The sequence below is a fragment of the bacterium genome, from assembly GCA_018814885.1.
Taxonomy (GTDB): Bacteria; Krumholzibacteriota; Krumholzibacteriia; order LZORAL124-64-63; family LZORAL124-64-63; genus JAHIYU01.
The window spans coordinates 1-57,671 of sequence record JAHIYU010000026.1; the positions used below are offsets into that span (position 1 = coordinate 1).

General features: G+C 64.3%; 37 protein-coding genes (1 of these 37 running past the window's edge). 3 read left to right on the forward strand and 34 right to left on the reverse strand.

From position 1 onward, the window contains the following. The 26 genes from KJ554_01410 to KJ554_01535 form a co-directional block, all read right to left on the reverse strand. Positions 1–598 (reverse strand): hypothetical protein (locus KJ554_01410; protein MBU0740990.1); only part of this gene is annotated, 598 nt, incomplete at its 3' end. Beyond that, on the reverse strand, positions 595–1,374 hold the full coding sequence (locus KJ554_01415; protein ID MBU0740991.1) for a hypothetical protein: 780 nt from the start codon (positions 1,372–1,374) through the stop codon (positions 595–597). The genes KJ554_01410 and KJ554_01415, both read right to left, overlap by 4 nt. Beyond that, a complete protein-coding gene (locus tag KJ554_01420) occupies positions 1,371–3,083 on the reverse strand; it encodes a lamin tail domain-containing protein (protein MBU0740992.1) in 1,713 nt (570 codons plus the stop codon). The genes KJ554_01415 and KJ554_01420 overlap by 4 nt, the downstream gene beginning before the upstream one ends. A 77-nt stretch (positions 3,084–3,160) precedes the next feature. Then, complete coding sequence (locus KJ554_01425; GenBank protein MBU0740993.1) at positions 3,161–5,398, reverse strand: hypothetical protein; 2,238 nt, start codon at positions 5,396–5,398, stop codon at positions 3,161–3,163. 1 nt (position 5,399) lies between these two features. Next, entirely contained in the window at positions 5,400–8,084 is a 2,685-nt protein-coding gene (ppdK, locus tag KJ554_01430) for a pyruvate, phosphate dikinase (GenBank protein MBU0740994.1), read from the reverse strand. A gap of 162 nt (positions 8,085–8,246) precedes the next feature. Continuing rightward, a complete protein-coding gene (locus tag KJ554_01435; GenBank protein MBU0740995.1) occupies positions 8,247–10,544 on the reverse strand; it encodes a hypothetical protein in 2,298 nt (765 codons plus the stop codon). Positions 10,545–10,634: 90 nt separating this feature from the next. Beyond that, on the reverse strand, positions 10,635–13,172 hold the full coding sequence (locus tag KJ554_01440) for a hypothetical protein (GenBank protein ID MBU0740996.1): 2,538 nt from the start codon (positions 13,170–13,172) through the stop codon (positions 10,635–10,637). Positions 13,173–13,232: 60 nt separating this feature from the next. Next, entirely contained in the window at positions 13,233–15,575 is a 2,343-nt protein-coding gene (locus KJ554_01445) for a hypothetical protein (GenBank protein MBU0740997.1), read from the reverse strand. A 364-nt stretch (positions 15,576–15,939) separates the two neighbouring features. Beyond that, positions 15,940–18,954, reverse strand: a complete 3,015-nt coding sequence (locus KJ554_01450; GenBank protein MBU0740998.1) for a T9SS type A sorting domain-containing protein — start codon at positions 18,952–18,954, stop codon at positions 15,940–15,942. A 510-nt stretch (positions 18,955–19,464) separates the two neighbouring features. Further along, a complete protein-coding gene (gene glyS / locus KJ554_01455; protein MBU0740999.1) occupies positions 19,465–21,645 on the reverse strand; it encodes a glycine--tRNA ligase subunit beta in 2,181 nt (726 codons plus the stop codon). Then, the gene (locus KJ554_01460; protein ID MBU0741000.1) at positions 21,642–22,526 is read right to left on the reverse strand and encodes a glycine--tRNA ligase subunit alpha; all 885 of its coding nucleotides are present in this window, start codon (positions 22,524–22,526) and stop codon (positions 21,642–21,644) included. Before KJ554_01460 ends, glyS begins: the two co-directional genes overlap by 4 nt. Further along, positions 22,526–23,344 (reverse strand): DNA repair protein RecO, encoded by an 819-nt coding sequence (gene recO / locus KJ554_01465; protein MBU0741001.1) that lies wholly within the window; start codon positions 23,342–23,344, stop codon positions 22,526–22,528. The genes KJ554_01460 and recO overlap by 1 nt, the downstream gene beginning before the upstream one ends. A gap of 13 nt (positions 23,345–23,357) precedes the next feature. After that, complete coding sequence (gene mgtE, locus KJ554_01470; GenBank protein ID MBU0741002.1) at positions 23,358–24,770, reverse strand: magnesium transporter; 1,413 nt, start codon at positions 24,768–24,770, stop codon at positions 23,358–23,360. Next, positions 24,763–25,428, reverse strand: a complete 666-nt coding sequence (locus KJ554_01475) for a DUF502 domain-containing protein (protein ID MBU0741003.1) — start codon at positions 25,426–25,428, stop codon at positions 24,763–24,765. Before KJ554_01475 ends, mgtE begins: the two co-directional genes overlap by 8 nt. Next, positions 25,425–26,702 carry a hemolysin family protein gene (locus KJ554_01480; protein ID MBU0741004.1) on the reverse strand — a complete coding sequence of 426 codons (1,278 nt, stop codon included), beginning with the start codon at positions 26,700–26,702 and terminating at the stop codon, positions 25,425–25,427. The genes KJ554_01475 and KJ554_01480 overlap by 4 nt, the downstream gene beginning before the upstream one ends. Positions 26,703–26,933: 231 nt before the next feature. Beyond that, positions 26,934–27,410: an rRNA maturation RNase YbeY gene (gene ybeY, locus KJ554_01485; GenBank protein ID MBU0741005.1), complete on the reverse strand. Its 477-nt coding sequence runs from the start codon at positions 27,408–27,410 to the stop codon at positions 26,934–26,936. Further along, positions 27,407–29,674 (reverse strand): HDIG domain-containing protein, encoded by a 2,268-nt coding sequence (locus tag KJ554_01490; protein ID MBU0741006.1) that lies wholly within the window; start codon positions 29,672–29,674, stop codon positions 27,407–27,409. The genes ybeY and KJ554_01490 overlap by 4 nt, the downstream gene beginning before the upstream one ends. Further along, on the reverse strand, positions 29,671–30,633 hold the full coding sequence (locus KJ554_01495) for a PhoH family protein (protein MBU0741007.1): 963 nt from the start codon (positions 30,631–30,633) through the stop codon (positions 29,671–29,673). The genes KJ554_01490 and KJ554_01495 overlap by 4 nt, the downstream gene beginning before the upstream one ends. A gap of 41 nt (positions 30,634–30,674) precedes the next feature. Then, complete coding sequence (aspS, locus tag KJ554_01500) at positions 30,675–32,453, reverse strand: aspartate--tRNA ligase (GenBank protein ID MBU0741008.1); 1,779 nt, start codon at positions 32,451–32,453, stop codon at positions 30,675–30,677. Continuing rightward, the gene (gene hisS, locus KJ554_01505) at positions 32,450–33,724 is read right to left on the reverse strand and encodes a histidine--tRNA ligase (GenBank protein MBU0741009.1); all 1,275 of its coding nucleotides are present in this window, start codon (positions 33,722–33,724) and stop codon (positions 32,450–32,452) included. Before hisS ends, aspS begins: the two co-directional genes overlap by 4 nt. A 73-nt stretch (positions 33,725–33,797) precedes the next feature. Next, entirely contained in the window at positions 33,798–34,730 is a 933-nt protein-coding gene (locus KJ554_01510; GenBank protein MBU0741010.1) for a hypothetical protein, read from the reverse strand. Positions 34,731–34,782: 52 nt separating this feature from the next. Next, positions 34,783–36,147 carry an N-acetylmuramoyl-L-alanine amidase gene (locus KJ554_01515; GenBank protein ID MBU0741011.1) on the reverse strand — a complete coding sequence of 455 codons (1,365 nt, stop codon included), beginning with the start codon at positions 36,145–36,147 and terminating at the stop codon, positions 34,783–34,785. Positions 36,148–36,231: 84 nt separating this feature from the next. Beyond that, positions 36,232–37,152, reverse strand: coding sequence for a M23 family metallopeptidase (locus KJ554_01520; GenBank protein ID MBU0741012.1), 921 nt, complete (start codon positions 37,150–37,152; stop codon positions 36,232–36,234). Positions 37,153–37,264: 112 nt separating this feature from the next. Continuing rightward, positions 37,265–38,113 (reverse strand): RNA polymerase sigma factor RpoD/SigA, encoded by an 849-nt coding sequence (locus KJ554_01525; protein ID MBU0741013.1) that lies wholly within the window; start codon positions 38,111–38,113, stop codon positions 37,265–37,267. A gap of 63 nt (positions 38,114–38,176) precedes the next feature. Beyond that, positions 38,177–39,619 (reverse strand): trypsin-like peptidase domain-containing protein, encoded by a 1,443-nt coding sequence (locus tag KJ554_01530; protein MBU0741014.1) that lies wholly within the window; start codon positions 39,617–39,619, stop codon positions 38,177–38,179. Between the two features lie 212 nt (positions 39,620–39,831). Further along, positions 39,832–40,278 (reverse strand): hypothetical protein, encoded by a 447-nt coding sequence (locus tag KJ554_01535; GenBank protein ID MBU0741015.1) that lies wholly within the window; start codon positions 40,276–40,278, stop codon positions 39,832–39,834. An 81-nt stretch (positions 40,279–40,359) separates the two neighbouring features. Between KJ554_01535 and KJ554_01540 the strand changes: the two genes are divergently transcribed. Continuing rightward, a complete protein-coding gene (locus KJ554_01540; GenBank protein MBU0741016.1) occupies positions 40,360–41,109 on the forward strand; it encodes a UDP-2,3-diacylglucosamine diphosphatase in 750 nt (249 codons plus the stop codon). Between the two features lie 29 nt (positions 41,110–41,138). Here KJ554_01540 and KJ554_01545 read toward each other — a convergent pair whose 3' ends face one another. The 7 genes from KJ554_01545 to KJ554_01575 form a co-directional block, all read right to left on the reverse strand. Then, positions 41,139–42,089: a PorV/PorQ family protein gene (locus KJ554_01545; GenBank protein MBU0741017.1), complete on the reverse strand. Its 951-nt coding sequence runs from the start codon at positions 42,087–42,089 to the stop codon at positions 41,139–41,141. An 83-nt stretch (positions 42,090–42,172) separates the two neighbouring features. After that, positions 42,173–45,148 (reverse strand): hypothetical protein, encoded by a 2,976-nt coding sequence (locus KJ554_01550; GenBank protein ID MBU0741018.1) that lies wholly within the window; start codon positions 45,146–45,148, stop codon positions 42,173–42,175. A 747-nt stretch (positions 45,149–45,895) separates the two neighbouring features. Beyond that, positions 45,896–47,680 carry a DUF4384 domain-containing protein gene (locus KJ554_01555; protein MBU0741019.1) on the reverse strand — a complete coding sequence of 595 codons (1,785 nt, stop codon included), beginning with the start codon at positions 47,678–47,680 and terminating at the stop codon, positions 45,896–45,898. A 36-nt stretch (positions 47,681–47,716) separates the two neighbouring features. Then, on the reverse strand, positions 47,717–48,634 hold the full coding sequence (locus KJ554_01560) for a hypothetical protein (protein ID MBU0741020.1): 918 nt from the start codon (positions 48,632–48,634) through the stop codon (positions 47,717–47,719). A gap of 899 nt (positions 48,635–49,533) precedes the next feature. Beyond that, positions 49,534–52,629, reverse strand: coding sequence for a sigma 54-interacting transcriptional regulator (locus KJ554_01565; GenBank protein MBU0741021.1), 3,096 nt, complete (start codon positions 52,627–52,629; stop codon positions 49,534–49,536). 89 nt (positions 52,630–52,718) lie between these two features. Then, complete coding sequence (locus KJ554_01570) at positions 52,719–53,048, reverse strand: hypothetical protein (protein ID MBU0741022.1); 330 nt, start codon at positions 53,046–53,048, stop codon at positions 52,719–52,721. Between the two features lie 151 nt (positions 53,049–53,199). Continuing rightward, positions 53,200–54,561, reverse strand: a complete 1,362-nt coding sequence (locus KJ554_01575) for a sigma-54 dependent transcriptional regulator (protein MBU0741023.1) — start codon at positions 54,559–54,561, stop codon at positions 53,200–53,202. A 200-nt stretch (positions 54,562–54,761) separates the two neighbouring features. On the opposite strand from KJ554_01575, the gene rlmN reads away from it, so the two are divergent. Beyond that, positions 54,762–55,808 (forward strand): 23S rRNA (adenine(2503)-C(2))-methyltransferase RlmN, encoded by a 1,047-nt coding sequence (rlmN, locus tag KJ554_01580; GenBank protein MBU0741024.1) that lies wholly within the window; start codon positions 54,762–54,764, stop codon positions 55,806–55,808. A gap of 34 nt (positions 55,809–55,842) precedes the next feature. Here rlmN and KJ554_01585 read toward each other — a convergent pair whose 3' ends face one another. Next, the gene (locus KJ554_01585) at positions 55,843–56,241 is read right to left on the reverse strand and encodes an Rrf2 family transcriptional regulator (protein ID MBU0741025.1); all 399 of its coding nucleotides are present in this window, start codon (positions 56,239–56,241) and stop codon (positions 55,843–55,845) included. Positions 56,242–56,525: 284 nt separating this feature from the next. Here KJ554_01585 and KJ554_01590 point away from each other — a divergent pair, with 284 nt between their 5' ends. Continuing rightward, a protein-coding gene (locus KJ554_01590; protein MBU0741026.1) for a long-chain fatty acid--CoA ligase crosses the window boundary here: on the forward strand, positions 56,526–57,671 show its 5' portion. The gene runs 651 nt beyond the window's last position; 1,146 of the gene's 1,797 nt are visible here — the first part of the coding sequence; it begins with the start codon at positions 56,526–56,528; the stop codon falls past the right edge of the window.

Consider the following 57,671-nt stretch of genomic DNA (forward strand, 5'->3'; position numbering starts at 1 on the left):
CGCCGCCGCCGCCCCGCGTACCGGCGCGGTCTCGACCGCCGGCGGCCAGCAGCAGTCCCCACCCACCGGCGCGCAGGTTGCCGGCCGCACCCGTGAACGACCTGCTCTCCGGCCGTCCGGCGTACATGCGCCAGCCCTCCCGTCCAGCTGCCAGCGATCCGGACGCCGACGGCGGGCCCGTGCGGCCGGCCGCGCCGATCAGCAGACCGCAGGCCGCTTGCACGGACAGGCTCCCCGCACCCGCATCGCCGGGTTTCCCCGAGACCGACGCGTACCAGGCCTCCCTGTTCCCGTCTGCCGCGTACCGCCGCACCGCGCGCAGGCGCCAGAAGGACTCCTCGGCGCCGACGCTGAGCCACCGCGTGGACGGGGTCGTTCCGGCATCCAGGCGCCAGGTGTCGGGAACCCACGAACCGGTGGCGAAGTCCGTCTCGAGTATCGGGACATCCTGCTGCGACGACCAGGCCAGTTCCTCCATCACCGCGGCCAAGCTGTCGACGACGGCTTCCTGCCGGGATGTCCGTGCGTCGGCGACCGTTCCCAGCAGCAGCACGGCCGCCCCGGCCGCCAGGAGTGGACCGCACGCGTGCTCCCTCAACCGGATGTCCTTCTCAGCACCAGCATCCAGCGGTGCGTGATGCCCAGGGCTGGATGGGCCAGATGCGAGGTCCGCAGCACGAGACCGCCGCGCACCCAGGCCGTGGTCATCCCCAGCGTTCCGGTGTCAGGCTCTGCGAGGAATCCCAGGGCCAGCCCCGGGACGCATCTGGCCAGCATTGCGACGCGCAGCGTGGGAGCGTCGTCGCGACGCCTGTCCACCGCCACTGCCCAGGCAACCGCCCCCGCCCGGCCGCGCAGGTTCAACCAACGCGACTGTCGGCTCGCCGCGGCGTCCCGGGTCAAGGAGATGGGAGCGGAGCGGATCGTGAGGTGGAAATCGTCGCCGAGCGACGCCCTCAACGCGGATGCCAGTTCCTGGCGCGATGTCGACGCCCCGCCCCATCCATCCGTCCCGCGGAGGGTCCAGGCCAGGCTGGCGCCGAGGCTGCGGCCCCAACCCGCCTCCAGACGCACGAGTCGCTCGCGCCACATATCCGCGCCGAGGATCTGCCATCCCGCCACGACGAAACCGTCGTCCCGGGTCGCCTTCAAGCCCAGGTAGTGCTGCGTGAGCTCCGGCATCTCGAAGAGACGCCCCGTTCCGCAGGCCGCCCAGGAACCATCCACCCGCGGGGCCGCGCCTTCCGTGCTGGAGATCGTCCACTCCACCGGGAAGAGCCAGCCGTCCTCCATCTCGTGGCCCCCGGCCGCCGCGGCGGCACACAGGCAAGCGGGGATCGCCAGTAGGGCGGCGGCGCGCACCGATGAGTTCATGGCCCGTACCCGACCCCGGCGAAAACCAACGCCTTGTGGCGACGGAGCCGCGCCCCGTCGCCGCCGGTGATCGTGAGCAGGGCGATGTTGGCTTCGGGCGACAGCCCCCGTCCCTGTTCATCGAGCCCGTCCCAGGTGACCCGTCGCGGTCCCGCCCCGAGGGCATCCCCGCCCAGATCACGAATACGATGTCCTGTAAGATCATATATTTCAAGGCGCCAGGCGCTTTCCCTGGCGTACAGCTGGAAGATGAACAGGATACTGTCATCCCCTGCATTGCCCGCCACGATGAGCGGTTGGTCGATGGGTACGGACGCTTCCAGGGCATTCTTGCAGCCGGGGGTAGCACCCACCGTCGCAGTGCACACACGCCACAGCGTCAGATCGTGTCCTGCTGGCACCAGACCGCTTCTCTCGAGGCTGCGGCCCGCTGGTACCTCCGCGCCGGCCCAACCGAAGGTCACATGATCGAGGACCGTCCCCTCGGCGTCCATCAGGTGAACCCGATCGGCGTAATCGCGATCCGCGGGCGGCGTGTTGTTCAGGGTGGGCCAGGCGCCGGGGAGTTCCAGCGCGAAGTGCTGGGGAGAGACCGGAGGGCACGGCCAGTCGACACCGTTGCCCTGGGAATTCTCCCACCAGGCTGCGAAGGCATCCGACGACTGCACGAGCACGACCCGCTCGCCGGGCGTCAACAGACGCGGCGGCAGGGAGCGAGGCTCGCCGTCGGTGTCGCGCAAAAAGAAGTTCCCGAGCTCGACAGGTGCGACACCGGCGGCCAGGACCTCGATCCACTCGCAGCCATCGCTCGGCGGCGCCGCCATCACCTCCGTCAGCACCAGCGGCGGCAAGCCGGACATGTAGCGGCCTGCCGCCACCACCAGGCGGCCCCCGTCGGGTTCTGCAAGGGGCCAGTCCAGGAAGAGCTCGGTCTTCCCCTCGAGCGTGGGACGCCAGACGAAAAACACCCTCCCCGCGGCTTCGGGCGGCAGGCGTTCGCACCGGGCCGAGGCCAGCTCGGCGCCGGCGCCATCGACCAGGAACACCTCGCCGGCCGGCAGGGCGGAGAGTCCGCTGGCCACGAAGTCGAGGGCGAGGTCGACCACGCCGCCCGGCCCGGTCATGCTCGCCGGTTCGGCACAGAAGGTGGTGATCTCGAGCCCGAAGGCCGGATAGTTCGGCGCCCCGGGCGTGGGCTCCGCCAGGACGCTCCAGTCGAGGTCGTTGCGGTCGGTGTCGTGACCGTCCGGCCGTCTGGCCAGGGACCCGCCGCCGGCCGCGCCGGGATGCGGCAAGCCCTCGTAGAGCGCAGCCGAAGCGAGCGCCCCGTAGCCCAGCAGGTCGAGCACGGTACCGTCCAGGCTGAGACGGACCGCATCGGGACCGTTCTGCAGCCCCAGCGAGGCCACGGTGTCCGGGGCCGCACCTTCCCAGCCCTGATCGACCACCAGGAAAAAGCCTCCGGGCGCCAGGGTGTCCCCCGGGCTGCCCGTCCAGCGCCCCTGCCAGACGTCGCCCACGGCGCCGTTGGCGAACTGCAGCCGCAGGTCGTCCAGACAGACCGGTTCCGCACCGCCGTTGTGCAGCTCCACGAACTCCCGGCCGCCGTCTGCTCCGGCCGGATCGTACATAACTTCGTTGAGCCGGACCGTGGACAGCGCGACTGCCGGCAGCGCGATCAGGACTGCCGCCGCGACCGACCGTCGCAACGCGCCTCGTCGGCGTCGAATCGAAGACACGCGAGAATTCCGATCCGGGAGGTTGCGCGCGAATCATCTGGAACCGGTCAGAGCATGCCCTCGGCGCGGCGGATGACCCATTCCAGTCCCAACAGGAGAACGACCAGCAGCAGGAGTGGCCAACCGGCCCAGAGGCTCAGTTCCTCGTTGCGTTCGATGCGCACCGGGGACCAGTCGATCCCGGCCAGGGCCGCCGCCAGCCCCGCGGTCACGCCATCGCCGTCGTCGGCGGAGACCACGAAGCCGCCCCAGCTCCGGGCCAGGGTGCGCAGGTGCCGCTGATCCTGCCAGGTCTGCATCTCCTCGAGCGAGGAAGGCACCACCAGAAAAGGTTGCGCCGGGCCGGCGGCCGAGTCCGTACCGGCATGCACGGGTCGCACCTCGTAGCGGGCGGGGGGCAAGGGAGGCAGCGTGATGCGAGAACGCCCCGGCCGTCCCGGTACGTCATCCATACGGAAGGTCCTGACGTCTCCGCCTGGAGCTCCATCCAGACGGGACAGCTTCAGCGAGACCGCCTGGCCGCTGCCCTCCCCCCGCATGTCCCGACCCTGCGTTTCCAGCGTGATCGCCTCTCCCTCGCGGTACAGGTTGCGGTGGCCGGCGATGGTGACACCGGACAGGCTGCGGCCCATTGCCGTCCAGACGAGCAGGTTTCGCGCCAGCCGCGCGGCAGGGTGCTCGCGCGCCTCGTCCTGGTTCGGGGACGGTTGCCAGAAGTACAGCGACCACAGGTCGGGCGACGAGAACCAGGTGACCGTGCCCACGGTGGCGTCGGAGGTCAGCAGCAGGGGCAAGGTCGTCGATCCGCCGCGCACCGGCCGCGCCGACAGCAGCTCGACGGCCTCCGGGGCAGCCTGCGCGCGCACCAGAACGCTCAACGGCGGCAAGGCGGCGAAGGGGCTCTCCCCGCGCGGCGACTCCAGATACGAGAGCAGGGGATGATTGCCGACCCCCGCGGCGACGACCGGCAGCCACTGGCCTGTGACCTCCAGCGCAACGCCCGTCACCGGCAAGATCCCGGACAGATCCCGGGGCGGGCCATTCGCGCCGTGCGGCGGCAAGACGAGAAGACCGAGCCCCCCGCGCACCGCCTCGGCGAGGGAGCGCCAGACCACCCTCTCTTCCAGTCCCGCCGTACCGACCAGGACGACACCGTCCCAGACGCGCCAACCCGCCGCGGATTCGGGCGGGCGCCAGCCTGCGGTGCTGTCGGCGAGCATGAAGCCGTCGGGTCCCGGGTAGGCCACATCCAGGGTCAGACGCTGCTCGGAGATGGCGGCGTTCGCGAGCGCGCGGGCGTTCCAGCCGGGCTGTCCGGTGAGCAGCAGCAGCCGCGATCGCTCCTGCCGCACGGCAATGGCCAGCGACGACCGGTTGTTGGCCAGGTAACGCTCGTTGTCGTCCGGAGCCACGATCAGGTCGTAGAGGTTGAGACCGCGGTCCCGGGCTTCGAACGACAACTCCAGGTGCACGCTCTCGTCGCCGGGCGCGGGAGCCGCCGTCGCCGACGCCAGGGTGTCCCCGTCCTGGACGAGGCAGACGGAGATCGTCCGTGCGCCGGCGTCGGGCATCATGCGCAGGCCCACCGTGGCTTCGACGATGATCTCGTCTCCCTGGAACGCGGTATCCGGGTAGCGCAGGTCCCGCAGACGGAGATCGGGCGGTCCCGCGGTGTCCCCCATCCCGACGAGGACGGCTGCGACGCCTCCGGCCGGCGCCAGTCCGCCGCGGTCCGGAGCCGCGGCGGTCTCGTGTCCGTCCGTCAGGACGATGACGGCCCGCAGCGAGCGGTCCGCCCATTCCTTCGCCAATCCGTTGACGAGCCCGCCCAGGTCGGTGCCGCGCCCGATCGGTTCCATGCCGTCTTCGCCGCGTCGCCAGGGGACCGCCCGGGTCAGTCCGTTGCCGCGCAGATGGATGACGTCGGCGTCGGGGGCCAGAGCGGCGAGCAGCGAATCCAGGATCCCCGCGGCGTACGCCGCCCATTCCCAGCGACTCGCTCCGCCCGGAGCGTCCCGCAGGGCCATGCTGGCCGAGTCCTCGACGACCACGACGGCGGACGGGGCCATGTCCTGCCGTCCCATCTTCAGGATGGAGGGGCCGGCCAGGGACCAGATCAGGAGCGTCACCGCGGCGAGACGCAGACCCGTCAGGATATGCCGGCGGGAGACCGACGCGCGCGGGACGGTCAGAAGATAGTGGCGGCGGATCCAGAGACCCGCCGCCACGGCAAGGACGACCAGCACCGGCCCCAGGTAGAGGGGGATGGTCCAGGCCAGTTCCACGCTACTCGTTCCTGATGGCCGCGTGGGCCGCCGCCAGGCGCGCGATGGGTACGCGGAACGGCGAACAGCTCACGTAGTCCAGACCCACCCGGTGGCAGAAGTCGACCGAACTCGGGTCGCCGCCGTGCTCGCCGCAGATGCCCAGGTGGAGATGGCTGTTGGCCTTGCGTCCCTTCTCGACCGCCATGGCCACGAGCTGGCCCACGCCCTCCTGGTCGAGCTGCTGGAAGGGGTCGGACGGCAGAATGCCCTTGCTCACGTACTCCGGCAGGAAGACGCCCGCGTCGTCGCGGCTGTAGCCGAACGTCATCTGCGTGAGATCGTTCGTGCCGAAGCTGAAGAAATCGGCGACTTCGGCGATCTTGTCCGCGAGCAGGGCGGCGCGCGGGATCTCGATCATGGTGCCGACCAGGTAGTCGACTTCCGCGCCCACTTCCTCCATCACACGCTTGGCGACGGCGATCGACAGCTCGCGCAGGACGGCCAGCTCGGGCACGGTGCCGATCAGGGGAATCATGATCTCGGGTTGGACGTCAACGCCCCGCGACTTGACCGCGAGCGCAGCGCGGATGATGGCCTCGACCTGCGTCTCGTAGACCTCGGGATAGGTCAGGCCGAGACGGCAGCCGCGGTGCCCGAGCATGGGGTTCATCTCGTGCAGGGACTCGATGCGCTCCTTGAGGACCTGGACCGAGACGCCCAGTTCATCGGCGAGCTCCTTGATCTCGGCCGCCTGCTCGGCCGACGGCAGGAACTCGTGCAGCGGCGGGTCGAGAAGCCGCACGGTCACGGGAAAACCGTCCATGGCGGTGAAGATGCCCTCGAAGTCGGCCTGCTGCAGGGGCAGTATCTTGGTGAGAGCCTTGCGGCGGCCCGCCTCGTCATCGGCCAGGATCATCTCGCGCATCTTCTTGATGCGGTCCTCGCCGAAGAACATGTGCTCGGTGCGGCAGAGGCCGATGCCGGCGGCGCCGAAGGTACGGGCCTGTTCCGAATCGTGGGGCGTATCGGCGTTGGTGCGTACGCCCAGCCGGCGCCGGGCGTCCGCCCATTCCATGACCTTCTTCAGGTGGGGATCCTCGAGGCTGGGCGCCACCAGGGGAACCTTGCCGTCGATGACGATGCCCTGGGTACCGTCGATGGTGATCAGATCGCCGGCCTTGAAGGTCTTGCCGCCGATCTGCATGGTGCCTTCCTGGTAGCTCACCTTCAGCTCGCCGCAGCCCGCCACGCAGGGCTTGCCCATGCCGCGGGCCACCACGGCCGCGTGGCTGGTCATGCCGCCGCGCGCGGTGAGGATGCCCTCGGCGCTGTGCATGCCCTCGATGTCCTCGGGGCTGGTCTCGCGACGTACCAGCACCACCTTGCGCCCCGCAGCGACGGCGGCGACGGCGGCGACGGCCGAGAAGACGATCTCGCCCTGCGCGGCACCTGGCGAGGCGGGCAGGCCCTTGCCCAGTTCCTTGATCTCGGCCTTGGGATCGATCTGGTCGTGGAGCAGCTGGTCGAGATGCTCGGGCCCGACGGCCAGCAGGGCCTCGTCCACGCTCATCAGGCCCTCGCTCTCCATCTCGGCGGCGATGCGCACGGCGGCGCTGCCCGTGCGCTTGCCGTGGCGGGTCTGCAGCATCCACAGGCGGCCGTCCTGGATGGTGAACTCGATGTCTTCCATGTCGTGGTAGTGCTTCTCCAGCTTATCGCGGATTCCGCACAGGGTGGCGTAGGCCTCGGGCATGACCCCCTCCAGGGTGGGCAGTTCGCGGATGGGGTTGCCCGCGGGAAGCTTGTCGCGCCCCTCGTTGTTCAGGGCCTGGGGCGTGCGCGTACCGGCCACCACGTCCTCGCCCTGGGCGTTGACCAGGAATTCGCCGTAGAAGAAGTTCTCCCCGCTCGACGGGTTGCGCGTGAAAGCCACGCCCGTGGCCGAGTTATCGCCCATGTTGCCGAAGACCATGGTCTGCACGTTGACGGCGGTGCCCATGTCGTGCGGCAGACGGTTGAGATTGCGGTAGCTGATCGCGCGCGGGACGTTCCAGCTGCGGAAGACGGCTTCGATGCTGCCCCAGAGCTGCTCCATGGGATCGGTGGGGAACTCGCGGCCGGTGTCTTCCTTGACGATCTTCTTGAATGTCGCGATGAGACCCCGCAGGTCGGCGACCGTCAGCTCGGTATCGAGCGCGACGCCCCGCTTCTCCTTCAGCGTGTCGAGCGCATCTTCGAACTTCTCGCCCTCGACGCCCATGACGACGTCGCCGTACATCTGGACCAGGCGCCGATAGCTGTCGTAGCCGAAGCGTTCGTTGCCGGACTTGGCGATCAGGCCCTTCACGGTCTGGTCGTTGAGTCCGATGTTCAACACGGTATCCATCATGCCGGGCATGGAGATCTTGGCGCCAGAGCGGCACGAGAACAGCAAGGGATCGGCGGGATCGGCGAAGCGCCGGTGCATGACCTTCTCCACCTTAGCGATGTTCTTTTCGACCTCCGCACGGAGTTTATCCAAGATGGTGGGGGTGCGCAGGTAGGCGATGCAGCACTCGGTCGTGATCGTGAAACCGGGCGGCACGGGGATCCCGATCCTGTCCATCTCCGCCAGATTCGCGCCCTTGCCGCCAAGCAGGGCTTTCTGATCACCGCCGCCTTCGGCCTCGTTGTTGCCGAAAAAGAACACTTGCTGTTCGGCCATCACTTTTTTCCTCCAGTTTCAGGCCAAGTCGTTCCGATATTTCAGATTCCTGCCATGACCATTGAATTGGCCCGGTGAGTGCACCGGGCCAAATATGGTCGATCCCCGCGTCGAATGCAATAGCACCGGCATCCGGCCCGGAGCGCTCGAGAACGGTCCGGGCTACCGGATGATCACGACCTTCCCGTAGAAGTCCTCCCGCTCGAGCATCACGACCTTGTAGATGTAGACGCCGGAGGCCAGGAGTTCGCTGCCGTTACGGGTGGTCCAGACGATGATGTCGCCCTCCTGCTTGTCGGACCCCAGGTCGGCCACCAGATCTCCGTCCAGGGTGAAGACCTGTACCCGGCTGTCCGGGGGCAGGTTCTTGAATCTCACGTCCTCGCCCTCCGCACCGGTGAAACCGCTGCCCAGACGCAGGGGATTCGGGTAGGCGTAGATCTCCGGTCCCGCCTGGGGATCGACGGCATCCTGGTGGACGTACAGCACGACCCTGTTGCCGTCTCCCCCGAAAATGGTGAGATCGTCGCGGGAGAACCGCGCCGAGAAAAGCTGCTCGGCCGTCAGGGAATTGGGCGAGGCGGACGCGATGTTGCCGTAATCGAAGGTCGTGACGGCATAGTAGTAGGTAAAACCCTCATACACGTCGCCGTCGAAGAAGGACACGACGCCCGGGTTGCCGAAGTCGAAGCAGGCGGCCCGCTTGTCAGCGTAGCAATTGGGGATCACGTTGTAGCTCTCGTCACCGCAATGACCCTGGATGCAGGTTTCGGGGTTGCTCTTGTCGTAGAGACCAATCAACTGCATGACGTCCGGCTCGGTCACATCGCCGCGCCAGACCGCGTAGCCCTGGAAGTCCTGGAGCACCAGGGTGAATGTTGTCGCTGCCGCGAAGGTCCCGGCGCCGAAGGAGATGTACACGCCCAGATCGAGGTTTTGGTACTGCGCTTCCGTTTGCGACCCGTTGATGGTATTGCTCATCCTGATCTGGGTGCCGGGCGTGTAGATGCCGCCGCCGTAGGTGCCCAGCAGGTAGTCCACGCCCGCGAGGTTCGAGACCAGGATATTGCTGTAACTCAGGATCCCCGTATCGGAAATGCCGGAGATGCTCCATGCCGTGTCACCGACGGCGCAGGACAGGATGCCGAGGCCGTCCACGGTTGCCAGGTATCGGCCCGCGTCCTCGTCGACGACGAGGCTGCTGATTAGAGGGTAGCCCTCCTGTTCAGGCCAGGCGAAGTCACCGGCGAGCCGTATCCAGGCGTCCCCCCGGTTGGGGGTCCACCACAGGCCGGAGGTCCTGGTGCCGACCGTGATGTCGTCGCTGTCGTCGGGCGACGTCAGGATCGAGACCACGTCCTTGGGCTGGGAATTGGGGTTGAGCAGCGAGTTCCAGATCCACTGCCACGATGAGCCGGCGTCCATTGATTCGTAGAGGCCGAACCTGTTGACGCACACCAGCAGTCCGTCCTCGCCGCGGTCCAGGATGGCGTTGACGCGGGGGGGCACGTTGTCGCCGCCCGTCGGGAAGTTCGCCGAGACCAGGAAGGTGGCGATGAAATCGAAGGTCGTACCTCCGTCCGTGGACCGGTAGAGGCCGAGATTGTTGATGGCCACGAGCAGCCGGTCCGGGGCTTTCCAGGACAGGGCCGACACGCGGCGCAACGCCCATGAGCCCGTGGCCGAGAACTCGGATTGATACCGGGTGAAGGTGAGACCGCCGTCGCGCGTGATGTAGAGCCCGCCCTTCATGGTGCCCACGGCGAACACGTCGGCGTTGTCGGGCGAAAAGGCGATGGCCGTGATCCCGACCTGGTCGATCGCGCCGTCGGCGAAGACGGCGGGGGCCAGCCGTGTCCACTCGCCGCCGGTGCCGGAGAGGAACCACAGCCCCCTGGACAACCTGCCGCGCAGATGGGCGAGGATACCGCCTCCCGCGACCGGGGATTCCGTCAGGTACATGATGTCGGTCCTGGGCAGGTAGGGCAACAGCCCGTTGTTGTACTTGTCCCACGCGGTACCGTCATGACCGAGCACGCCACCGTTGTTGCTGATGTTGAGTTTGCCGATTATGCGACCCGTCTGGGCCTGATTCCTGTTTGACCAGTCGATGATGACGTTGCTGACGCCGGAGGTGCCCACCTCGCCGCCGAAGAGACACAGCATGTTCAGTTCCCGGTCGACATTGTCAGCGTAGATGCCGTCGAGCGTGATGGGGACAGCGATGCCTCCGGTGTCGGCGACGGCGATGCACGTGGACACCATGTCTTCGACCTCGGGCCAGCTGACGATGACGCCCCTGCGACCCGTGGATACGTACTCGACGCCTATCGAAGCGGGAGACATGAGGCGCAGGGAGTCCAGGGCGCATATGGCCGACGGAGTCTGAGCCCAGCAGTCCGAGGCCAGCGAACACATCCCGGCCAGGAGCAACATGACCGTGACAGCGGGTCTCTTCATTTGCATATCCCTCTCTTGGCTGTTGCGGACATTCGAGCGATGTCCGTCCCCTGTGCCTACGGGCTCCTGTCGCGGGTGTTCAGGGAGCGCTTACGGCGTCACCGTCAGGCCGAAGTGTTCGCCCAGAACCCATAGCACGGCCTCTTTCATCTTCTCATGGTCGAACATCGACGGGTCGAAGCCCCAGAGAACGTCGGGGAGGCCGCTGGGCTTGGTCTGCGTGGCCATGTAGGAGAACACGCCGATGGGCATGCCGTCGTTGTTCGTCCGTCCCGTAGCCTCCGAAACGGAGAGACCGCCGCAGGCGACTGCCGCGTCGAAATCGGGATAGTCGTCGTCGCCATGGAGCAGATGCTGGTCCAGGATGTAGTCGTAACGGGTGTAGACGTGCCACATGGGCTCGATCACGCGTGTCCCGTCGTCCAACACCTGGGGATACCAGCTTGTCGGCCTGGCGGTGATGTTCACGTCGTAGTATTCGTCGTACTGGCCGAACTCGTAGGGAACGGTGATATCGGGTATGACGCCCTGGTGATCGACGTGGTCGATGACGTCCCAGACGTAGATCGTGTCGTCGAAGGCGTTGCCGCCGATATGCAGGCTCTTGAAGTCCGGATCGAGGATGATGCCCTTCGTACCGATGCAGCGCAGCTTCAGATCGCGCGTACCCGACCCGCATCGTGACGGCGTGTCGTAGAACGAGGCGGGCTGCATCAACGAACTCACGGACAGGCCCATGCCGCGGTAGGGATATTGCAGCAAGCCCAGTACGGTCAAGCTGCCGTCCTCTTCCTCCCGGGTCCCGAAACTCCTGGCCCTGACGCCGTCGGCGCAGTTGATGTAGGATTCGTCGGAGGTGTAGATGATCGGCGCGAGCCACAGCACCAGCTGATAATCCGTGATGTGGAAGTTGCGGATGACGCCCGTGCCGTTGAGGAAGATGTTGCCGACGTAGGCCTGGTAGGTGTCTAGCCAGACATAGGCTTCGACCGGGATGGGGTCTTCACCCTCACCCTGCTCGACGTAGCGGCCCTGGAAGTTCTGGGCGATGTAGGACAGGCGGTTGAAACGCGATGTCCAGATTATGTTCTTGTACGGTACGACGTCCCGGTAGCCCCAGGCGCCCAGCTCGATCTGGTTGTCGAGTACGTCGCGCGACGCGTTGAAGCCCGAGACGCTGCTGCCGACCGTGAGGACTTCCTCCCAGAAGCCATCCCGGTAGATATCGTTGTCGTAGGGTATGCCGTTCGGGTCGGGCCAGGCCTGGCTCACGATGTCCTGGACGTCGTCGATCAGCAGCAAGGGCAACTGGTCCGCGGCGTCGGGTACGGGCACCACGTTCAGCACGAAGGTATACCTGGTCATCAGGCCGGCGTTGTCCTTGCACTCGATGGTCAGGACGTGGGAACCGGAATCGAAGACCTTCAGATCGGACCGGGTGTGGGAATCGGTCATGCCGAACTGCGTCACCCAGCCGTCATCTTCGTCGTCGGTCAGGTCCTCGACATCCCAACCGTGACGAAAACCGTCTACGATGCCGCCGTAACTCTCGGCCGAACCGGTCCATACGAAGAGCAAGGGCTGGTTCTGGGCGATGTCCACCACGGTGCGTCCGTACAGACCCGTGCCCCTCGCGGACCCCAGATATCTTTCGCGAACGGAGATGATCGGCGAGGCTACGTCGTTCACGTAGAAGTTCTTCACCCCGTTGCCGTAGCTGCGATCCAGCGAGACGGCTCCAGCTGTATCCTGGGCCTGGATCGCGAAGAAGTAATGCTTCAGCCTGCCCTGGGCGTCCAACTTGTCCGCGCTGAAGCTCTGGGCCCGCGCGTCCGGATCCGTCAAGTAGGGTATCCAGTCGCTCCAGCCCGGATCTGAGAATGTGATGATGGTGTCGCCGACGGCTTGATACTCGTTCCTCGTCGACAGGTACACCTCACTACCGAAGGTGTTGATGTAGAGGGCGCTCTTGACCATGTAGCGGATCTTCGTCGGCGTGCCGAGCTCGAAATCGGGATCGGAGCCCGTCCATTTGACCAGGAATGTCGGCGGCACGGGCTGGGATTCCGGGTAGACGCCGCGCAGCGACGGTGGCGCCGTCAGGTAGACCGTCGGTGCGAACGTCGTGGCGGTGAAGGTGACCATGGCGGGCGAGGGATCCACGGCGCCCTTGTCGTCCACCGCGCGCACGAAGATCGTATGCGGCTGGTAGAATCTCCGCAGGTGCTCCGGCAGCTCGTAGTCGTCGATGAAACTGGCGGAGTCCGCGCTGACGAAGAAGACGGTGTCTGTCGCGGTGGTGAAATGCCACGGATGAAGGGTGTCGCCCGTGGCCGGGTCGACCGTCAGGGTATCGCTCACGCTGATGCCGTCGGCGCCGTTCGTCGTGATCTTCCACTGATAACCGTTTATGCGCCCGTCGGGGTCGTTCCCGGACCAGAAGAATTCCACGAAGAAGTCCGTCTCGCGGAGGTACGGCGGCGTACCGGAGATGTAGGTATCGGGCACGGCGTTGATGAGCTCGATGCCGCCGAGTTCGTTGGATGGGGAACAGCCCGCCATCTGGAAGGCGGCATAAGCCACGCCGAGCGACAGAGCCGCCACGACTATTCTCAATACGCGTGCCAAGTCCTACCTCCCGCCAAACTGATTGACCGGCCGTGCCGAGCGAGCTGTGCGCGGGGCTCGTCACTCCAGTGCAGGGAACACCTCTCCGGAGGATGCGACCATCACGATCACGTACCGTTTCACGAACGGTTCGCTCTGCGTGCAGTAGTTGTCGAACTTCGGCCTACCGGCGACGCCTTCGTAGGATATGGTGCAACTCTCGCCGTGGATTACGGGAACCCGCAACAGGGTGTAGTAGACGTAGGCGCAACGGTCCGGCCGGTAATCGCCGTCGGTGCCGTCCCGGTTGTAAATGGTGGCCCTGTTGGGTCCCAGTTGCAAGGTCGTCAGATCGAAAGCGTCCTGGATCGTCGCCTCGTCCCATTGCGGGTGCAGCGAGCGCAGGTAGGATTTGTAGACTCCCGTGCCGAATTGCAGCCCCCACGCGGGCACGAAGACCTCTATCCGGAGACGCCATACGCCGTTGCCGTCGTAGTTCGACGAGTAGGTGTCGTTGAACGTGTATGTGATCTGAGTGAGGTCGTCGAAGCCGCCCCCCTCGCGCAACGCGTTGCTGAGCGAGTCGCGGGCCGAGACGATTTCGTATCGCCACGAGAAGGCCCGGTCCGCCGGATTCCCGTACGTGGGCTCCAGGGGTGCGGTCCGGGGCAGGAACAGGCGTTCCTCCTCCACGTCCTCGGCGTAGAGGAGCAGGTCGTACTCGAAGAAGAAGCCTTCGATGGAATCCAGGTCGGTGGTGTTGATCGGCCTCTCGTGCCAGATGCCCGTGGAGAAGGGGCTGTACCAGATTTTCCTGGCTGTGAAGTTGACTTGTCGCAGATTCGTCCAGTCCGGGTGGCCGGGCACCGCGGCGCCGCTCAGGGAGCAATAGAAGGTGTCGATCTCCGCGTCGCACGGCTCGGTGTAGTAGCCGCTGGTCTCGCCGTCGGTGACCACGTCCACGCAGTTCACGGTCGGTGCATGGTTGGCGAAGAAGCCGAAGGTGTCCGGCGTGCCATCGCGCCGGCCGTGCTCGTCCACCGTACGCATGCTCACCACGTAATCGAAGGGACCGACGATGAAGCTGACCGTGTCGCTGCTGCCGATGGCGAGGTTCGTGTAATCGTCCCAGACGCTCTCGACGGCCTCCGTGTACTGTGTCGCGAAGCGGAGGATGGTGTTCTCCCCGCCCCTGTACTTGCCCTCGGCGTTGAACTTGCCCTGGAACATGACCCCGAAATCGGCCGCCTCCTCGCCGGGGAGATCCACTTTCTTGATGTCCCGGTGGTCGTCCCAGCCGATGGCCTTGAACACCGCGATTGATCTCTGGGGCAACCGCTCGTCCTCGTGGAATACGGTCGTCGAGATCTCTCCCGTGGGAGCGTGCAGGATGTAATAGGGGTAAACCCGCGGCGAGCCCGGGTTGAAGACGTCGTCCTCGTCGTAGAACTGATCGGCCTGGTCGCGCAGGATCTGGGTCTGCGGGTCGTAGTTGATCACGAAGTTCAAGGGCTGCAGATCCGACGGGATCTCCACACCGGCCACATCGATCGTGTTCACCAGGAGTATGTGCACGCCCTGCGTCATCCTCTTGTGGAACACGTCGTTGCCAGAGTTGTCCGAGGCGAATTCCAGGAAGTTCACATCGCTGAAGTACGATACCTGTCGATTGGTGGTTTCGTCCAGGCGGCTTGGTTTCCAGCAATCGCGCGATACGGCGTCACAATCGACGTCGAGGGGCAACCTGTACTTGAATCCGTAGAGGCCGTCTATGGCTCCCACGGTGTCGGTGTTGGCCAGCATCGCCTCGGTGAAGTAGTTGTCATTGGGGGTCCCCCCCGACCAGCTGAACTCGAAGGGATGGCCGTAGCCGATGGTGTCGAAATCGGCGAACCTCGTCTGGTCCGTCTGCTCGAACGAACTGTAGAACGCGATGTTGGGGGTTCCCAGCGCATTGCTGAGGAAATACAGGCGGGCGGGCGAGCGATCGAAATCGCCACGGTCGTCCACGGCGACGATGTGGAAGGTCTTGTCCGCCGTCGTGATCGAACCCTGCTGGATCTGGAAATCGAAGATGGAGTCCGTGCGGGTCGTCCAGTGCCCGATATTGAGCGTCTCCCGGAATTCCGCGGGATTGAAGCGCGTATCCTCCTCGTCCTCGTCCGTCGTCGGATCCTGGATGGAACCGGCGGTCACGGCCCAGACGTAACGCTCGACGTGTCCGTCACGATCGGTGCCGGTCCAGAACATGTGGTAATGGAACTGCCCTCCCTGACCTTCCTGCGGCGCGCCGATGATGTAGGTCTCGGGGGGGTGGTTGACGATCACCGTTTCGGGTTGGAAAGCCCGGCAACCGAAAAGAGCAACCGTCGCGAGGACCGCGATCACGATAAGCCAGCTGGCGATGCGTCGACGTGAAAGCATGCTTTGCTCGCCTTTCAAGCAAACAGCCTTAAGCCCCAAGACGATACCGGGCGGGAACGGGGCCCGATATGGTCTCCTGGACATTAATATCACCGATATCTCGGCCGTGGGGGTAACGCCAAGACTGCTTGTCAAATATAGGGATAAGCTCTCGACGGTGTCAACTTCTTCTTTGGTCCGGCCCACCGGCGCCGCGCCCCGCTGCCTCGGCTTCGGATGGCCGCAGATCCTTCGCCGCGGCAGGCCCTCGGACCGCCGGTGAATACGCCCGCCGGACGTCGCCACGGACCGGCCAGCCGGGGGCGGGCGCAAGAAAAAGGGAGCGACCCCCAGGGGTCGCTCCCAGTCAATGACCCGCGATGAACTACTTCACCAGAGCCATCTTGTTGACGGTGGACTTGCCGGCGGTACGGGTCTCGTAGAAGTAGACACCCGAAGCGACGGACTGTCCGCGATCGTCGCTGCCGTCCCACTCGATGACGTTGACACCGGCGGTCCGGTTCTCGTCGACGAGGGTGCGAACCAGCTCACCACGAACGTTGTAGACCTTCAGCGACACGTGACCGTCACGCGGCAGACTGAATTCGATCTTCGTGATCGGGTTGAACGGGTTCGGCCAGTTCTTGGCGTAGAACGGCTGCTGGACAGGGACTCCCGTACCGGAACCTAGGTGAGTATCGCAGTAGGCGGGATCACCGTAGAAGTACGAGAGAATGTCACACAGCAGTTGCACACGCGCCTGGGGCGGAGCAGGAACCTTGGCGCCGCCGCCGTAAGGCGTGTACCACGAATTGAAGTCGACCGGGCAAACGACAACCTTTGCGCCGGTCATCAGTTCGTTCACGACCATCGCAGCGTAGCCGGGATAGGCGCCTGGATCACCATTCTTATCCAGGAACTCGGCGACCCTTTGGGAGGTCGGGTCGGTATTCTCGGTGATACCGTCGAACTGCTTGAAGTTCGGGCAGGACCCGTAAGCCACGAAGTCGGTGCTGAGAGTCAGAGCGGTGGTGTTGGCTACGAAGCTCACCGTCGGCGCGGACTGGCCGTCGATGGACGTTCGGACATCGTCGGTTTGGAAGTTGACTCCGAAAAAGAAGTTCAACATATTAATGCCGCTACCGTCGGGCTCTGCGTAGATGGCACCCAAGAAGCCATCGCCGGTGGCCAGCAGGTTGCGGCCAGCGGGGTTGAGCAGGAATGACTTCACGAGCAGGATGTCGTTCGAGCCGTCACCATCGAACGGATCCTCTGCACCGGGCACCTTGGCTCCGGTCATGGTGACGCCGCTCAGATCTCCCGCCGTGTAGAGCAGGTGATGATAGAGGGCCAGATTCCCCGAGGTACAGGTCGATCCGAGACCGTTGCCGGTACCCGAGGAAGGACCGTTGGTGTAGTAGAGGTCGTAGTCGGTGCCACGCTCGAGGCCCAGGGCCTTGAGCGAGCCTTCCCACTCGTTCTCCCCACCGCGGTCGCCGAAGTCGTTCCACAGCAGGATCTCCGGCACGTCGCCGACGGTCGTGGACAACACCGTGGGCAGGGCGTGGACCGTGAAGTCGCTGGGCCACTGCCAGGGAACGAAGCCCGTGTCGCCCTCGAAGAGATCGAAGCCGGCGAGGTCGCCCGGCAGGGTTGCGAACACGGGAGCCTCGATACCGACGGTGTCGGAAGCCTGGAAGTAGTAGTGCATCACGTCGCCCGGATACAGGAAGTCGTAATCCGGGAGATTGAAGGACCAGCGTCCGCCGACGTACTGGGTCTCGCTCACCCAGATCGTGTCACCCAGCACCGAGCCGGAGTACGGCACGCCGCTGGAACGCCAGGCGGGATCTGTGTCGAAGACCGGGTTGGTCCTGACTTCGTAGAACATTTCCGGACGCGCGTCCAGACCGGAGCCAACACGGACGGCATCGATGTTCACGACGATCGAGTCGCCGTGCAGGATGCCGGCACCATCTGAGCCGATGATGTCCTGACCCATGTTGAACGGCACGTCCATATCGCCGAGCGCGCCCCAGTTCATTGTCCTGCGCACGCGCGCCGCGTCGTGAGGGAAGTTGTCCTGGGCCAGTTCGAACTCGCGGTACGCGAAGGCCGGACCCGAGTAGCCGTAGGAGTGCCAGGACACGTCGTCGTAGTAAGGCGCCGGTGTCGAGCCGCCAAAGATGTAGGCCGTCCAGGGCGTCGTGACCTCCAGCGACATCTGCGCTTTTATGGCACCGGGTGTCACCAGATCCGTGACGTCCTGGTGGTTGCGGATGTAGTCCGGACCGCCGTAGTACACGAACTGACGGTTGCGCCACGGGGTCCAGATGAACCCGTCGGTGCTCGAGCGGATGTTCCAGGTGTAGAACTGGCCGGCCATCGAGGTGAGATCGAAGTGGCGGTAGACGCCAAAGCGGATCTCGTGGCCCGCCGTGTCGGGATCGATATCGAGGACAGGCGACCAGATCGCGTTGTCGAGACGATAGTCGATCACACCCGCAACACCATAGGTGTAGTTGGTGACGTGGCCTTCGGGGCCGTAGGGCCACTCGAGGTTGCTCGAGGGGCCGACGCCCGGAATCTGGCCGTAATCGATGAACGCCATCTGCGGCGTCACGTTGTCGACGCAGGGGTCCACGTCGTTGAGGATGTCCCAGACTTCGGCGAAGTCGCCGACGAAGGGCACCTGGATGACGTTCCAGTCGATCTGGGAACCGTCCTCGAAGGTGTTGGTCAGACCCTGCGGCACGTCTCCGCCGCACTGATCGAAGTAGACGTTGACGTCGTCGAGCTGTGTGTGGCCGTTGCCGTGGTAGCCGTAGAGCAGACAGTCCTTGTCGGAGACGTAGGTGTCCGAGAAGGCCAGCCACCGCAGGTGCACTTCATCGACATTGACGTAGTCGCCGCTGGCGATGCTGATCGAAACGCTCTTGAAGACGTTCGAATGCAGGCCGGTCATTCCCTGGCGGGTCGTAGCGTCGAGAGGGAACTTCTCCATCGAGCCAGCCGCGTCTTCGTACTGGAGATAGAGATAGTCCCAGTTTTCCTCGGTGTCGTGGTTGATGTAGGCATCAACCGTGATCAGGGTCCCCGCCTCGGGATCGAGAACGGTGCCCCACCAGTCGAGGAATTCGTTGTACTTGTTGGCGTAGCCCTCGAAGGTGCCGCCACAGTCGTAGGCGAACACCTCACCGGCGTACATGGCCTTGTTGCCAACGCCGTGGCCGTTGAGGTTCTCGGCGTTGAAGGTGTCGATGTGCCACTTGGGCTCCAGGTAGGTCAGGTCAGCGGAGGTCCAGCCGTTCCAGGCGGGATCTCCCTGAGTCGGTGTACCGGGAGTAGAAAAGTCGTAGTAGGCGATGACCGTGGTGTCGGCCTTGGTGGCCGACGTCACGGACGTCTGGTTGATTGATTTGTGGACTCTGAGGCCCTCATCGTATTCGACCGGGCCGGCAAAGGCGAAACCGGCACAAAGGGCGAGAGTCATTAGAACGAGAGTGAGTTTCCTCATACTTTCCCCCCATCGCTGAGCAAGTCAACAAATGGTGCAGGTGAAAACTCTGTCTTGGTTGTTCTGAATCGAACGGCCAAGACACGAACAGAGCAGGCAAAAGCAATCCCAGTCACTGGCACAGAGCCGTACTTCAAAGGTCGGGTTGCCATTCCGCTGTGACTGTGACGAGATGACTCGCGATCCAAGCAAGAGTGTCAAGTTAATTAGGGACTTACTTCGAGTGGAGTCAGGCTCAACGTCACATCGGAAAGCACTTTTGCCCTTGAGTCGCACAGGTGACAATACCCAACCCCGGCAGCCAAGTCAATAGGATACATAAAAAAAATATGGGCCCCAGAAGGGGCCCGACGCTGAGTGTATTTTCCCGCGGGAGTTGGAGTTACATCACCATCAGGAACCGGCTTCAAGCGGAGCCACCGCATCAAAATCAGCGTATTGTGCAAACAGACCATAGATTTCCCTCAAAAAATCGTGTCTCAGCATTCTCAGCTCCGGATCTTCAACATTCACACGCACTAAATCGAAGAAACGACCGATGTCCGGTCCCAGCGCGGACAGCGAGCGGAAGATGGCTGCGTAATCGCCTGTCGCACGGCACGCCAGGAGCTCCGGCACGACCGCCACCACCCGGTCCCTCAGCCGTTGCTCGGCGGATTCGGGCAGATCCGAAAAATCCCGGCCGGCCGGCGACCTGCCGCCAGCGAGCCAGCGCGCGACGCAACCGGTGGCGGCGTCGGCGGCGAGCAAGCCGCCTTCCAGGATGTTGCGGCAGCGCTTGAAGCCCGTGGCGAGCATCTGGAAGTCGGGCTGCTCGCGGAAGGAATCGAGGGCGCGCGCCCAGGCCACGGCGTCGGTTGGATCGGCTCCGTGGGCGGGCAGTATCGCGCGCACCGCCTCGGGCGTGAGGTCGAGATCGGTCAGGAGCCTCTCCAGGCGCGTCGAGGCGAAAACCGACAACGCGGCGGCGGCCCCGGCCAGGTCCCGTCCCCCGGACGGCTGTGCAAAGCCGTCCAGGGCCGCCTCCAGGGCCCGCCCGAGATCGAGTCGCAGGCCGCGCTGGATCAGCGTCCGCTGTATCGCCAGCGTGTGCCGGCGCAGGGCATAGGGATCCTTCGCACCGGTGGGTACGAAACCGGCGAGCCAGCAGCCGGCGATGGTGTCGAGTCGGTCGGCGATCGAGAGGGTCGCGCCGAGGCGATCGTCGGGCACGGCGTCGCTCGCGTCGCGAGGCCGGTGGTATTGTTCCAGGATGCCGCAGACCACCTCGCTCTCGCCCGCCGCGGCGGCGTACCTGGCGCCGATGGTCCCTTCGAGCTTCGTGAACTCCTTGCCGTCGCGGATCATCTCGGTGACCAGGTCGAACTTGCAGATCGCGGCCGCCCGGGCCAGCGCCTCGGGCACCGGCCCGCCATCGCCGAGGCCGGTGCCCCAGAGCGTCCCGACCAATCCGCAGACGCGGTCGGTCTTATCCCTGAGGGAGCCGAAGCCCTCGAGCCAGGTGACGTCGGCGAGGCGCTCCACGTGACGGTCGGGCGTCAGCTTGCGATCGCAATCCCAGTAGAAGAGGGCGTCGCTGAGCCGCGCCACCAGGACGCGCTGGTTGCCGCGGACCACGTTGTCCAGGGCCGCATCGTCGCCGTCGCGCACGGCCAGGAACAGGGGCAGCAATCCGTCGTCCTGTGCCCGCCGGACCGCGAAATAGCGCTGATGGGATTTCAGGGCCGTGACGATGACCTCCGCGGGGAGGGCGAAGAATTCCTCGGCGTAACGACCCACGAAGGGCGTCGGGTACTCGCAGAGGTCGACGACCTCCTGCAGCAGTTCCTCATCCTCTATCGGCCTGCCCCCCGAGCCCTCGAGGGCCCTGGTGCCGCCGGCGAGTATCATCTCACGCCGCCTCCGTTCGTCGACGACCACCCCGCTCTCACTCATGCGGGCCAGGTACGCTTCGGGCGTCGCGATCTCCACCTCGCGGTTGTCGGCCAGGGTGCGATGCCCCCGCGAAGTCCTCCCCGCGCTCAGACCGGCGAGCGACAGGGGCACGATCGCGTCGCCGAGCAGCGCCACCAGCCACTGGATGGGCCTGGCGTATTCCAGATCGGCGTTCCCCCAGCGCATCACCTTCGGGAAGGGTATGCCCAGGACGATCTCCGGCACGACCTCGCCCAGGACCGCGGCCGCATCGCGCCCCGGCACAAGCTTCCGGACGCCCAGGAACCGGCCGCCCTTCTCGTCCGCCAACTCGTGGCAAGCGGCGATCTCCGCACCGTTCTTGCGGGCGAACCCGAGAGCCGCCTTGGTCGGCCGACCGTCCTGGTCGTAGGCCACGGACAGCGGAGGACCCTTCACCTCGATCTCCCGGTCCAGTTGGCTCGTCTGCAGGGAGTCGATGAGGACCGCCATCCGCCGGGGGGTGGCCATCACGTGCAGTCCCGAATACGCCAGGGCGTTCTCGGCGAGCTTGTCCGCCAGGGTTCGCGCCACGTGTCGGCGTTCGATGGGCAGGAATCGCGCCGGGAGTTCTTCGGTGCCGATCTCGAAAAGGAAGGGCAGGCGCCCGGTGTCGCTCATCGTGCGTCCTCCCCGCGGCGGAGCAAGGGATATCCCATCTCTTCGCGCTTGGCCAGGTAGGCGCCGGCCACGCGCCGGGCGAGGTTGCGGACGCGTGTGATGTATCCGGTCCTCTGCGTGACGGAGATCGCTCCCCGCGCCTCCAGCAGATTGAAGATGTGGCTGCACTTGATCACCGCGTCGTACCCGGGATGCACCACCCCGGCTTCGATCAAGGCGAGGGCTTCCGCTTCGCGTTCGTCGAAGTGACGGCGATACATCTCCACGTCCGCCAGTTCGAAGTTGAAGAGGGAGAACTCGCGTTCGAACTGGCCCTGCACGTCGCCCCAGGTCAGGCCGCCACCCCAGGAGAGATCGTTCACGTGCTCGACGCCCTGTATGTACATGGCCAGCCTCAGCAGACCGTAAGTCAACTCCACAGACACGGGCTTCAGCCTGAAGCCGCCCACCTGCTGAAAATAGGTGAACTGGGAGATCTCCATGCCGTCGATCCACACTTCCCAGCCCAGACCCGCCGCACCGAGGGTGGGCGACTCCCAATCGTCCTCGACGAAACGGATGTCGTGCTCGCGGGGCTCGACACCGATGGCGCGCAAGGATTCCAGATACAGGCCCTGGGAGTCCGGCGGGTTGGGTTTGAGCAGCACCTGATACTGCAGGAACTGCTGGACACGGTTGGGATTCTGGCCGTAGCGGCCGTCCTTCGGCCGGCGGCTCGGCTCCACGTAGGCGACACGCCAGGGTTCGGGCCCGAGACAACGCAGGAAGGTAGCTGGATTGAAGGTGCCCGCGCCCACTTCCGAGTTGTACGGCTGCACGACGACGCAGCCCTGGTCGCTCCAGAACTGCTGTAGCCTGGCGATCATGCTCTGATAGTCCATCATGGGGCGAAACCCTCCAGTGGCGCGCCGCCGTCCGCCGCGCGCCCCGCGCGCAACAGGTCCAGGCTCGCCGGCAAACGGTACCCGGGGAGGTGGTACGACAGGAAACCGTGCAGCAGGATCCCGATCTCCCGGGACGAACGACGGTTCAGTGCAGCCACCGGACCGTCGGCGCCCGTCAGTTTCCGCATGACCGCGAGAACCCCCGCGCCCAGCGGCCGGCCCCCGCCTTCCGGGTCCGTGGCGACGCACGCCCCGCAGATCGCGCCGCCGCCGGCCGGGCTGAACCGCATGCCGGTCCTGACCTCGGACAGGTCCTGGTCGCAGGCCACGCAGCGGCTCAGGACCGGCGCCGTGCCCTGCAGCCGCAGCAGGGCCAGTTCGAACGCATAAAAAAGCGGGGCTTCCCCGCCCGCAACCTGAGATGATAGCACCTCGAGGAAGCGCCGACAAAGGTCGAAGAGACGCGTTTCGGTCACGCCGCTGGGCCGGCAGCGCTCGACGATCTCCAGTGCGGAGAGCAGATAGGCGGTGCGCTCGAGGCTGTTGACCGCGAGCAGGGGATCGAGCAGCAGCTGCCCCCCCTTGAGATACTGCAGATCCCGCCCGGGCTGCAGGCCGAACTCGGCCTCGACGAGGCGGCCCGGCTGTACCAGCGGCCTCAGCGCGGAGCGGGGACCGCGCGAGCCCTTGGCGATCACTCTGACGTAGCCGTGTTCCTCGCTGAGCAGGGCCGCGACGGTGCTCGTCTCCCCGGTCGGCCACACCCGCAGGACGATCACCCTGCTGGACACGACCGGTTTGGCGATGACCGACAATGCGCCCCCTCCCTCAGTGGATGAGCAACGAGGCCATGCTCAGGTAGACAAGGATGGCGAGTATGTCGTTCGACGTCGTGATGAACGGTCCCGTCGCGATGGCCGGATCGATCCCGAACCGATGCAGCAGCAGCGGCACTGCCGTGCCGACCATAGCCGCGAAGACGATCACCGACAGCATGGAGATGGTCAGCACCAGGGCCAGGTCCCTGTCCCCCACCAGCAGGTCCGCCACGACATACAGGGCAGCCGCCACCAGGCCGCCGGTCAGGAGCGCGGTGGCCAGTTCCCTGAGCAGGTAGCGGCCGATGTGGTAGACGTTGACCTCGCCGGTGGCGAGGCCTCGCACCACCACCGAAGAGGTCTGGATGCCTGTGTTGCCGCCCATGGCCATGATGGCGGGGATGAAGAAGGTGAGGGAGACCGTAGCCACGAGGTTGGCCTCGAAATGCTTCATCATCAGCACGCAGCCGATCTGCCCCAGCAGGGCGCCCAGCAGCCAGGGCAAGCGAGCGCGGGCCACTTTCATGGGCGAGGTCTCGCCCAGCTCCTCGCTGGTGCCGGCCAGCAGGGAGATATCCTCGGTGGCCTCGTCCTCGAGAACGTCCAGGATGTCGTCCGATGAGATGACTCCCACCAGCCGCCCGCCATCATCCACGACGGGCAGAGTCACCAGATCGTGTGTCCGCACGTACTGGGCCACCTGCTCCTGGTCCAGGTTCACGTCCACGCGCATGGGGTCGCGTTCCATGACGTCGATGACAGGCGTGGACCAGGGCTGCAGCAGCATCTCGACCAGCGGTATCCGTCCGCAGAGCACACCCAACCCATCGACCACGTACAGGAAATGCAGGCCCTCCCGGTCGTTCTCGTCCATGGCTCTCACGGTCTGTACCGCCTGCAGACAGGTCGACGATTCGGCCACGTCTATGAATTCCTTGGCCATGAGCCCGCCGGCGGTGTCGGGCGAATACTGGAGCAGCTCGCGGACCTCGTCGCGCTCCTCCTTCTCCATGGCCGCCAGGACTTCTCGGGCCTGCTCGCGGTCCAGATCGCCCACGAGGTCCGCGGCCTCGTCCGAGGGCATCTCCTCGATGAGGTCGGCGATGGCCTCGATGGTGAGCAGCTCCATCAGGGCCGTTACGCTGCGCTTGTCGATCTCCGCCAGCACGTCCGACGCCAGGTCGGTCGGAAGCAGCTGGATGACGCGTGCCGTGTCGTCCACGCTCAGCGGACGCACCACCTCCGAGAGGTCTCCGGGCGAGAGTTCGGCCGCCACGGCGGCCAGCGCGGCGTTGTCGTTGTCCCTCAGCAGCCCCGCGAAGAGTTCGGAATACTCGTGCCACTGCTCTTCCAGGTTGGAAGGGTCGAGATAGCGGTCGTCCTGAGACTCTTCGGGGCCCGCGGGCCGATCATCCTCATGCATCCGATTCACCTCCCGTCTCGTCTATCCCGGTCCTGCGTCTCCGCGTCAACAGGGGTGCCAGGCTCCCCCCCCCCGCCCTCTCGACGACCGCGCCGCCGGAGATGACGAGCCGGATGCCCTCCTCCACCGTCATCGGCAGGATGAGCGCCTCCGCCCGCGGCACCAGCAGCAAGAAGCCGGAAGTGGGATTCGGTGCCGTGGGCAGGAAGATGTGCAGGTTGTCCCGCTGCGGATCGTCGTGCGTGATGAATCCCAGCGACCAGATCCCCCGTCGCGGATACTCGAACATGACCACGTGCTGGAAGGCCTGGCGGTTGTCCGCCAGCAGGACCCCGGATATCTGCTTGGTCACCGAGAAGATGCTCTTGATGATCGGGATACGGTTGATTATGCGCTCGAACAGGCCGAAGAAGGCGACGCCGATGAGCGTTCGCGTGACCAGACCGATCAGTACCAGCAGCAGCAGGCTGACCAGTACGCCGAGCAGGGTCACCAGGAACGGTGGCACGTATTCGCGCAGGAAGACGATCCGTTCCAGCAACGGGCGCAGGGCGTCGTCCACGACCCGGTAGAACCGCCACAGGATCCAGCCGGTGATCGCCAGCGGGGTGACGGTCAGCAACCCCGTGATGAAGTATTGCCGCAGACGCGAGTTCAAGGGGACACGTCCTTTCGCGGCCCGTAGCCGGGGAAGGGCGAGCCGGCGATCACCCTCGCCCGCAGGATGCGCTGGTCCTCCACCTTCTCCACCTCGATGTCGAGTCCGGCCACCGCGGTGCGATCACCGGCGGCGGGCACCTTGCCGGCCGCCTCGTAGATCAGGCCTGCCAGCGTCTCGCTGCCTTCGTCAAGCGGCAGATCTACCCCGAGCAGATCCCGCAGATCCTCCAGGTCGATCTTGGGATCCACCAGGAGGGTGCATTCGTCAACCCACTGGTAGAGCTGTTCGGTCACGTCGAATTCGCCCTCGATCTCGCCGACGATCACCTCGAGCACGTCTTCCAGCGTGACGACTCCCGCGGTGCCTCCGTACTCGTCGATGACCACGGCGAGATGGATGCGCTTGGCGCGGAACTCGGCCAGCACCTCGTCCAGCTTCTTGCTCTCCGGCACGAAGTAGGCCGGGCGCGCCAGATCGCCGAGCGCCTTGCCGCCGTTGCCCAGGCGGTCTCTGTCCACCAGCGCCAGCAGATCCTTGGTGTAGAGCAGCCCGGTGATCTTGTCCACGTTGCCCTCGTGCAGGGGAATCCGCGAATGCCGGCAAGCGGCCACCACACCCAGGGCTTCGAAGACGGGCGTCGAGGCGTCGAGGGCCACCATGTCGATGCGCGGCACCATGATCTCCTTGACGGTCGTTTCGTGGAAACCGAAGATGCTCTGGATCATCTCCCGCTCGTCCTCTTCCAGGTTGACGCCGTCCTCCTCCTCCTTGATCAGGCTCCTGATCTCTCCGGTCGAAAGATGCGGCATCGCCTCGACACCCCACATGGTGTCGTCCAGCCGGCCTGCCGCGCCGGTCAACAAGGCCGTCCAGGGACGCAGCAGCCAGGTCACGGGAACGAGCACGTGCCCGAAGAACCGGGTATACCCGAGCGCGGCGCCGCTGGCGGACAGCTTGATCAACGTGCCGCCCAGCGACCACGCGAGCACCACCAGCAGGGCGATGACCAGATAGAACTTCGTGTCCGACAGGTCGGGCCACACTGCCGAGAGCACGGCGGCCGTCGCCACGCAACCGATGCCCGTCGCGGCCAGATAGATGGTGCCCACGGTCAGGATGAAGTGGCGTGGCTCGTCGAGCAGTCTCTTCGCCACGCCTCTCACGGCTTCGGGTTCCAGCAAACCGTGTCGCGCGAGCCCGCTCACGCGGAAGAAGGCCGCCAGGAGCCCGATCATCATCATGGCCACCACGTAGGCCAGGACCGCCGTCAAGACAGGCCCGACACCCGATACACCACTACTCCCCGCCTCCATCTTCTTCCTTTCCTCTCCGCTTCGCTCGGATAGTGCATCTGCGCGGCGATTCGCGATGACTCGATGCGGCACCTGCGAAGGGGCGACTGCCGGCAGCGGCCACGTTCCCGCACCGCGCCTTCATGGAATATCCGGGCCGGCGGAGTCCAGTATGGGATGTCCGCGGCCGTCCCGGGCCAGGATCTCGCGCTACAGCTCTCGCATGGCCTCCGTGCGCCCGGGGGAGTCGTGCTCCCAGCCCAGCACATGCAGGACGCCATGCGTGACGAGCAGCGCGAGTTCGTCGTCGAAATCCCAGCCCTCGTCTGCACAGCGGCGCTGGACGAAACGCGGTGCGATCACGATCTCGCCGGCGAGCAGTCCGGGCGGCGCCGGGCCGTCTTCCCACCACAGGTCCGTCGCCGCGCCGCAGGCGCCGGCCGGCAGTGCAGGGTCGCCTTCGCCCCGGGTGCCCAGGTTCGAGAAGGAGAGCACGTCCGTCACGCCCTCGCGCCCGCGCCAGCGGACGTTGAGCGCCGTCATCTCCTCGTCCGCGGCCCAGACCAGTTCGACCTGCCAGTCCGGTCGTCCCAGCTGGGCGATCATGGCCTCCAGTTCCGCCAGCCTGCGTACGGCGGGGCGCCATCCCGGCCCTGCGGCCAGGCGATCGACGGAGATCAACCTCATGCCCGCTCCCTGACGATCGCATCAGGCGCCCGGCCCCGCTCTCGCTGTCCCGGATAGGCGATGCGGACGTGGTGGATTCCCACGAGCAGGGGCACGAACGAGTCGCGAATGGTCGCCAGATCCTTCAGCGTCAAGCCGCATTCGTCAAGTTCGCCGTTGAACATGCGTTCGTCGATGATCTGCTTGACGATCTCGCGGATCCGCCCGGGCGTGGGTTTCGACAGCGAACGGGTGGCCGCTTCGACGGCATCGGCCAGCATCAGGATCGCCGTTTCACGGCTGCGCGGCTTGGGGCCCGGATAGCGGAAGTCGTCCACTTTCACGGTCTCGTTCCCGGCGCTTTCCAGCGCCTTGTGGTAGAAGAACTTCATCACGTGCGTGCCGTGGTGTTCGGGGATGAAGTCGATCACTCTCTCCGGGAGACGCCATTTCCGCGCCAGCTCCATGCCCTCCTTCACATGGGACGCCACGACCAGCGCGCTCATGCTGGGGCTGAGGTCGTCGTGTTTGTTGGGACCGCCGCCCTGGTTCTCCACGTAGTATTCCGGCTTGTTCATCTTGCCGATGTCGTGGAAGAGCGCGCCGACTCGGGTGAGCAGGGAATTGGCGCCGATGCCCTGGGCCGCGTGTTCGGCGAGCTGTCCCACCACCTGGCTGTGATGGAAGGTGCCCTGCGACTCCAGGGCCATCTTCTTAAGCAGGGGATGATTCAGGTCCGACAGTTCCAGCAGGGTGAGATCGCTGCACGCTCCGACCAGGGGCTCGACGATGGGCAGGAGGAACAGGGCCAGGGCCACCGAGGCGACGGGCGTGATGATACCCACCAGATACTCCTGTAGAAGTCCGGACGCACCCGTGCCGTCGGCCAGCCTCGACAGGGAGATCATGGCGATCTGGATGCCGGCGAGGATGGCGATCGCGCGGTAGAACTGGTCTCGCTGCCGGATGCGGCGCATCAGGGCCACCGAGACGAGACCGCTCACCAGCCAGACCAGCAGCCAGAACGGAGCGACCCCCATGTGGAAGGCCAGCCAGGAGATGGCCAGGATCGTCAGCGGAAAGCCGACCCGATCCCGGTACAGCACAGTCACCAGCACCGACAGCAGCGGAACGGGGACGGCGAAGGGCCCCAGGGACGGGTGGTGCAGACAGAAAGCCGCGGCCACGAGGAACAGGGCGAAAGCCGCGGCGGCGGACAGGAGATTCCTGTTCTCGCGCAGCAAGTCCACGAAGTACAGGATCGCCACCCAGCCGAACAGGCCTAGCAGGCAAGCTGCGAACAGCAGCCTCGCCTGTTGGCGCCAGAACATCCCTTCGCCTTCGCCGACATCGCCCAGGGCGACGAGCCGTTCGAGCAGGGATTCCAGGTAGAGGGCGTCCTGCTCGGTGACGCGGACGCCCCGCTCGACGACCCTCTCGCCCTGCAGGAATTCGCGCAACGTGGGGACTTCCTGCCTGGCCGAGACGCGACGGGCCCGTGTCTCCTCGTCCTGGTAGACCAGGTTCGGAGACACGAGAGGCCTGACCAGCTGCGCCCCCCATTCCGCGTCGGACGCTGCGAGACCTTGGGCCAACAGGAGGTCCCGCAACCGCTCGCCGAGATCGCCCTGGAGCGTCAACGCGGAAGTGTCCACCTCCGCCTCCGCGTCCCCGGTCACGATGCTCACATCGCGATAATTGCCCGGGGGCAGGAAGTCGACGACACCGGCGCCGAAGACGACGTCTAGGGCGGCGACCGCGACCGCGAAGAAGGAGTCCGGCCGCACGGTCGTCAAGGCGCGGATGATGTCCTCGCTGCCCAGCTCCGGGAACCGCAGGGCGAGCAGTCCCACCCGTTCCTCGAGCGAGACGCCGGTCATGGCCGCGTGACTCCGGAAGGCTGCCCGCCAGGCCTCGACGCGACGCAGAGCGTTCTCGCGGGGAGCGGCCAGGCGCCTGACGACGGGCGGCACGACGAGCACTCGCTGCAGCTGCAGCATCTCCACGTCCTGCTCCAGATAGGGAGCGCTGAAGGCTATGGGAGCATGGATGTCCCGCTCGGCGATTTCGCCCGTCACGGGGAAGTCGATGTCGATGCGCTGCGTCACCGGGAAGAGGGCGGTGTGCAGGCACAGCAGGGCCGCGCCGGTCCCCAGGAGCCAGGGCCAACGCCGGCCCAGCGGAGTTCTGCGAACCGCCTGCCGCGCGGCCGACCGGGTAGTGGGTCGCTCACCGGTCTTGAGACCGGGGATGGGGACTCGAGACCAGCGCAGATTCCACTTCATGGCGAATTCGCTCCGTTCTCCCGTTCCTCGGCCGTGCGGAACGCATCGACGATCCTCCTGACCAGCGGATGCCGCACCACGTCGTTGCGTGTCAACTCCACGAAGGCGATGCCCTCCGTTCCGCCCAGTATGCTGCGGACGCAGACCAGCCCCGAGCGCTTGCCCCCGTCCAGGTCGATCTGGGTGATGTCGCCGGTGATGACCGACTTGGAATGATGACCAAGCCGCGTCAGGAACATCTTCATCTGCACGAGGGTGGTGTTCTGGGCCTCGTCCAGGATCACGAATGCGTCGTTCAGCGTGCGGCCGCGCATGTACGCCAGTGGGGCGGCCTCGATGATTCCGCCGGTCATGTAACGCTGGATCCGGCTGGGACCGATGGTGTCGGACAGGGCGTCGTAGAGGGGACGCAGGTAGGGATCGATCTTCTCCTGCATGTCGCCCGGCAGAAAGCCTAGTTGCTCGCCCGCCTCTACGGCAGGGCGCACTAGGACGACCCGTTCGACGAGCCCCCGCTTCAGGTAATCCATGGCCAGCACGACCGCCAGGTAGGTCTTGCCCGTGCCGGCCGGCCCGATGGCGAACACCACGTCGTGATCGCGGATGGCTTCCACGTAGGCCTGCTGCCCGACGGTCTTGGCGCGGATGGCGCGCCGGGTCCCGGTGGCGTAGAAGAGCGTTTCGCCCCCAGCGGGCTCCTCCCCGGGCTCGCCCGCGAGATGTCGCTCGATGACATAGTTGACCGAGACGGGGTCCAGCTCGTGTTGCCGCATCAAAAGATCGATCAGTTTGAGCACCACGCCGCTCAGGGTCTCGATCTCGTCCTGTGGTCCCTTGAGGACCATGCTCTCGCCCCGCACGGTTATGGAACCGTTCAGGCGGGCCTCCAGCAGGCGCAGATTCCGGTCTTCAGCACCGAGCAGCGCGAACTGATCCACGCCCGCGAGGGAGATATGCATTTCGTCGGGACCCAGCGAGCTTATCCTCTTCTTGTGAGCGGTCATGGCTCCTCGTCTCCGGCCACGATTTCCAGTCCGAGTTCGGAGAGCTGCTGATCGCTGATCGGTCCCGGCGAATTGTCCAGCGGCGAAGCGGCAAGGTGCGTCTTGGGAAAGGCGATCACGTCTCGCAACGAGCTGCTGCCGGTCATGAGCATCACGATGCGGTCCAGACCGAGTGCGATGCCTCCGTGGGGCGGGGCACCGTATTCCAGGGCGTCGAGGAAGAAGCCGAACTTGCCCTCGTATTCCTCTCTCGTCATGCCGACGGTCCTGAAGATGGCTTCTTGGATTTCCCGCCGGTGCACGCGGATACTGCCCGAGCCGAGTTCCACGCCGTTGCAGACCAGGTCGTAGAGCTGACCGCGGCAGGCTCCCGGGTCGGTTGCCAGCGAAGCCAGGCTGTCGTCGTCCGGCATGGTGAACATGTGGTGACAGGCCGTCCAGCCGCCGGTCACCCCGTTTCGCTCGAAGAGCGGGAAATTGCGTACCCAGGCGAAAGACCAGGCACCGTCGGGGATCCAACCCTCGCGCTCCGCCAGGGCCAGACGCACTGCACCGAGGGGTGCCAGAACGCAGGCGTCTTCACCGGCCCCGAAGAGCAGCAGATCGCCGGCCCGGGCTCCTGCACGTGCGCAGAGCGCGGTGGCGAACTCGGCGTCCAGGAACTTGCTGATGCCCGCTTCCAGTCCGTCGGCGCCCACCTTGGCGAAGGCCAGCCCCTTGGCTCCATGCTTCTTGGCCAGTTCCTCCAGTTCGCCTATCTGCTTGCGGCTGTATGCCGAACAGCCCGCGGCCACCAGGCACCTTATACCGCCCCCGTCCGAGATCGCCCCGGTGAAGACTCCGAAACCACAATCGCCGGCGAGGTCGGTCACATCGTGAATGGGGCATCCGAAACGGAGGTCGGGCTTGTCCGAGCCGTACGAGCCCATCGCCGCGTCGTAGTCCAGCCGCGGGAAGGGCGTCGAGATCCCGATACCCGCCGCGTCGGCGAACATCGTCGACACCATGCCCTCGACCAGTTCGAAGATCTCGTCTTCGCGCACGAAGCTCATTTCCAGGTCGATCTGGGTGTGTTCAGGTTGACGGTCCTTGCGCAGGTCCTCGTCGCGCAGGCACCGCGGCAGCTGGAAGTACCGGTCCACGCCTGCGACCATCAGGATCTGCTTGTAGAGCTGGGGGGATTGCGGCAACGCGTAGAAACTGCCGGGTTGAATCCGGCTGGGCACGACATAGTCACGCGCCCCCTCGGGCGTGGTCTTGATCAGCAGAGGGGTCTCGACTTCAAGGAAATCGCGATCGGACAGGTAACGCCGCACCGACTGGGCTGCCCGATGGCGGATTCTCAGGTTCTCCGCCATGCGCGGTTGGCGCAGATCGACGTAGCGGTATTTCAGACGCAATTCATCGGAGGCCTGCGCCGCCTGGTCGAGTTGGAAGGGCAGCGGCTTGCTGGGGTTGAGGATCTCGAGCGCCGATACGGCGACCTCGACGGCGCCGGTGGCCATGTTCTCGTTGACCATCCCTTCGGGACGGGGCCGCACCCGACCGGCGACGGCGATCACCGATTCGAGTTTCACGCTGCCGCCCGCGGCGGGCAGATCGCCGTCCTCGAACACGGCCTGCACGGTGCCATAGCGATCGCGCAGGTCGATGAAGGTGACGCCCCCCATGTCCCTGATCTTGGCGGCCCAGCCGGCCAGGCGCACTTCCTCGCCGATCAGGCGCGAGTCGATTCCGCCACAACGATGGGTGCGGATGCGTTTGTTGTCGTTCACGAGCCGAGCACCTCCCGCACCGTCTCCAGGAGCCTGACGTTGGCCACCTCCTGTTGGTGCCCGGTGTCGAGGTCCTTGAGTTGGAAACAATCCCCGGCAATCTCCTCGTCGCCGGCGATGACCACGAGTTTCGCCGTGCGCGAGTCGGCGCTCTTCATCTGAGCCTTGACGCCCCGGCCCGAGGTGTCGACCTCCACCCGGCAGACGCCGCGAAGACGATCGGCGTGGGTGAGGGAGTATCCCTGGGCCGCATCCCCCAGACAGACCATGTATACATCTACCGGCGCCTGCCGGCTCCGTTGCAGGTCCACGGCATCGGTGTAGAGATGCTTGACTACCCTGTCGATACCCAGGGAAAAGCCCACCGCAGGCGTGGCAGGGCCCCCGCACTGCTCCACCAGGTCGTCGTAGCGACCACCGCCGCACAACGCACTCTGCTGCTTGTCCTGGTATGTGGAGATCTCGAATGTCGTGCGCGTGTAGTAGTCGAGCCCACGGACCAGCGCAGGATCCCGGCGATAGCTCACGGACATGTCGTCGAGCGTGCTGCACAGCTTTTCGTGGTGAGCGGCGCAGTCGGCACAGACCGCCTCGTTGATGGGCGGGTACTGTTCGAGCAGTCTCCGGCAATCCACGACCTTGCAATCGAACAGTCTCAAGGGGTTCTTCTCCATGCGGACCCGGCAGGTCTCGCAGAACCCGTCGGCCCGCTCGCATACCCAGTCGCGCAGCCCCGCCACATACGCAGGGCGGCAGGCCGCACAACCGATGGTGTTGATCTGGAGATCGATCTCATCGGCGTCCACCGCCTCGAACAGGGCCATGGCGGTGCGGATGACCTCCGCATCGAGGACGGGTGACGGTGAACCGATCGCCTCCACACCGACTTGATGGAATTGCCTGTAACGTCCCGCCTGGGGGCGATCGTACCTGAACATGGGGCCCAGGTAGTAGAACTTGAGAGTGCCCGGTTGCCGGGTCAGCCCGTTCTCGAGATAGGCGCGCACCACGGACGCCGTCGCCTCCGGGCGGAGCGTGACGCTTTCCCGACCCTTGGTCTCGAAGGTGAACATCTCCTTGTCCACGATGTCGGTGCCCGAGCCGACCGACCTCACGAACAGGTCCGTCGACTCGATGATGGGCGTCCTGATCTCACCATAGCCGTATCTCTCGAGCACTTCGCGCCAGCGGTCCTCGCACCAGCGCCAACGCACCATCTCCTCGAGCATGATGTCCCGCGTCCCCTTGGGGCGGCGGTATCTCTTGTCCATCCTCATCTCCCGTCCGGATTCTTCAGGAAACAACGCGCGGATTCCGTTGTGCAAGGCGGTGCCGTCCTGCCAGTCATGGGGCTCCGTCGCGGTGCGGGGCTCCGCCCACGACGAGCATGAACTCCTCCGGATCCAGGGTGATCAACCGGCAATGTTCCGGAAGCATCACCTCGGGCCTCACCGTATGCGCCCCGGAATCCAGACCCGACGACGACACGGTCAAGGAGATCGACGAGGCGGTGAGGACCGCGAGCGACTCCACCGGACCACTGATCTCCACGCTCGCCACGGGCGGGAAAACCTCGACATGAGGCTGCCCGGTGTCAAGCAGCGGCACCAACGGCACGTGTTCGAACACACGTCGCCCGACCGCCGCGGCCTCCACGAACACCTGCACGGATTCCTGTAGGGGATCGAGATGAGGATGGGGCGAGACGAGTCCGCGCTTGATCGTTCCCGAGCCATGAATCCGCGAGAGGTCCACGGCCACGGTCCTGAGCAGCAGGTCCCGGGACAGGAAACGGGACGGGCCTGCCAGGGGCACGGAATCCGGCACTGCCCTGAGTGGAGACAGCAGCATCCATTCGGCGGACAGCTCCCCCTTGGTCGCGACCGCCACGGCGACCGGCAGCGAATCGAGGCGATCGACGTCGAGCTCCAACCTGTCCGGATCGAGGACCACGACTTCGGTCAGAGACGTTCTCACGTCGCCGGCCGTGAGATCCTTGACGTAGCGTATGCCGGGATCGACGCCAGAGAGGTCCACCACGACTTCGCCGGGCCGATTGCCGAAATACCGCGACAGGAAGAAACGCCACTTGCTGCCCCGCGCGCGCAACCGCACCGTCTCGGGCCATTCGTTGCCCGCGAGGGTCAGGTTCCCGGGCAGGCCATCGAAGCGCAGGGGGAGATCGACCTCTCGTACGCGCATGACGCCAGACGCCACCTGGATCCAGATCAGGACCGAGGCGAAGAGGCAAAAGAGCTTCAGTACATGTTTGTTCATGCCACCTCTTGTCTTCCCTGCCGCCGAAGCCGGGATTGCCTTCTAGGCGGCGTCACGGCAACAACAAGGACTGGCCGACCGACAGGTTATCCGAATCCAGCCCGTTGCGATCGCGTATCTCCCGCACGGACGTGGCGTGGCGCAGGGCCAGCCTCCACAACGTGTCGCCGCTTCTCACCCTGTATGGCGTCACCCATCGTCGCGGCTCGCCGCCGAGATCGGGACGTTCGTCTCCCCGATGGTTCACCACGCCTTCGCACAGCAACCCCGCCAATTCTCTCTGCCCCGCACGGCTGCGCAGGAGCTCCCGGTCCGACCCGTTGGACAGGTAGGCGGCCTCGACCAGGACTGACGGCATGGCCAGGCTGCGCAGGACCATGAAACCAGCCTGCTTGACCTTGCGGCCCTCGACGGAGCCCGACCTGCGGGCCGAGCCGATCAGATGCTCGGCCAGGCGATTCGACTGCGTGAGGATCCGGCTCATGCGTAGATCCATCAGTATCGAGATCACATCGTCCTGACGCTCCGCCGGTGAAAGTCCCACGCGGTCGGCGGCGTTCTCCTGATCCGCCAGAGCTTGGGCCTCGCTGTCGGTCGCCCGCTCCAGGCTGAGGAAATAGGTCTCCAAGCCCGACGTTGCGGAGTTCGCGTGGGTGTTGGCGTGGATCGAGAGGAACAGGTCGCCCCGTGCCTTCTCCGCGATTTGCACCCGTTCGGCCAGACTGACGAAATAATCACCGGTACGTGTCAGCACGGCCCGGTAACCTTCGCGCGCATCCAGCAATTCCGCCAGTTCGCGGGCGATCGCCAGGACTACATCCTTCTCCCGCACACCCTTGCGGATGGCTCCCGGGTCCATGCCGCCGTGGCCCGGATCTATGACCACCGTGTACCGGGGTGACGCAGGCGCCACGATCGCCCCTGCGGCCGCCGGGTCGGTGCCGACGAGAGGGGCCCGGTCCGCTGCCGGCCCATCGCGGCTCTCCGGCCTGAAGATATCCACCACGATCCGGTCGGGCCTGCCCCCTTCCGCCAGCAGCGCGAAATGCCTGAACACCGGATCCCCGTCCAGATCCAGCACGACCTGAGCCTTGTCGCTCAGGACGTTGCGGCGGATTCTGAGCACCATGCCGTCGCCGACGACAATGGTTCCATGTTCGCGGAAGATCGCCCCGGGTATATTGAGGGCGATCCGATCGGGATGCCCCACCCGCCGCAAGTCGTAGGCTACTCCCCCCGAGAGATCGAGCACGACGCGCGTGCTCCCGGGCGATGTCCAGTAACGGATCTTGGTGATCTCGACCCCGGCGCGCACGCTGGACGCGGCGCAGCAACAGGAGACGATCGCAACCGAAAGCAACGGCAGCCACGTACAAACACGCCTGCTGCCACGGATCAGGTCATTCCGGGGCCTCATGCCGAGTCAACGCTCCTCTTCCCGGACCGGCACGGCCCAGGCGCCTGGAAAATACCACAGCCGTACGGCCATGCAAACAGGAGATCAGCGGGTGGCGTAGTTGTCGAGGACGTAGGGCAGGGGATTGACATGTCGGCCACCGACGGCGACCTCGTAGTGCAGATGCGGCGCGGTCGACCGTCCCGTGTTGCCGGAGCGCCCGATCACCTCGCCACGCGCTACGCGCTGGCCGATTCGGATGGACCAGTCCGACAGGTGCGCGTAGGTCGTGGTGATGCGATTGCCGTGATCGATCCGGATCATCTTGCCGAGCCCGCGATCGTGCTTCAAGGAAAGGATGATCCCGCCGGCGACGGCGCGCACCGGCGTGCCCGAGGGGACCGAATAGTCCAGGCCGCGGTGGAAACGCGATTTCCCGGTGAAGGGGTCCTTGCGATAACCGTAGGTGGAACTGAGCCAACCGGTATCCACGGGGCGGATCGAGGGTAGATGGTCGATCGTCGTCTGTCTCGAGGTCAGCGTATCGAGCAGGGTCTGGTACCCCTTGTGCTGTATCCGCGCCTGCCTCAGCAGCTTGTTGAGATCGTGCTCGAGAGTGACGGCGGGCCTCACCCCGGCCGCAACGTCCGCGACGAAGACGTGCGCCAGCGAGCGACCGCCGACACCGGCTTCCCTCACGTCGGGATCCACCGGGTCCAGGCCGATCGCCGCCGACACCATCTCCTGGAAGCGGTACGAGCGGTTGAGGTGATCCCGGAGCGTCTCGACCTTGTCGCCCAACTGGACCAGCTCATCGCTGAGACGCGCGTTCTCCCTCTGCAGCTCCGAGCCGCCGGGCAACCAGCTGGATCCGTGGAACAGGCCGAATACGTAGAAGGCCGCCAAGGTGAGCAGGGCGAGGGTTGCGGCACCCCCCGACACGGCCACCAACCGCGGCACATTCAACTCGCGCGTCGCGGCGTGGTCCTCTGGCACGTACAGGAATGTGTATTTCTTGCGTAGCATGTCGGAACGGAACCAGCCTGGTAATAACACCCGGAAACATCCACCGAGCCAAGATACCTGTATCATACCGGATGTCAACCCCGGCCGCACCGCCGCTGCGGCCGGGGCTTCGCTACAGGTAATCGCGCAACAACGACCGTCCGGCCGTCTGACGCATCTTGCGCAGCGCCTTTTCCTTGATCTGTCGGATGCGCTCGCGGGTCAGCCCCAGGCGCTTGCCGATGGCCTCCAGGGTCAGGGCCTCCTCCTCGCCCAGCCCATAATAGAGACTGATGATCATGGCTTCGCGTGCGGAGAGCGATCGCAGGCTTCGGCGTACGTCCTCGCGCATGACACGATCGTAGAGCCTGTCGTCCGAGCCCGGCTGCGAGTCCGCGGCCAGGGTCTCGATCAGGGGGCGGTCGTCCGTGCCCTGATCGTCCAACCCCACTTCCCCACCGTTGAGCTCCAGGGAACGTCTCACGTCCTGCGGCGACAGGTTCAGCTCGTTGGCGATCATATGATCGGTCGGGTTCTCGTTGCCCTCGCTCTGCAGCTTGGTGCGGGCCCGATTGATCTTGAGCAGCTGGGCGGTCTGGTTCTGCGGCAGCCGCACCAGCCTGGAATGATCCAGCAGGGACTGCAAGATCGACTGCCTGATCCACCATACGGCATAACTGATGAACTTGAAGCCACGCGTCTCGTCGAAACGGTCGGCGGCCTTCAGCAGACCGATGTTGCCCTCGTTGATGAGGTCCGCCAGCGTCAACCCCTGATGGACGTAACGCTTGGCCACCGTGACCACGAAGCGCAGGTTAGCGTTGACCAGGCACTTGAGGGCTTCCTGATCCCCTTGGTGTATGCGAGAAGCCAACTCTGTCTCATCTTCGCGGGACAGCAACTTGTACCTGTTGATCTCCTTGAAGTAGATCTCCAGGCTCTTCTCATGAGTGGGAGGCAGGATGGACGTTCTGGTAGCCATGATGTCCTCCTCTCGTGGGGTGCGCATCCGGCTGGAGTCCGGGGGCGGGGCCGGGATGAAGCCCTAGCCCTCTCTCGCTCCAGGATCGGGTTCGAGCAGGCGGTATCCATCCATGCCGCCGGACTCTATCAGCAGGGATAAGGTCTCGCTGCTGCCCGCCAGTTCCTCCCGGAGTCGCTGAAAATCCTCGGCGCCGGCAACCGACCGGCCGTTGATCTCCAGGATTACGTCCCCGGGCTGCAGACCCGCGTCGGCCGCCGGTCCGTCCGGCGCCACTGCGATGACCATCATTCCCCGTTCTCCTTCGACGCCGAGGGCGTCCTTCAAACGCCGCACGCGGGGATCGCCGCCGCCCAGGGGGGCTACGGACATCCCGTGCCACGTATCTTCCCGGGCCGTATTTTCGCTTCCGGCCTCCGGCTCCTCCGCCGGCACGACCTCGAGCTCGATCCGTCGCCCGTCACGCAGGACCAGGCAGGAGGTGGCCTGTCCGATCTCCGCATCGCTGACGAGGAACTGCAGATCGTGGTCGTCCGCCACGTCCTCCCCGGCGAAACCTATGATCACGTCGTTCGCGAGCAGCCCGGCGGTCTGCGCAGGCGAACCAGGCAGCACCGCCTCTACCAGCGCGCCCTGTCGTTTTCCGTCCTGCAGGTGGTCGCTGGTGCGCGCCCCCAGGTAGCCGCGAATCATGCGGCCATGAGCCACGATCTGTTCCAGGACACGGCGAGCGTAATTGCTCGGTATGGCGAATCCGATGCCCTGGGCGGATTTGTTGATCGCCGTGTTGACGCCGATCACCCGACCGCCCAGATCGAGCAGGGGGCCGCCGCTGTTGCCGAAGTTGATCGCGGCATCCGTCTGCAGGAAGTCCTGATACCTGGGTGCTCCACCGTGAATGACGAGGTCGCTGCGTCCCTTCGCGCTGACGACGCCCACAGTGACGCTGCCTTCCAGATTGCCGAAGGGGTTGCCCACGGCTATGGCCCAGTCGCCTACCCGCACGATGTCCGAGTCGCCGAAAGAAAGAGGTGTCAGGGGAGCGCTTCTCTCGATCTTGAGCACGGCCAGATCGCTGCCGGGATCGCTGCCGACGACCACCGCTTCGTAGGTGTGGCTCTCCCCCCTGAAGCGGACGCTCACCGCGTCGGCCCTGTCGATCACGTGGAGGTTGGTGAGGATGTGTCCGTCCCGGCTGACCACGAAGCCCGTGCCGCTGCCCGTGGGATTGAAAGGCGCGCCCTCTCCCCTGTCGTCGGGGAAGTAGCGCCTGTACAGTTCGTCCATCGGGTCGAGATCCAGGCCGCCGCCGGTAACGGAGCGTTCGGCGCGGATGCTGACCACGAGATCGCGTGCGCTGGAAACCACGGCGGTGAACGGAGAAGCCGGTGCCGGGGTATCATCCACCCGTGCCAACCCCTGGGCGCAGGCGCCTGACGTCGAGAGCGCGCCCAGCATCGCGCTCGACAACGCGATGCACGCCATGAAGGTAAATGATGAACGCACGGACATCTCAGCTTGCTCCCTGCTCCAATGCACCGACACCATCGTCGGCAACACACGGAGCCGCTGGAAAGCGGCTCAAGCCGGACGCTTCGTGGGAAAAGCGACAGGGTGGGATGAATCACGTTTCGCCGGAGCCGTTGCGCCGGCCAGTTGCAGGGATGGAACGATCCTACCAGACATTCATAATCTCGGTCAAGTGGATTCGCAACTGCTCAGTCCGTTTTGTTTTTCTCGCCGGCAATGGGATCACCTTCGCCTGCGACAGGCATTCCCGCCGCCGAGGCCCCGCTGTAGTCGCCAGGTTCGTCCGCTTCACCGGATGTTCCCGGAGTTGCGCCTGCGGCTGCCGCTCGGCTCGCATGGCGCTGGCCCGCAGCCGTCTTGATCTCCGAGATCTCCTTCTCCTTCGACTGCAACTCCCCCTCCAGGTCGCGGACCTTTCCCACCAGGGAGAGCAGCATGGGGTCATCGAGCACGCCAGGGCGCTCCTCGTTGAGCGCGTTGTAGACCAGGCTGCCGATCTCGCTGAAATGCCGCTCGATATCGCGGCTCAGCCCGAAGATGTCGTAACGTCGGAGACCGACCTTGGCCAGTTCCCCCGTCTTGTCCGCAGCCACGCTGTACCATTCGGTCAGGTTCACCTTCACGTCGTCCCACAACGTCATAACGACTCCCCTCCGTTCGTTGTGCGCGGAAAATATCTTGCCGTCCCAGGACTATTCATATACTAATCACTTCCCATGGGCAAGGCCGACCAGCACACTATCCTCTTCGTTTCCGACACGCACTTCCATCTCGAGCCCGAGCCGGACGAGAGGGAACGGGTCGCATTGTTCCTGGAATTCCTGAAAATGGCAGGACGTGCGGACGAGCTCGTTCTGCTCGGCGACATCTTCGACTTCTGGTTCGATTACCCGCACTTCCGACTCAAGGGTTACGAGGAGCTGCTGGCCGGGCTCGACGAGGTGCATGCCTGTGGAACCCGGATGCACTTCATCGGCGGCAACCACGACATATGGGCCGCCGACTACATGCATCGCCGCTACGGCTGCCGCCCCGGCGGAAAGGCCATTACTTTGCAGGCCCAAGGCCTGCGCTTGAACCTCGTGCACGGGGACGGTCTGCTGATCAGGGATCGGCTCTACAGCACATTCCGCTGGCTGGTCAGGCAGAGGATCGGCATAGCCTTCGCCAAGTCCCTCCACCCAGAGTTGCTCTACGCTTTTTCGCGCTGGCTCAGCCACACCAGCCGCCAGGTTTCCCGAGATGAGGCGGCGATAATCGAGAAACGAGCGGCGGCCTACCTGGATCACGATAGCGACGACTGGGATCTGCTGCTGATCGGGCACCTGCATCACCCATTCCGGTTGACTGAAGGCAGGCGTACCCTCGCCGTCCTGGGCAGCTGGTTCGATGGAGCCAGTTACGGGATCATGCGTGAGGGCAGGTTCGAACTCCTGGATTTCGCATCGGATCCCCATCCCCTCTGAGACGGTCGACGGTGACCTTCGCTGGTGGGTCAGAAGTCACCGGAGCCGAAGCCCATCTCCAGGGCGAAGCGATGGCCGTCCCCCAGGTCGTTCAAGGCGTCCTGGTAGGCATAGCTGACTGTGATGTCGCCGCGCGTGAAGCCGGCACCCGCAGTCAGGCCCTGGGACGTGTAGTTGATCTTGGTGCCGAAACGCAGGGCGAGGGCAGGCACCATCCTGTACTCCACGCCCACATGGGCCTTGGAATTCCCGTCGTTGGGAAAGACGATGTCTCCGGCCAGGGTCACCTTGTCCGCGAAGATGTCATGTGCAGGATCGAAAGCCATGCCGACCCGCAGGATGGTTGGCAAGGGGTAGGACTCGCTGTTCAAGGTCAGGCCCTGACCGAAATGATTGAGAGAGGCGCCGAACCACAGACCTTCGATAATGGCCTTGTGAGCGATCGACAGGTCGTACGCCAGCCCCGTATCGCCGTACATGTCGATCTCTTCGTGCAGCAACTTGATCATGGCGCCTGCGGCGAAGGTCTCTGAGATCTTGCGGGCATAGGAGAAGCCGAGAGCGACCTGGTAAGGCCGGAATGTCCCCAGCGGGACGCCCACGTTGACCTCTTCGTATCGCTCCATCTCCTCGGCGTAGAAGCCCGAGAACATGAAACCCAGGGCCCCGAGATCGGTGCGGTGGGCGATGCTCGCGGTCTCCTTGTCGAAGAGGCCCCACATGCGCTGGTGTTGCAACAGCAGGTCCGTGCCGTTCTCCTCGAAGACGAGCAGGGCCGGATTCCAGTATACCGCGGCTGCGCCCCTGGAAAGGGCCACGCCTGCTCCGCCCATGGCCGCCTCGCGCGCACCGACGGCGGTGCGCAGCGAGAGAAATCCGGACTCTCCCGGCGTGCCGGCCGACGCCAGGGTGCAAAAAGACAGCACGAGGATGCCCAAGGCGGGGGCGGTGAGACGGTGCATCAGGCTGGTTCTGCTCATTCCCGATCCTTTCCACCGCGCAGCGGGCGCGGGTGCTTGTCCGGGTCGGACTTCATCCTCATCCAGTCGCTTGCCGACCGGCATCAACGGGCGATCACCACGGGGCGCACACTCACCTCTCGGGAGCCGCCATCGTCGGCGATCAGACGGCAGATGTACACGCCCGACACGACGGACTCTACGTCCAACAGGATCTCGACGGGGCCGCCGCGCGCCTGCACGACTGCCGAAGTCCGCACTTCCTCTCCCTCGAGATTGTACAAGTATGCCCGCACCTGGCAATCACGATTCGCCAGCGCGCGCACGTGCAGTTCCTCGCCGGTCAGGGGTGTAGGGTAGCAGATATGGCTGCTGGATGTGAGCAGGGCTGCCCCTACCGGCGGCGCCGTCACGGCCCCAGCCGTTTCCGCACGTCGATCGGAGCCGCCCCACATGGGCCAGATCTCCACGGCGTCCGCGGTTCCCGGCAGACTCCACGCGGAGAGCCTGGAGACCGGATCCCCCGTGGGATCGCCAGAATCGTCATATCCACTGATACGCAGAATCGAGCCCACCGCCACCAATTCCAGCCCGGGCATCCCATCCAGATCCATCAACAGCGGCGTGCCGGCGGTCTCTCCGGGACCCGCCAGCGGCCACCCGGACGCGAGCCGCCCGTCCCGATCGTACAGAAAGAGACGGCCGTCTCGCGATGCGAAGAGTGTATAGGCTCTTCCGCCGATCTGGGCCACGAGGGGCGATGGAGCACCGGCACCCCCGGTCGCCGTCACGGAGATCCGGGGCGCCACAGGCCATCCGGTGAGCGGGAAGCCACCCACGCCCGCCAAGACGAATCCAGCCTCGGCCACATAGCCGAGGCCCGGAGCCAGCGGCGAGGTCACGCCGGCCCATTCCGGCCAGGCCTCGACCCCGGCAGCTTGGGGGCCATCCCAGATCATGGCGCCGCCAGTGATGGCAGGGATGATCAGAACGTCTTGTCCCGCAAACATCAATACGCCGGAAGGTTGTCCGGGAAGCTCTACGAAACTGTCATTTTCACAATCTGCCAGGCGCCAGACGGCATCCACATCATCATACACGGGCAGCAATGTGAGTCCACGCCAGCGGGTGGGAGGTGAGACCGCCTCGAGACCGGTGTCCGTCAGGATGTGGATCTCTTCTTCTGCCAGGTTCCAGTAGTGCAGACGCAGCCGCCCGTCCACATCCCGGCGTTCGACGATGATGGCCACATCCCTCTCCGCAGCCGAGAGCGCCATCGGGACCACGACGGTCGGTTGGCTGCAATGCTCCAGGGGCAGCACCAGCCCGTAGCTGGCGCCGTCCGCGTCGCCGTCGATCATTTCGCTGCCGTCCTCGCCGTTGAACGCGTACAACCCGGAATCCGCCGTCAACAATATTTCCGGCAGGCCGTCGAGATCGAGATCGCCCACGGCCGCCGGACCGTTCCAGCTCACGGGCTCCCCGCCCGGCCCCTTGCCCACGGCGAACAGGCCGGTCAGGGGTGAGCCTTCGCGGAAGCTCTCGAGATCATGATCGAACGCGAAGACGCGTCCCCTATCTCCCGTGGCCACGATCTCCAGCACGCCGTCCCCGGAACAGTCAAGGTCGACGGCCAGCAGGTGCGAACCGCGCAGGTCGACGTCATTCAACTGGAGAGTGGCCACGGGTTCGGGCGCGCCGCTGGCGGTCACGTCCGTCCGACGGCACCGGAAGGTCATGGAGCCCGCGTACCGGATCACGGTATCCCCTGAGAATGGAACCACATATGCCGAATCGGCCACCACGTTGCTGATCATGTCGATGAGGATGCCGGTGGGGACGCCGCCCGACGTATCGGTCGAGGGAGAGGTCTCGGGGCCGAAGACACTGGAGTCCTCCCCCCGGAAACTGTCGTAGTCGGCACCGAGCACCCACGCCGAGGGGATCCGGCGGTCGAGATCCTGGATGCCATCGGCTTCCTCCAGATCCACCGACTTGCGAGCCGGGTCGGCGTTGAAGATGTTCTGTTCAGAGAGGAAAGCGGCCTGGATCACACCCTCGTCGATGTGCCAGATGTACAGACCGCTGCCGGCCCCCTTTGCGCCGTCCATGCGAGCGTCGTTTTCGCTCATGAAGAAATCGAATTCCGCCCCGAAGAGCCATTCGCGTTCGTCGTGCTCCGGGTCGTACCAGCTCGTGGGAGTTCCGTCGCGGTAAATCGAGTCAGCGTCGTAGAAGTCGGGTATGTTGTTGCCGTTCAGGTCGCCCGGGAATGAGAAGATTCCGTTGCCGTCCGGATCCTGCTTGCGGTATTCTAGCAGCCAGTATTCGCTCGGTCCGATCTCGACGCGCGCCAGCGCCGAATCCGCGGCAGCGTGTTCTGCGGGATACAGCCGGAAGAAGCCGTCGGCGTCCGGATCGATTGTGTAGGGGTCCAGCCAGCCCATGAGCATCTTGTTGAAGGCGCAGGGATGGGCCGGGATGAAGCCGGCCCCGACGAACAGACCATACCCCATCAGGCCGAACTCCCCGATGCCCTGGCTGTCGGGATGGCCGGACGGCGTGAAATCGCTCAGCGACAGCATACCCAGGCGCAGTCCCACCTCGAAGCAATAGACGCCGAGGGAGCCGAAATAGCCGCCGACACTGGCCACCGAGTCCTGGAACTCGTTTTCCGGCAGGACCAGCACCTGGTCTATGGTCACGGGCTCCCCGCCGGCGTACGCGTCGCCCGTGGGCAGCCACGGGTCGGGTATGATGTCCTCGTCCCTTGCCTCCGCGAATGCCTCCAGTCCCAGGTAGCTGCTGTAGATCTGCTCGGGCGAGTCACCGAGAATGTCGGTTTCCTCGCCGGCTCCGGCGTGAATCAGGACCACCGTGTCGAAGCGCGAGAAATCGACCTCACCGTCCAGCAAGGTGACAGCGTCCAAGGCCATTAGCACCTTCTGCTCCCCTAGTTCGGGATGATTCCCGTACCAGTTCATCGGATGAGGCAGGTTCGCCACGTTACCGGCAACTTCGAAGGCGAAGGTGAAATGTCCCCCGCTGACGACATCGAAATAGGCCTGCACGTCGGTCATCTGGTGTTGATAGTAAGTCGAGTCGTGGGCCAGATAATAGAAATCGCTCTGGGCGGGGGGGGGAAATCTCCGGAGACCTGTCCATACCTGCCATAGAACAAACTGTCGGCGAAATCGCACATCAACACGACTGCGAACAGGCTGTCGGGCGCTGCGTGGCCAGCCATACGGGCGGCCTGCAAGGACCGCGATCCTTCCTCCATCAGACGTCGCGCGCTCGCGCTCAGAGCCGGCTGGGCGTGCACGGACCAGGTTTGCCCAGGTCCGAGAGCGGCTGCTCGCGAACCGTCGGGTCTCGACGGGGGCCCGGCCGCGGCATGGACCGCGCATATGGCCAGCGACAGCCCCCACAACGCAACGGCGAACGCCGCCCGTCGGCATGCCGACGGGATGGCACCTCGGGCCTCGTCCCGGGTCAGCATGGACTCTCCACCTTTCAAGATCGGGGAGCGAAAACCGGATCAGCGCCGCTGGATACGTGCATAATAGGCTCCCGCTCCGGGAGCGTCAATCGACGCCTAGGCACCGCCACTCACGAATCGCCGGGGAAACGATGGCAGTGGAGCTGGAGATCTAACGCCGCCACCCCTGATTGGCATTGTCTTCACTCCCGCTCCACTGCATCTCGTCGGTGATCGGCCGCTGACCGGATCGGCTGCCCGTTCCCGCTCGGTGCCAACCTCTTCAAGGATCAGGTCCTTTCCGGCCAGCCAGCGATGGGGGGATTGATCACTCGACTCCCTGCCGCTAGCGCTTTGCGCCGCGGTTTGAACTTGACCTGCCGCCACCCTTGCCGCGCGGCGACGATGAGGAGCCGGAGCCTTGGCTGCGTGTCGAGCCGTCACTCTTGCTCCCGCTGTTGGACTTGGGCTTCACCGATGAGGGTGAGCGTTCGTTCGGCGTATTGCCGCCCTCCGGCTTTGCCGTCTGAGGCTTGCGCGTCGGGGTCTTATCGCCATCGGATCGTGGTTTGGCCTCCGGTGCCTTGCGTGTCGGTTCGTCATTTCCTGGGCGAGGCTTGACGGTACGCGCAGGCTTCTGGTCGCGGCTGCCACCTTGCCAGATCCGCGAACCCTGAGTGTGGGGCTTGACAGGGCGCACGGCGCGGACGTCGTTCACCTGGGGTGCGGTCCGGGTGCCGGGCGACACGCGAATGGGCTGCTGGCCTTCGGAGGCATCGGGTCGCACGGGACGGGCATCCTCCCGGCCGTCGCGGCCTGTGGCGGGGTTGGGCCTCACTGCGGGCCCGTCGGTGCTGTTGCGACCGACGCCGCTCGGCATCCTGATACCCGGCGCCCGCTCGTCGCGGGGCTGCTTAGTGAAACCGGCGACCGGCTTCACGGCTCGGCCGGTGTCCTTGAACTCGCGGCGTGCGTCCACTCTCTGGTCGGACCTGCCGAGTTCCTGCTTGCGGATCGCCTCCTTGCGGTTCATGGACGCCACCATGTCCTTGGTGGGACGCGGCGTCTTCACGATCGCACCAGGATGTTCGTAGTCTCGTTCACCTTGGTTGTCTGCGTACCGGTGGTTCTTGACGATCGGCCGGTAACGCTGGCGGCCTTCCTTGTATCTGACCCAGACATCCCCGCGCCAGTACGGCGAGTAGTTCCAGACGTAGCAGTCGAAATCCCAGACGGAATACCCCCACGTAGGCCAGGCGTACCAGGGCCGGTACCAGTAGTTGATCCACGGGCGCCAGGTCCAGGGATCCACGTAGTAGTAGACGGGGTAGTAGTAGGCGGGGTAATACTGGTAGCGGCCGTACCAGTCGTTATCCCAGCTGTAATCGTGATGGATCTCGATCAAGCAAGTATCGCTGTAGGGCTGGTAACTGCTGTCGTCGTGGCACTGCGTGCACATGTAACGGGGGTAATCGACCTTGCGGTGCACATAGTAGCTCAGATAGTTGGTCACCACGTAGTCGGAAGGATCCTCGAGCCCGGTCACGGCGTAGTTGACGTCGTTCATGGCCAGGAATGGATCGCCAGCCACGTAATAACCTTGCTCCTCTTGCCCGCTTTCGTGGTGGAAATCCACCTCCAGGTTACGCAGGTCGAAGGGGTAGGCGGAAACGAGAACCTGCACATATTCTACACCTTCCGTGCCGGCGGTCCTGATGCGTTCGGCGCCCGGTGTTGGCAGGTTGTATGTGTGATTGCCGAAGACGAAACCGTCGTCGTAGCGGCTTCGCGGCCAGAGTATGGACACCAAGCCTTCGGCATCGATACGATACACCACGGCATAGGCGTCGCTGTTGGCCTCGAAATGGATGCGAACGGCCTCCCCGCGCTGGTAAATCTCGTCGTCCCCGCGATCGTGCCAGATGTTCACACGGTAGGGCTGGTTCTCGAACCCGTTCCAGCCGTCCGACATGGCGGGTGTCCCTTCGGCAGGCTGGGCCCTGGCCGTAGCGAAGCCCACCGCGAGAGCCAGTGCGATCAACACTGACATCGCCACGCGCAGCCCCGGACTGGGCTGGGACGATGTTGCTCCGCAGGCCGGCTTGAAGTTCATCACTCGTTTCGTCTTCATGGCCGTACCTCCTGGTCCGGACCTTGGAATCGCCCCTTAGAAGCGAACGATCTCGTCTTTTCTGGCGCCACCGGATTCCCTATCGGCTCGCACCTTCAGTTCCCTGTTGAAATTGTCGATCTGGTAGGCCCAGTCCACGTCTACGTAGTTTTCTTCCTCGGCGTACACATAGAACTTGGCGTAATGCACGTTCGTATCAGGATCTTCCGTGATCTTGACGATGTAGGAATGCCCCTCGATCAATTCGGCCCGACCCGCGTTGGAATATCCCGAATCGGGAGCGTAATCGACATAGTCCAGGGGTATCGTACCGTAATCCTGGAGATGCACGATGTCCGGTCGCGCGGCGATCACGAAGGGGACGCCCTCCGCGAAGGCGACATAGATGTCTGCAGTGGGCGCGTCCCAGGCCATGCGACCGTCAGCCAGCCGGCTGAAGTCGAAACCGCTGCGATCGGGATGAGCGCCGTACCTGTCATATAGCAGAAGTTCGTACCCGGCCGGACGGGGCGTATCCACGACCGTTTCGAAGCTCAGCGTGCTCTCGTTGCCACTTTCGTCGAAAGCCAGCACGGCATAGTAATAGGTCTCGCCGTTCACGACATCCTCATCGTCAAACCAGTGCAGAAGCGTCTGCTCGTCGAAATTCTCGTCCCAGGCCACATCGCCCAGCCAGTAGTAGGCACCGTAGACGGGATTGTTTCCGTCATGGCGGTAGACGGCATAGCCGATCAGGTCGAGCTCGTATATGTCGTTCCAGTACACCGAGACAACTTCGTCGCCGGTCACAGTGAATACCCCGGTCGGCACCGCTGGCGGATCATCGTCGATGTACGTCACATCCTCGTCGCAACCCAGCATGGCCACCGAGAAGATCAGGACTGTCATGAGCCCCATGAATCTGCCCAGACCGGCACCAAGATGCCTGGTGTGTACTGGATGATTGGTTCCCATGATTCACCTCCCGTCTGGTTCAGCAGTCAGGTATTCCTGATTCCCTATTACGCACGGGACGTGCCAACAGGCAGACCGAGCCTCTCGCAGACGTCGAACAGCCGTCCGGTATGTACGTTCCTGGCCGTATCTCCTTTATTTACCGGGGAATTCAGGGGGTATACCACGTGCCACGATTGGCAATTGGCAAGGGAACTCCAGAATCGCTTACGGGAGCGGAGAGATCATATGTCTCTCCTGATGATCAACCGATCCCCGAATGAGGACGGTGCGGCACGAGGCACGGGTCCCCTAGTCGATTCCCGCATATCGGCTCCGTTGCGTCCATCGGCGGTCGATAAGAGAAAGAAAGAGCCTCCAGCCCGCCATCGGGCTGCCCGGTCCTGAGTCTCGCCACATCAGGATCGGGGTGGCTCTTTCTTCTCAATCATGATCTTGTAGAACGGATATTCGGAAGGGAAAGGATTCACAGCTTTCTCCACTCGGTGTGCGGATCGGCCTGGACCCCACATCCAGATCAACTCGACACGAGTCTCATCGTTGAAAACTCCCCTCATACAGCCGGTTGTTGATGAGGGCGTGAATCCGTTCCCCTTTCCGGGTTCCTTGATGAATCAATGGGTCGGTGCAAGTCCATCCCTGCAACTGCTCCCACCCTCTTTCGAGAGCAATCATTGCAGGCCGCATGCCAACGTCCTACTTGGCAGTAACTTTGTAACTGACTTTCTCCATTGAGATTACAGACGCAATCCCGCCAGCTCGTATGACAAGGCCATGACCATGGGCAATAGAGTTCGCATCTGTACCATCGATATCATAACTTCCTTCAAATCAACATGTTGTGATATAAATATATTTTACACCCACTCAGGGTAAGATAACAGGAATTGCCATATGGGTCAGGAGTTGTCGAGGCCGTAGACACGGACCTTCTTTAGCAGATTCGGGTAGCTGATCCCCAGCAGACGAGATGCTTCAGCCTTGTTTCCGCCCGTGTGTTCGAGGGTCCGCATGATCTCTCGGGCCTCGACCGCGCCGATGGTTTCGCGCAAGGGGGAAATCGCGCGCGCGCCATCGCCGTCGGGAAGAGATCTTGTGACCTCGGGAGGCAGATGTGATATGCGCAACATGGGCTCGCCATGGGCGAGCACGATGGCTCGGTTGATCGATTTGACCAGTTCGCGGACGTTGCCAGGCCAGTCATGCTGCGCCAGGGCCTCCATGAAGGAGGAGGTGCAGCCGGGAGTCTCGATCCTCGTTAGCGCGACATAGCGGGCTATGAAGTGCGTGGCCAGCAAAGGAATGTCATCCTGGCGGTCGCGCAGGGGGGGGACAACAACCGGGAAATCGAGCAATCTGTAGTACAGATCCTCTAGATAAGTGCCACATCCGACTTTCTCCTTCAGATCGCTCTTCGTGGCGCAGACGATCCGCACATCCACAACGCGGCTACGATTGGACCCCACCGGCCTCACCGTATGCGTATCGATGAAGTGAAGGAGCTTGCCCTGCATGCCCAGCGGCAGTTTCCCGATTTCGTCCAGGAACACTGTGCCGCCCGCGGCCTCGGCGAGCAGACCCGTCTTGTCAGCGATAGCGCCTGTGAAACTGCCCTTCACATGTCCGAAGAGTTCGCTTTCGAGCAGCGATTCGGGGATGGCCGCGCAATTGATGGCGAGGAACTTCCGGTCCCTTCGCTCGCTGAGCCTATGGATGGCATGGGCCAGCAGCCCCTTGCCGGTCCCTGTCTCGCCTTGCAGCAGCACCGTCAACTCGCTCGCAGCTACCTTGCGAATCAGGACCAGCATTTCCCGCATCTCGGCATTGCGGGTGATGATCTGGGAGAAGGCCTCGTGCCTGTCGCTCTCATCCCAGGAGACGGCGACCGGCCTGTTGCGTTCCTCCTCCGCGAGCGACATGGCAAGATAACCAGCCGCCGCGGCCATGTGGTCGAGTACGGGTTTCAGAGCCAGACCATCGTCTTCGTCCCTGGTGCGTGACCCCAGGCAGAGCACGCCGTAGCATTTATCCGGCACGGCCACGGGCAGGAACAGGCATGAATTGCAGTTGGATGCCAGGCCGGGCACTTCCTCCAGGACATCCTGGGCCAGATCGGTGCGCGTCAAAAGTCGGGGTGTAGGAACTTCATCCACGCGCGTCTCCGTAAACCAGAACGCCGCCTGATGTGCCACAGGGCGTGAGAGTCCTCTGGTCACGATCCTGGCGCCACCGCCAACAGGTGCCGCCCAGGGTTCGAGGACGACAAATCCCATGTCCGCCGAGGCGCGCGACATGCACGAATCAAGGAAAGTGGCCAGGGTATCTTCGGTGATCGAGCCATTTTTCAGCGATATGACAGGCGCTACCGGAACCTTCATCTCAATGGATGGCCATGCGCCGACCAGGGCCTTTTCGATGCGAATGCGCAGATCGCCGTGCCGTGAAAGCAGATCCGGATCGTCAACGTTCTCAGCGGCGCGTTCGAACTCGCTGGCCGTCAACAACGCTTCGTCCAGGTCGCCGAGCCGCAGCAGCACCTCGGCCAACCCGGCTTGCAGGCGGCAATAGAGGAGATCGTCTGCCCGGGATTGGGCACCTTCGAGAGCATCGTGGAGACTGCGGCGCAGACGCAGCAACTGACTGCGGCCTCCGCGTTCCAGGCTGAAGTCGAGGCTGGCCAGGATGGCTCTCGATGCGAGCCGCGGCAAACGCTGAGAATTGAAAATCTTGATCGCCCCGCGGAAATGATCGTCGGCTTGATCGTCTTCACCGAGATTGGCCAAGGCTTCGGCCAGGGCCAGATAGCAGAATCCGAGTTCGTAATCCTCTCCACAACTCTGGCAAACAGTGATGGCAGCCCGGGCGAATTCGGCCGCCTGCAGCCAATCGCTCGCCTGGAGGCTGGCCTCGGCGCAACGGCGCAGCAATTCGCCTTCGAGATCGGTGAGCGTGTTGATGCGTTTGGTCTTCTCGAGGCCGAGGCCGTAATTGTAAAGGGCCTTCTCGCTTTCTCCGCGCTCGAGCAGCAGATCACCCATGTACTCGTCGGCAATTATCGATTCGCGCATGAAGCCGGCTTCATCGGAGATGTGCTTGCCGGTGAGGATGAGTTCCTCGGCGCGCAACAGATGGCCCTCTATGAGTTCCAGTTGACCGAGCGCCAGGCTGGCCTTGGCCTGACGGTCCATATCCCCGAGACTGACGGCAAGACGCAAGCTCTTCTCGAAGGCCGCGCGCGCCTCGCCCGGAGATTCGGCCTTGCGCAGGATGATGCCTTCGTTCAGGTGCAAGCGGGCCAGCAGGTGGGACGCGCCATGCTCGCTGGCCAAGGCGATGGAGCGGTTCTGGTACTCCATTGCCTTGTCCCAGCGACACGCGTTCTTGTGTACCAAGGCAAGGTTGTTGTAGAGGGAGGCCATACCGAGTTCATCGCTGATACGACGGAAAGTCGCCAGGGCGTCGGTGTAGAATTCCTCGGCTTTGTCGAGTCGGCCAAGCCGATGATGACAGACACCCATGGTGACCTGGAGGTTGGCCACTTCGACGTGATCGTCGGTGACGGCCAGTACTGCGAACGCACGTTTGCATATCTGCAAGGCGTCCTTGTATGCGCCACGCTGCGTGTAGAGGGCGGCGTGGCGTCCCAGGAGCGGTGCTATCAACAGCCGTTCATCGGCCGGGTCGAGGTTCTCGACGGTCGCTATGAAGCCATCGGCATCATGCAGCAATCGCTCGGCCAAGGCGAGGTCACCCAAATTGAGCGCCGCATCTATACTCTTGCGGCAGATCTCCAGGATATGAGAGACCTCGAGCTGGTTCAGGGCCGCGGAGGCGAGGATGCGCTGGTAATAGTCCAGGGAAGTCGAGAAGGCCGAGGCTTCGAAGTGCAGATCACCCACTTCCTCGAGGCGCACGAGAGCGGCAAGATCCGCGGGCACGCCATGCCTCATGGATTCAGTTTCGTCTTGTCGTCGTCTTTCAAACTGGTGATCCATCGACATTGTCCCCCGGCGAGAAGGCGGGCAATTCGACTCGGTCACGACTCCTGAAGGCTGGGCCTGATCCGGCGCTCAAATGGAGGCAATCAGATCAGACCCTGATACAACAGCATCGTCAATAGCGCGAGCCACTGGTCAAAATCGGCTTCATTCAGATCTGGTACCCCCGCAAGGGCAGAGAGATCGAAAGTATCGCCTGTTGCACCATTGTTCCGGTTTCCGGTGATGGCGTCATCGGGATCGCCCAGGCACTCGAATTCATCACCCGGTACGACATTCTGGGGAGAGTTCGTGGCTGGTGAATCCTCTTGAAGCATGATGTCCTGAGCAGACGCTGCCGCTCTGGCGATACCGGGACCGGTCGATACCGCTGCCAGGGTCAGGAGCAGGCTTAAACTGATAAGTGCTCTTTTCATGATCCCACTCCACATTCTCGAGATCGGGGCGGCTGTTTCCCCGAAATAGGTGTTCAAGACGAACACGCAGGACGAACCGCATGTCACCTCAAGTCCTTACCCCTTATATTCTATGGGTGTTTTGGATATCTGTCAATAGACCGGGGGCTATTCATTCGCCAGCCTGGGTCTGCAGCCCATATTTGCTGATCTTCTTGTACAGGTTGCTGCGTTGCATACCGAGCTGTTCGGCGGTGCGGCTGACATTGAAGCGGTTCTCGCGCAGTTTAGCCTGTAGGTACATCGATTCGGAACGAGCCTTGAACTCCTGGAAATCGGTGCAGCTCATCCAGTCCCACTCTCCAGCCCTGGTCTCGGGTCCGCTGCCTGATAGGACGGGCAGATCCTTCGGTCTGATCAGATCGCCAGGGACGAGAATCATCAGCCTTTCCACGAGATTGCGCAGTTCGCGCACGTTACCGGGCCAGGCATAGGTGCGAAGCAGGGCGAGTGTCTCCGCCGTGAAGGTCTTCGGCTTCTTTTTGAGCTGGACCGCCATCGCGGACATGAAATGCTCCAGCAGAAGACTCACGTCCCCTCCCCTCTCACGCAGGGGGGGCAGTTCGACGGACAGCACGTTCAAACGGAAATACAGGTCCTGGCGGAAATTGGCTGCGGGACCGGTGAGGTCTCGGTTGGTTGCGGCCACGATCCGTACATCGACCTGACGCGCTTCGCGACCACCGACACGCTCGAAGCGGCTCTCCTCCACGGCCTTGAGCACCTTCGCCTGGGCTTCCTCGCTCATGTCGCCGATCTCGTCGAGGAACAGCGTGCCACCGTCGGCCTGTTCGAACTTTCCCACGCGCATCTTATCTGCCCCGGTAAAGCTGCCTTTCTCGTGGCCGAACAGCTCGCTCTCGACGAGTTCGCGCGGAATGGCCGCGCAATTGACCTCTACGAGAGGCATGTCCCGACGAGGACTGCCGGCATGGAGGGCCCGTACCACCAGCTCCTTGCCCGTTCCATTCTCGCCGGTGATCAGGACGGTCGCAGCGGTAGGTGCGACGCTGTCGATGAAATCGCGGACCTCGCGGATACGCGCGCATTCTCCGATCAACGGCTTGTTGTAGCCGCTGCGATCGCGCAGATCCTCTGTCTGCCCGCGCAGGCCGAAGTGATCGAGGCAGTTCTGGAGGGTCAGCAGCAGACGCGACCTGTCAAGCGGCTTCTCGAGAAAATCGTAGGCGCCCTTACGAACGGCCTCCACGGCGGTCTCGACGTTGCCGTGGCCGGAGACCACGATGACGGGGACCTCGAACCCGGCGTCGGTCATCCTCTCCAGGACCTCGAAACCGTCCATGTCGGCCATCTTGATGTCCAGCAGCATTACATCGATCCTCTTGTCCGCGAGGATCGCCAGGGCTGCGGCGCCATTGGCGGCCAGCTGCACCGCGTATTGCTCGTAGGTCAGCAGCTGCTCGAGCGTCTGCCGGATCGCGGCTTCGTCGTCTACGACCAGGATCGTGCGCAAGAATGTCCCTCCCGGACTTCAGAGCTTCTTGCCCCGGGATCGATGATGATATACCTCTGTGGTCACCCGGTCACACCATGGGCAGTCCATCACGCCGGTGTCAAGAGGTGATGCGCGAACGGTGCCCGGCGCCAGCCGGCCTCTTGACTGCCCGACTCCCTCAGCCCGGAGGCGCGATGTACGGGGATGCGAGGCCACTCATGCGGGACGTGCCCGTCGCGGAGCTGCGGAGCCTGATGAAAGCCAGGCGCGAACCGGAGTATCGCGGCGACCAGCTGGCGCGTTGGCTGTACCGGGATGCCGTATGGCACTGGGACGACATGCGCAATCTGCCCCGACACCTGCGCGACGGTCTCGCGGAGGATCACGATCTGCAGGGTCTGCACCCTGCCGAGCACCAAGTCTCCCGGGACGGGACACGCAAGTACCTCTACACTCTGCGCGACGACCACCGGATCGAGAGCGTGATCATCCCCATGGAGTCGCACGCCACCTTCTGCATCTCCTCGCAGGTGGGCTGCGGCATGGCGTGCAGCTTCTGCGCCACGGCGCGCGGTGGTCTCGTCCGCAACCTGAGCTCCGGCGAGATCATCGAACAGGTCCTGCGCCTCGCCGACGACCTGCGAACCGAGCCCCGGCAAGTGCTCGGCGACCGTGGCTACAACATCGTTTTCATGGGTATGGGCGAGCCTCTGGACAACCTGGACGCCGTCGAATCTGCCATCGCGACCTTCGTGAACGGACAAGGACTGGCCATGTCTCCCCGGCGGATAACCATCTCCACCTCCGGCCACGTCGAGGGACTGATGCGCCTCATCTCGTCGGCGATGACCGTCGGTCTGACGATATCGGTGAACAGCAGCCGACCGGAGCTGAGGCGCAGATTGATGCCCGTACCCGGGCGCACGCCGCTGGCCGAGACCCTGGAACTCGCCGAACGATACGCCCAGACGAGGCACCGCAGGGTGACCATCGCCTATGTGCTCATGGATGGCATCAACGATGGCGACGGCGAAGCGTCGGCCCTGGCGCGAATCCTGGCGGGGCGGCCTTTCAAGGTCAATCTCATCCCCATGAACCGCATCGACGGGAAGCAGGGGCCGCCACCGGCCGAGCGAGTCCTCGGTTTCCAGGCCAGACTACGCGATGAAGGTGTGGAGGCATACGTGAGGATCAGCGGTGGAGACGACATCGCGGCCGCCTGCGGTCAGCTGCGTGACAAGCGCGGCCACGAAAAGAAACTCTGATTCGGCAAGGCCAGGCCCGATCATCTGACGGCGCCTAGATCAGATCCTGCAGGGTGGTCTCCTCGAGGGCCTTCGTCATGGAGGCCTGGGCGGTTGCCCATACCTTGCTCACCTTGCATTCGCTGGTTCGGTCGCAGGTATTGATTTTGCGCAGGCAGTGGTTCAAGGCGATACCGCCTTCACAGATCTCGACGATCTCGCGCAAGGAGATCTTGTCCTTATCCCGGCCAAGCGAAAAGCCGCCCTTAACGCCTCGGTGGGATTTGACGACATTGTGTTGCGAGAGCATCTGAAAGATCTTGGCCAGGAACGCTTCCGACACGTCGCAGGCTTCGGCAAGCGTCTTCAAGCGGATGGGAGTGCCGTTTCCCCTTTCCGCAAGTTCCAGCAGGCCCCTGATGGCATACTCAGTCTGGCGCGTGATCTGCAACATGGCGTGACTACCTCTCTGTACTGCTCTATTACCCGCCCCTGGTGCCGAACCTGCACAATCAGGACGGGATAACTCCTTGTGAAGTAAATGATGTGAATCGGGATCTGAAATGTCAATCCTCAACTGGATTGACGTTGACATCAAACCCGCGCTGCTGATAAGGGTTAGTAATCGTTTACGTTGGCAGCCGTCGTACCGGGCTCGCCGGCTCCGACACTGGAACCGGCGTTTTCATGGCATGGAGCCCGGCCCCGGCTCGTATCATCCCGGCCCCAGGAGTTGTTATGACAGTCACGACGATTCCCCAGCTGTTCTATGCTTCGGTTAAGGAGAGGCCCCGCGCGGACCTGTTCTCGTCGAAGGACGCAGAGGGCGTGTATCGGGACGTATCCAGCGCCGAGACGCAGCGACTCGTACGGGCCATCCGTCTGGGCCTGGATTCCCTGGGTGTGGGCCGCGGTGACCGGGTGGCGATACTCTCGGAGAACCGGCTCGAATGGGCCCTGGCAGATCTGGCCGCGCTGAGTCTGGGCGCGGTGGATGTCCCCATCTACCCGACGCTGCTGCCGGACACCATCGAGTTCATCCTCAAGGACTGCGCGCCGGTGGCCGTCTTCGTCTCCAACGCGGAACAGGCCGCCAAGATCGCCGCGATTCGCGGCCGACTGCCTTTCTTGCGCGAGATGATCTCGTTCGACCACGTGCAGTTTCCCGACGTCCTGCATCTCGACAAGCTGATCAAGATCGGACATAACCTGGCCGACAAACACCCGCAGAACCCGGCCGACGATGTGGGCCCGGCGGACAGGGACGATCCCTGCAGCATCATCTATACCAGCGGCACCACGGGAAACCCCAAGGGCGTGGTGCTGACCCACTGGAATTTCGTCTCCAACGTGCTGACGATCGCGTCCATAATCCCGCTCGGCCCCGACGACAAGATGCTCTCGTTTTTGCCGCTGTCCCACGTGTTCGAACGGATGGCGGGGTACTATACCCCCCTGCATATCGGGATCGGCATAGCCTATGCGGAGAGCGTGGAGACGGTGGCGGCGGACATGGGACTTGTGCGGCCCACGCTCATGGTGAGCGTGCCTCGCCTCTACGAGAAGATCTACGACCGCGTCACCACGACAGCCATGTCCGGCAGTCCCGTCAAGCGAGCGATCTTCCAGTGGGCACGGAAGGTCGGACAGGAATGGGGCGAGAAGAAACGCGCCGGCGCCAAGATCCCCGGCGGGCTCGCCCTGCAGTATCGCATCGTCGACAAGCTGGTCTTCGCCAAGCTGCGGGCCCGCACCGGCGGCCGGCTCCGGTTCTTCGTCTCCGGCGGCGCGCCCCTGGCCACGCATATCAACGAGTTCTTCTACGCGGCGGGCATGATGATCCTGGAGGGGTACGGCCTCACGGAAACCTCGCCAGTCGTCTCT

What these genes read in the sequence shown, in the direction of transcription:
- KJ554_01415 (MBU0740991.1), bottom strand. Translation starts at nt 1,374, where the DNA reads ATGAACTCATCGGTGCGCGCCGCCGCCCTACTGGCGATCCCCGCTTGC.
- ppdK (MBU0740994.1), bottom strand. Translation starts at nt 8,084, where the DNA reads ATGGCCGAACAGCAAGTGTTCTTTTTCGGCAACAACGAGGCCGAAGGC.
- KJ554_01435 (MBU0740995.1), bottom strand. Translation starts at nt 10,544, where the DNA reads ATGAAGAGACCCGCTGTCACGGTCATGTTGCTCCTGGCCGGGATGTGT.
- KJ554_01445 (MBU0740997.1), bottom strand. Translation starts at nt 15,575, where the DNA reads ATGCTTTCACGTCGACGCATCGCCAGCTGGCTTATCGTGATCGCGGTC.
- glyS (MBU0740999.1), bottom strand. Translation starts at nt 21,645, where the DNA reads ATGAGCGACACCGGGCGCCTGCCCTTCCTTTTCGAGATCGGCACCGAA.
- KJ554_01460 (MBU0741000.1), bottom strand. Translation starts at nt 22,526, where the DNA reads ATGGACTATCAGAGCATGATCGCCAGGCTACAGCAGTTCTGGAGCGAC.
- mgtE (MBU0741002.1), bottom strand. Translation starts at nt 24,770, where the DNA reads ATGCATGAGGATGATCGGCCCGCGGGCCCCGAAGAGTCTCAGGACGAC.
- ybeY (MBU0741005.1), bottom strand. Translation starts at nt 27,410, where the DNA reads ATGAGGTTGATCTCCGTCGATCGCCTGGCCGCAGGGCCGGGATGGCGC.
- KJ554_01490 (MBU0741006.1), bottom strand. Translation starts at nt 29,674, where the DNA reads ATGAAGTGGAATCTGCGCTGGTCTCGAGTCCCCATCCCCGGTCTCAAG.
- KJ554_01495 (MBU0741007.1), bottom strand. Translation starts at nt 30,633, where the DNA reads ATGCATATCTCCCTCGCGGGCGTGGATCAGTTCGCGCTGCTCGGTGCT.
- hisS (MBU0741009.1), bottom strand. Translation starts at nt 33,724, where the DNA reads ATGGACAAGAGATACCGCCGCCCCAAGGGGACGCGGGACATCATGCTC.
- KJ554_01510 (MBU0741010.1), bottom strand. Translation starts at nt 34,730, where the DNA reads ATGAACAAACATGTACTGAAGCTCTTTTGCCTCTTCGCCTCGGTCCTG.
- KJ554_01515 (MBU0741011.1), bottom strand. Translation starts at nt 36,147, where the DNA reads ATGAGGCCCCGGAATGACCTGATCCGTGGCAGCAGGCGTGTTTGTACG.
- KJ554_01520 (MBU0741012.1), bottom strand. Translation starts at nt 37,152, where the DNA reads ATGCTACGCAAGAAATACACATTCCTGTACGTGCCAGAGGACCACGCC.
- KJ554_01525 (MBU0741013.1), bottom strand. Translation starts at nt 38,113, where the DNA reads ATGGCTACCAGAACGTCCATCCTGCCTCCCACTCATGAGAAGAGCCTG.
- KJ554_01540 (MBU0741016.1), top strand. Translation starts at nt 40,360, where the DNA reads ATGGGCAAGGCCGACCAGCACACTATCCTCTTCGTTTCCGACACGCAC.
- KJ554_01545 (MBU0741017.1), bottom strand. Translation starts at nt 42,089, where the DNA reads ATGAGCAGAACCAGCCTGATGCACCGTCTCACCGCCCCCGCCTTGGGC.
- KJ554_01550 (MBU0741018.1), bottom strand. Translation starts at nt 45,148, where the DNA reads ATGACCGACGTGCAGGCCTATTTCGATGTCGTCAGCGGGGGACATTTC.
- KJ554_01555 (MBU0741019.1), bottom strand. Translation starts at nt 47,680, where the DNA reads ATGAAGACGAAACGAGTGATGAACTTCAAGCCGGCCTGCGGAGCAACA.
- KJ554_01560 (MBU0741020.1), bottom strand. Translation starts at nt 48,634, where the DNA reads ATGGGAACCAATCATCCAGTACACACCAGGCATCTTGGTGCCGGTCTG.
- KJ554_01565 (MBU0741021.1), bottom strand. Translation starts at nt 52,629, where the DNA reads ATGGATCACCAGTTTGAAAGACGACGACAAGACGAAACTGAATCCATG.
- KJ554_01570 (MBU0741022.1), bottom strand. Translation starts at nt 53,048, where the DNA reads ATGAAAAGAGCACTTATCAGTTTAAGCCTGCTCCTGACCCTGGCAGCG.
- rlmN (MBU0741024.1), top strand. Translation starts at nt 54,762, where the DNA reads ATGCGGGACGTGCCCGTCGCGGAGCTGCGGAGCCTGATGAAAGCCAGG.
- KJ554_01585 (MBU0741025.1), bottom strand. Translation starts at nt 56,241, where the DNA reads ATGTTGCAGATCACGCGCCAGACTGAGTATGCCATCAGGGGCCTGCTG.